Origin of the sequence: Microbulbifer mangrovi (assembly GCF_002009015.1) — a bacterium.
In the GTDB taxonomy this organism is placed as follows: domain Bacteria; phylum Pseudomonadota; class Gammaproteobacteria; order Pseudomonadales; family Cellvibrionaceae; genus Microbulbifer; species Microbulbifer mangrovi.
Genome location: NZ_LZDE01000326.1, coordinates 1 through 47,263 on the forward strand (window position 1 = coordinate 1; position 47,263 = coordinate 47,263).

39 protein-coding genes are annotated in these 47,263 nt (G+C 57.3%); 21 read left to right on the top strand and 18 right to left on the bottom strand.

Annotation, left to right across the window (positions count from 1 at the left end; all coding sequences use genetic code 11):
* Both B4U49_RS18885 and B4U49_RS12720 read right to left on the bottom strand, forming a co-directional pair.
* On the bottom strand, nucleotides 1-1,101 hold a 1,101-nt coding region (locus B4U49_RS18885; RefSeq protein ID WP_193432847.1), incomplete at its 3' end, for a cellulose binding domain-containing protein.
* 261 nt (nucleotides 1,102-1,362) lie between these two features.
* On the bottom strand, nucleotides 1,363-2,961 hold the full coding sequence (locus B4U49_RS12720; RefSeq protein WP_078084979.1) for an isocitrate lyase: 1,599 nt from the start codon (nucleotides 2,959-2,961) through the stop codon (nucleotides 1,363-1,365).
* 207 nt (nucleotides 2,962-3,168) lie between these two features.
* On the opposite strand from B4U49_RS12720, the gene B4U49_RS12730 reads away from it, so the two are divergent.
* The 5 genes from B4U49_RS12730 to B4U49_RS12750 all read left to right on the top strand — a co-directional run bounded on the left by B4U49_RS12730 (nucleotide 3,169) and on the right by B4U49_RS12750 (nucleotide 10,097).
* Nucleotides 3,169-4,104, top strand: coding sequence for a LysR family transcriptional regulator (locus B4U49_RS12730; protein ID WP_078084981.1), 936 nt, complete (start codon nucleotides 3,169-3,171; stop codon nucleotides 4,102-4,104).
* A gap of 129 nt (nucleotides 4,105-4,233) precedes the next feature.
* Nucleotides 4,234-6,408: a malate synthase G gene (locus B4U49_RS12735; RefSeq protein WP_078084982.1), complete on the top strand. Its 2,175-nt coding sequence runs from the start codon at nucleotides 4,234-4,236 to the stop codon at nucleotides 6,406-6,408.
* Nucleotides 6,409-6,537: 129 nt separating this feature from the next.
* Nucleotides 6,538-6,858 (top strand): heavy metal-binding domain-containing protein, encoded by a 321-nt coding sequence (locus B4U49_RS12740; RefSeq protein WP_078084983.1) that lies wholly within the window; start codon nucleotides 6,538-6,540, stop codon nucleotides 6,856-6,858.
* 60 nt (nucleotides 6,859-6,918) lie between these two features.
* Nucleotides 6,919-7,767: a formate dehydrogenase accessory sulfurtransferase FdhD gene (gene fdhD / locus B4U49_RS12745; RefSeq protein WP_078084984.1), complete on the top strand. Its 849-nt coding sequence runs from the start codon at nucleotides 6,919-6,921 to the stop codon at nucleotides 7,765-7,767.
* Complete coding sequence (locus B4U49_RS12750; RefSeq protein WP_143735654.1) at nucleotides 7,764-10,097, top strand: FdhF/YdeP family oxidoreductase; 2,334 nt, start codon at nucleotides 7,764-7,766, stop codon at nucleotides 10,095-10,097. Before fdhD ends, B4U49_RS12750 begins: the two co-directional genes overlap by 4 nt.
* A gap of 9 nt (nucleotides 10,098-10,106) precedes the next feature.
* On the opposite strand, the gene B4U49_RS12755 is transcribed toward B4U49_RS12750, so the two are convergent.
* Both B4U49_RS12755 and B4U49_RS12760 read right to left on the bottom strand, forming a co-directional pair.
* Nucleotides 10,107-11,516, bottom strand: a complete 1,410-nt coding sequence (locus B4U49_RS12755; RefSeq protein ID WP_078084986.1) for a sensor histidine kinase — start codon at nucleotides 11,514-11,516, stop codon at nucleotides 10,107-10,109.
* Nucleotides 11,513-12,181 (bottom strand): response regulator transcription factor, encoded by a 669-nt coding sequence (locus tag B4U49_RS12760; RefSeq protein WP_078084987.1) that lies wholly within the window; start codon nucleotides 12,179-12,181, stop codon nucleotides 11,513-11,515. The genes B4U49_RS12755 and B4U49_RS12760 overlap by 4 nt, the downstream gene beginning before the upstream one ends.
* 219 nt (nucleotides 12,182-12,400) lie before the next feature.
* Between B4U49_RS12760 and B4U49_RS12765 the strand changes: the two genes are divergently transcribed.
* A complete protein-coding gene (locus B4U49_RS12765; RefSeq protein WP_078084988.1) occupies nucleotides 12,401-13,939 on the top strand; it encodes a SulP family inorganic anion transporter in 1,539 nt (512 codons plus the stop codon).
* 54 nt (nucleotides 13,940-13,993) lie between these two features.
* Here the strand turns inward: B4U49_RS12765 and B4U49_RS12770 are convergent, their stop codons facing one another.
* The 7 genes from B4U49_RS12770 to B4U49_RS12800 form a co-directional block, all read right to left on the bottom strand.
* Nucleotides 13,994-14,509, bottom strand: coding sequence for a DUF7931 domain-containing protein (locus B4U49_RS12770; RefSeq protein WP_143735655.1), 516 nt, complete (start codon nucleotides 14,507-14,509; stop codon nucleotides 13,994-13,996).
* Nucleotides 14,487-14,948: a GNAT family N-acetyltransferase gene (locus tag B4U49_RS12775; RefSeq protein ID WP_078084990.1), complete on the bottom strand. Its 462-nt coding sequence runs from the start codon at nucleotides 14,946-14,948 to the stop codon at nucleotides 14,487-14,489. The genes B4U49_RS12770 and B4U49_RS12775 overlap by 23 nt, the downstream gene beginning before the upstream one ends.
* Nucleotides 14,949-14,959: 11 nt before the next feature.
* A complete protein-coding gene (locus tag B4U49_RS12780) occupies nucleotides 14,960-16,162 on the bottom strand; it encodes a cupin domain-containing protein (RefSeq protein ID WP_078084991.1) in 1,203 nt (400 codons plus the stop codon).
* A 40-nt stretch (nucleotides 16,163-16,202) separates the two neighbouring features.
* Entirely contained in the window at nucleotides 16,203-17,576 is a 1,374-nt protein-coding gene (gene purB / locus B4U49_RS12785) for an adenylosuccinate lyase (RefSeq protein ID WP_078084992.1), read from the bottom strand.
* 100 nt (nucleotides 17,577-17,676) lie between these two features.
* On the bottom strand, nucleotides 17,677-18,312 hold the full coding sequence (hflD, locus tag B4U49_RS12790; RefSeq protein WP_078084993.1) for a high frequency lysogenization protein HflD: 636 nt from the start codon (nucleotides 18,310-18,312) through the stop codon (nucleotides 17,677-17,679).
* On the bottom strand, nucleotides 18,309-19,493 hold the full coding sequence (gene mnmA, locus B4U49_RS12795; protein WP_275078286.1) for a tRNA 2-thiouridine(34) synthase MnmA: 1,185 nt from the start codon (nucleotides 19,491-19,493) through the stop codon (nucleotides 18,309-18,311). Before mnmA ends, hflD begins: the two co-directional genes overlap by 4 nt.
* Nucleotides 19,494-19,795: 302 nt before the next feature.
* Nucleotides 19,796-20,449, bottom strand: coding sequence for a pseudouridine synthase (locus B4U49_RS12800; RefSeq protein WP_078084995.1), 654 nt, complete (start codon nucleotides 20,447-20,449; stop codon nucleotides 19,796-19,798).
* Between the two features lie 220 nt (nucleotides 20,450-20,669).
* Here B4U49_RS12800 and icd point away from each other — a divergent pair, with 220 nt between their 5' ends.
* Nucleotides 20,670-21,920, top strand: a complete 1,251-nt coding sequence (gene icd, locus B4U49_RS12805) for an NADP-dependent isocitrate dehydrogenase (RefSeq protein WP_078084996.1) — start codon at nucleotides 20,670-20,672, stop codon at nucleotides 21,918-21,920.
* Between the two features lie 304 nt (nucleotides 21,921-22,224).
* On the opposite strand, the gene cspD is transcribed toward icd, so the two are convergent.
* Nucleotides 22,225-22,515, bottom strand: coding sequence for a cold shock domain-containing protein CspD (gene cspD / locus B4U49_RS12810; RefSeq protein WP_078084997.1), 291 nt, complete (start codon nucleotides 22,513-22,515; stop codon nucleotides 22,225-22,227).
* A gap of 358 nt (nucleotides 22,516-22,873) precedes the next feature.
* On the opposite strand from cspD, the gene clpS reads away from it, so the two are divergent.
* Both clpS and clpA read left to right on the top strand, forming a co-directional pair.
* Entirely contained in the window at nucleotides 22,874-23,269 is a 396-nt protein-coding gene (gene clpS, locus B4U49_RS12815) for an ATP-dependent Clp protease adapter ClpS (RefSeq protein WP_078084998.1), read from the top strand.
* Nucleotides 23,270-23,400: 131 nt separating this feature from the next.
* Nucleotides 23,401-25,686: an ATP-dependent Clp protease ATP-binding subunit ClpA gene (gene clpA / locus B4U49_RS12820; protein WP_078084999.1), complete on the top strand. Its 2,286-nt coding sequence runs from the start codon at nucleotides 23,401-23,403 to the stop codon at nucleotides 25,684-25,686.
* Nucleotides 25,687-25,814: 128 nt separating this feature from the next.
* Here clpA and infA read toward each other — a convergent pair whose 3' ends face one another.
* The 4 genes from infA to trxB form a co-directional block, all read right to left on the bottom strand.
* Nucleotides 25,815-26,033: a translation initiation factor IF-1 gene (gene infA / locus B4U49_RS12825; RefSeq protein WP_010130378.1), complete on the bottom strand. Its 219-nt coding sequence runs from the start codon at nucleotides 26,031-26,033 to the stop codon at nucleotides 25,815-25,817.
* A 209-nt stretch (nucleotides 26,034-26,242) separates the two neighbouring features.
* On the bottom strand, nucleotides 26,243-26,962 hold the full coding sequence (locus B4U49_RS12830) for an arginyltransferase (RefSeq protein WP_078085000.1): 720 nt from the start codon (nucleotides 26,960-26,962) through the stop codon (nucleotides 26,243-26,245).
* A gap of 154 nt (nucleotides 26,963-27,116) precedes the next feature.
* The gene (gene aat / locus B4U49_RS12835) at nucleotides 27,117-27,851 is read right to left on the bottom strand and encodes a leucyl/phenylalanyl-tRNA--protein transferase (RefSeq protein WP_204903037.1); all 735 of its coding nucleotides are present in this window, start codon (nucleotides 27,849-27,851) and stop codon (nucleotides 27,117-27,119) included.
* A gap of 86 nt (nucleotides 27,852-27,937) precedes the next feature.
* Nucleotides 27,938-28,879 carry a thioredoxin-disulfide reductase gene (gene trxB / locus B4U49_RS12840; protein ID WP_078085001.1) on the bottom strand — a complete coding sequence of 314 codons (942 nt, stop codon included), beginning with the start codon at nucleotides 28,877-28,879 and terminating at the stop codon, nucleotides 27,938-27,940.
* A 544-nt stretch (nucleotides 28,880-29,423) separates the two neighbouring features.
* On the opposite strand from trxB, the gene B4U49_RS12845 reads away from it, so the two are divergent.
* The 7 genes from B4U49_RS12845 (at nucleotide 29,424) to B4U49_RS12875 (ending at nucleotide 37,306) form a co-directional block, all read left to right on the top strand.
* Nucleotides 29,424-31,748, top strand: coding sequence for a DNA translocase FtsK (locus tag B4U49_RS12845; protein WP_078085002.1), 2,325 nt, complete (start codon nucleotides 29,424-29,426; stop codon nucleotides 31,746-31,748).
* 91 nt (nucleotides 31,749-31,839) lie between these two features.
* The gene (gene lolA / locus B4U49_RS12850) at nucleotides 31,840-32,469 is read left to right on the top strand and encodes an outer membrane lipoprotein periplasmic chaperone LolA (RefSeq protein WP_078085003.1); all 630 of its coding nucleotides are present in this window, start codon (nucleotides 31,840-31,842) and stop codon (nucleotides 32,467-32,469) included.
* Nucleotides 32,462-33,826, top strand: coding sequence for a replication-associated recombination protein A (locus tag B4U49_RS12855; RefSeq protein WP_078085004.1), 1,365 nt, complete (start codon nucleotides 32,462-32,464; stop codon nucleotides 33,824-33,826). The genes lolA and B4U49_RS12855 overlap by 8 nt, the downstream gene beginning before the upstream one ends.
* 47 nt (nucleotides 33,827-33,873) lie before the next feature.
* A complete protein-coding gene (gene crcB / locus B4U49_RS12860; protein ID WP_078085005.1) occupies nucleotides 33,874-34,248 on the top strand; it encodes a fluoride efflux transporter CrcB in 375 nt (124 codons plus the stop codon).
* A gap of 18 nt (nucleotides 34,249-34,266) precedes the next feature.
* Complete coding sequence (gene serS, locus B4U49_RS12865) at nucleotides 34,267-35,544, top strand: serine--tRNA ligase (RefSeq protein WP_078085006.1); 1,278 nt, start codon at nucleotides 34,267-34,269, stop codon at nucleotides 35,542-35,544.
* 18 nt (nucleotides 35,545-35,562) lie between these two features.
* Nucleotides 35,563-36,942, top strand: a complete 1,380-nt coding sequence (gene cysG, locus B4U49_RS12870; RefSeq protein ID WP_078085007.1) for a siroheme synthase CysG — start codon at nucleotides 35,563-35,565, stop codon at nucleotides 36,940-36,942.
* 100 nt (nucleotides 36,943-37,042) lie between these two features.
* Entirely contained in the window at nucleotides 37,043-37,306 is a 264-nt protein-coding gene (locus tag B4U49_RS12875; protein WP_078085013.1) for a hypothetical protein, read from the top strand.
* A gap of 25 nt (nucleotides 37,307-37,331) precedes the next feature.
* On the opposite strand, the gene B4U49_RS12880 is transcribed toward B4U49_RS12875, so the two are convergent.
* Nucleotides 37,332-39,689, bottom strand: coding sequence for a penicillin acylase family protein (locus B4U49_RS12880; protein WP_239692615.1), 2,358 nt, complete (start codon nucleotides 39,687-39,689; stop codon nucleotides 37,332-37,334).
* A gap of 332 nt (nucleotides 39,690-40,021) precedes the next feature.
* Here B4U49_RS12880 and B4U49_RS12885 point away from each other — a divergent pair, with 332 nt between their 5' ends.
* The 5 genes from B4U49_RS12885 (at nucleotide 40,022) to B4U49_RS12905 (ending at nucleotide 46,693) form a co-directional block, all read left to right on the top strand.
* Nucleotides 40,022-42,601, top strand: coding sequence for a TonB-dependent receptor (locus B4U49_RS12885; RefSeq protein WP_239692616.1), 2,580 nt, complete (start codon nucleotides 40,022-40,024; stop codon nucleotides 42,599-42,601).
* Nucleotides 42,602-42,780: 179 nt separating this feature from the next.
* Nucleotides 42,781-44,133, top strand: coding sequence for an ergothioneine biosynthesis protein EgtB (egtB, locus tag B4U49_RS12890; RefSeq protein ID WP_078085008.1), 1,353 nt, complete (start codon nucleotides 42,781-42,783; stop codon nucleotides 44,131-44,133).
* Between the two features lie 5 nt (nucleotides 44,134-44,138).
* Entirely contained in the window at nucleotides 44,139-45,119 is a 981-nt protein-coding gene (gene egtD / locus B4U49_RS12895) for an L-histidine N(alpha)-methyltransferase (protein ID WP_078085016.1), read from the top strand.
* Complete coding sequence (locus tag B4U49_RS12900) at nucleotides 45,103-45,621, top strand: DUF411 domain-containing protein (protein ID WP_078085009.1); 519 nt, start codon at nucleotides 45,103-45,105, stop codon at nucleotides 45,619-45,621. The genes egtD and B4U49_RS12900 overlap by 17 nt, the downstream gene beginning before the upstream one ends.
* A 67-nt stretch (nucleotides 45,622-45,688) precedes the next feature.
* Nucleotides 45,689-46,693, top strand: coding sequence for a hydrolase (locus B4U49_RS12905; RefSeq protein WP_078085010.1), 1,005 nt, complete (start codon nucleotides 45,689-45,691; stop codon nucleotides 46,691-46,693).
* Here the strand turns inward: B4U49_RS12905 and B4U49_RS12910 are convergent.
* The gene (locus B4U49_RS12910) at nucleotides 46,690-47,022 is read right to left on the bottom strand and encodes a hypothetical protein (protein WP_078085011.1); all 333 of its coding nucleotides are present in this window, start codon (nucleotides 47,020-47,022) and stop codon (nucleotides 46,690-46,692) included. The two genes, B4U49_RS12905 and B4U49_RS12910, sit on opposite strands and share 4 nt — an antisense overlap.
* Nucleotides 47,023-47,263: the final 241 nt, after the last annotated feature.

Consider the following 47,263-nt stretch of genomic DNA (forward strand, 5'->3'; position numbering starts at 1 on the left):
GTCACCGGCGTCGTACCAGCCACCGCGCAGGTCCCGTTCGGTAGAGGCGTCACCGGTGGCGTTGTAGCGGCGGGCCTGGGGATCCTGGCCTTGGCCAAGGTGGCTGGCGCCGTCAGTCCAGCGTGCATCCGCGTAGGGTGCCTGTTTGGCAAAGCCGGCACGCTGGTAATAGAAACTGCGCACGGCGTGTTTCAGTACCGGGCGGTACACATCCGCGGCAATACGGAACACGGGTGATCGCAACTGGTTGCTCTCATCGGCAAGAATGTAGTCGCCTTCCTGGCTCACGGCAGAGAGGTCGATATGCCACACCCGGTCGCCGGAATTATCCGCCGTGGCACCGCCGTTCCAGGTTTGTGGCTGGGTAGTGTGGACCACTTCACCGGAGTCATAGTTGATCACGTGTATTTCCGATGCGGGCACGTAGCTGTCGGCACTGTCGTATCCCAGCTGCGGGTCGCGTAGCACGGCGACCTTTTCGCTGTCGGGCAGGTAACCGAACTGGTCAACGGTGATAAAACCGCTCGTCTCATAACTCAGGTAGCCGCTGCCGGCGCCACCGGAGGAAGAAGAAGTGGAGGAGCCCGATGATGAAGAGGAAGACGAGCTGCCCCCGGACGAGCTGGATGAGCTGGACGAAGAGCTCGATGAGGAGCTTGAAGACGAACTGGAAGAGCTGGATGACGATGAAGAGGACGAGCTTGATGAGGATGAGGAAGATGACGAGCCACCGGAAGAACTACCGCCACCGTCTCCATTGACGCTCACGGGTACCGGGGAAATGCCACCCGGGCTCACCAGGAACCCGACGCTGGCCTGGCCGTCGACGGCGATGGTGCTGTTATAGGATGCCGGGCCCACCACATAGTGATTGCCGGTTTGGGAAACCAGTACCCCGTTCCAGATCTGGGTGATCTGGGCATCCAGGTCAAACTCTACGGTCCAGTCGGATAGTGGTGCTGACTCGTCGTTGAGTACAACGATTTCTGCCTGTGCCCCCTGTCCCCAGTCGTTGGGTATATTCATGCTCGCCTGTGCGGCGAATACCGCCGGTGCTGCGAAGCACACCGTGGCGGATATCAGTAAATGCGAAAGACGCATTGCCGGAACCTCCGTTTTCTCTCTGTTTATATAAAAAAATCCCATCAGGCCGCGCGGCCAAATTTGGGATTCATATGAAATGTATGATTTATTGACGTGCGAATACCTGGACTGGCCGCACAGATCGCCAAAAAGCGTTGAGAAGTGGAACGGGGGTCACGGGAGCTGGTTTAAATACGCGCAAGACAGGCAAAAAAATGGGCCGCATGATGCGGCCCGAAGTGAGTGAAGCGATTTCTCAGGGACACTCGTTGAAAGCGATCAGCCGAACTGGTTCATGGTGTTGTCTTTACCAGCAGCTTTCAGCGCGGCTTCACCGGCGAAGTACTCTTTGTGGTCGTCGCCCATGTCCGAGCCGGCCATGTTCTGGTGCTTCACGCAGGCGATGCCCTGACGGATTTCCTTGCGCTGTACGCCCTCGACGTAACCCAGCATGCCTTTCTCACCGAAGTACTCCTTGGCCAGGTTGTCCGTAGACAGTGCCGCGGTGTGGTAGGTCGGCAGGGTGATGAGGTGGTGGAAGATACCAGCCTCGCGCGCCGCATCTGCCTGGAAGGTACGGATTTTGTTATCCGCCTCTTTGGACAGTTCGGTCTCGTCGTATTCTGCGCTCATCAAGTTGTCGCGCTCGTACGCGGAAACATCCTTACCTTCTTCCTTCCAGGCATCGAATACCTGCTGGCGGAAGTTCAGGGTCCAGTTGAAGGACGGGCTGTTGTTGTACACCAGTTTCGCGTCCGGCACCTGCTTGCGAATCTCATCCATCATGCCGCCGATCTGACGAACGTGGGGCTTCTCGGTTTCGATCCAGATCAGGTCAGCGCCGTTTTGCAGGGAGGTTACGCTGTCGAGTACGCAGCGGGCTTCACCGGTGCCTTTCTTGAACTGGAACAGGTTGGATGCCAGACGCTTCGGACGCAGCAGCTTGCCGTTGCGATTGATGATCACATCGCCATTTTTCAGATCGGCTTCGGAAACTTCCTCGCAATCCAGGAAGGCGTTGTACTGGTCGCCCAGATCGCCCGGCTCTTTGGTTACCGCGATCTGTTTTGTCAGGCCGGCACCCAGGGAGTCGGTACGTGCAACGATCACACCGTTGTCGACACCCAGCTCGAGGAAGGCGTAACGTACAGCGCGGATCTTGGCCAGGAAGTCCTCGTGGGGTACGGTCACTTTACCGTCCTGGTGACCACACTGCTTCTCGTCGGAAACCTGGTTCTCGATCTGGATACAGCAGGCACCGGCTTCGATCATTTTCTTGGCCAGCAGGTAGGTGGCTTCCGCGTTACCGAAGCCAGCGTCGATATCGGCGATGATCGGCACCACGTGGGTTACATGGTTATCGATTTTGTTCTGAATCGCCTTGGCAGCCACTTCGTCGCCAGCTTCGCGGGCTGCATCCAGCTCGCGGAACAGGCCGCCAAGTTCGCGGGCGTCGGCCTGGCGCAGGAAGGTGTACAGCTCTTCGATCAGTGCAGCAACAGAAGTCTTTTCGTGCATGGACTGGTCGGGCAGGGGGCCAAACTCACTGCGCAGGGCGGCAACCATCCAGCCGGACAGGTACAGGTAGCGGCGGTCGGTCTTGCCTTCGAAGTGTTTCTTGATGGAAATCATTTTCTGCTGGCCGATGAATCCGTGCCAGCAACCCAGCGACTGGGTGTACTTGGAGGAGTCCTTGTCGTAGGCAGCCATGTCCTTGCGCATGATATCGGCAGTGTACTTGGCGATGTCCAGGCCGTTTTTGAACTTGTTCTGCAGACGCATACGCGCAACAGATTCCGGGCTGATGGCATCCCAGCTGCTGCCGTTCTTGTCACAGAGCTTTGCTGCCGCTTCGATTTCTTGAGAGTAAGTGGACATGCTGTGTTTCCTCAAATTTCCTCGAATTTCTTCGAAAAGGTGACTGCGGTTAGGTTGTGCGTATCGTAGGAGTGCTGGCATAATTTGGCTAATTTATTGTTCTGATTCTCGCTATCCAAATAGTGAATATTTGCCTGAACCCCTTGGTAACACTGAACTGACAACAACCTGATCCCGGCCAGTAGTGCCGGCCGAGAGCCCCCGCCCATGAATCTGGAAAGAGCTGATCTAAACCTGCTGGTCTACCTCGATGTCCTGCTGCGCGAGCGCAACGTCACCCGTGCCGCCAACCAGCTGGGACTGTCCCAGCCCGCTATGAGTAATGGCCTGAAACGCCTGCGCGAACTGTTCGGCGACCCGCTCCTGGTGCGTACCCGGGAGGGCATGATGCCCACCGAGCGCGCCATGGAGCTGCAGCCCATGGTACGCGAGGCGCTTGCCGCGATTGACCAGGTGATCCAGCCCAATCGGGATTTTGCGCCGGCAGATGCCCGTCGCACCTTCCGAATCATGGCGAGTGACTACGCGGAATCCACACTAATACCGCCGCTACTAAAACAATTACGCGTCAGTGCTCCTGGTATCAGTCTAGACATCATGACGCCCAGTGACGTGAGCTTTGTGGATGTGGAACAGGGCAAGGTGGACATGGTCATCAACCGCTTTGACTCCATGCCGCAGAGCTTCCACCAGGCGACTATCTGGAGTGACACCTTCTCCTGTGCGATGCGTACGGATAACCCGATACTGCAGGACTACAATCTGGAGAGTTATCTGAACGCACAGCACATCTGGGTCAGCAAAACCGGCATGGGTGTGGGTGTTGGGGTGAATCCGGAAGATGTGCAGCGCCTGGGGTGGGTGGATGAAGCCATCGGCCGCCTGGGACAGAAGCGCGATATTTCGGTATTTACCCGTCACTATCAGGTGGCCATGCTGTTGGCTGAGCAGAGCGATCTGATCGTCACCGTGCCGACCCGTCTGGCCCAGCTTGCAACCAGCAATCCCCGGGTGGCACTCCGGGAACCGCCACTGAAGATACCGCCTCTGGAGCTGAAAATGGCCTGGAGCCCACTGCTGCAGCAGAGCGCGCCACACCGCTGGATGCGGCGTCTGATTCTCGATGTAGGGCGCCAATTGTAACGGGGGTTGGCGGCTATAATTCATTTTGAGAATATCGAAGATAGTGCCTATAAATTAGCGATATGTAACTTTCCCTGTTTAGAATGCCGCAACTCACCAGTCCCTAGCACCAGTACCAAGAGGTCAGACATGACGGAAAGAATCCGTATTGGCGGTCTGCAGATCGCCTCAGAGCTTCACGCATTGATTGCACAGGAAGTGATTCCCGGCACCGGGGTCGACGCCGATGTGTTCTGGGCGGAATTCGAAAAAATTGTCAACGACCTTGCACCGGTAAACCGCGCGTTGCTGGCCAAACGCGACGATATCCAGGCCCGTATGGACCGGTGGTACAGCGACAACCCCGAGGGTTACAAGGATCTCGAAGCCTACAAGGCGTTCCTGAAAGAGATCGGATATCTGGTCGATGAACCGGCGGACTTCACCGCAACCACCGAGAATGTGGATGCCGAAATCGCCACCATGGCCGGTCCCCAGCTGGTGGTGCCGGTGATGAATGCCCGCTACGCGCTGAATGCCGCCAACGCCCGTTGGGGCAGTCTGTACGATGCGCTGTATGGCACCGACGTGATCAGCGAAGACGGCGGCGCGGAGAAAACCGGTGAGTACAACCCGGTGCGCGGTGACAAGGTGATTGCTTACGGCCGCGAGTTTCTCGACCAGGCGGCGCCGCTAAACGGGGCGAGCCACACGGACGTGCGCGAGTACCGGATCAACGGCTCCCTGTTCGAAGTTTCCCTGCGCAATGGCAAGGTTGCGGTGCTGCAGAACAGTCGCCAGTTTATCGGTTACCGCGGCCCTCAGGAGGCACCCGAGGCGCTGCTGCTGGCCCACAATGGTCTGCATTTTGAAATCCAGATCGATCGCGAAAGCCCCATCGGCAAAACCGACAAGGCCGGTGTAAAAGACATTCTTGTGGAATCCGCGCTCACCACCATCATGGATTGCGAGGATTCTGTGGCCGCGGTCGACGCCGAGGACAAGGTTGTGGTGTACCGCAACTGGCTCGGCCTGATGAAAGGCGATCTTCAGGAAAAGGTCAGCAAGGGCGGCAAGGAAATCCTGCGAACTCTGAACCCGGACCGCGAATACAGTGGTGTGGAAGGCGGCAAGGTAACCCTGCCGGGTCGCAGCCTGATGTTCGTGCGCAATGTGGGTCACCTGATGACCAACGATGCGGTGCTCGATAAAGATGGCAATGAAGTGCCCGAGGGCATCCTCGATGGCATGATCACCAGCCTGATCGCCATGCACGATCTGCGTGGCAATGGCCCGCTGAAAAACTCTCGCAGTGGCAGTGTGTATATCGTAAAACCGAAGATGCATGGCCCCGAGGAGGTTGCATTCGCCAACACCCTGTTTGATCGCATTGAAGACGCGCTGGGGCTTGCCCGTAATACCCTGAAAATGGGCATCATGGATGAGGAGCGCCGTACCACGGTCAACCTTAAAGCCTGTATTGCAGCTGCCAAGTCGCGTGTCGTGTTCATCAACACCGGCTTCCTGGACCGCACCGGTGACGAGATCCACACCTCGATGCTGGCCGGACCGATGATTCGCAAGGGCGACATGAAGCAGTCCAAGTGGATTTCTGCCTACGAGGACTGGAACGTAGACACGGGGCTGGCCACCGGACTGAAAGGGCGCGCCCAGATCGGTAAAGGTATGTGGCCAATCCCGGATCAGATGTCGGCGATGATGCAGGCAAAAATTGCCCATCCCCTGGCGGGCGCGAATACCGCGTGGGTCCCTTCGCCGACCGCGGCGACCCTGCATGCCCTGCATTATCACAAAGTCGATGTGGCTGAAGTTCAGCAAGAACTGGCAGCGCGTAAACCGGCGAGCCTGGATGACATCCTTACCGTGCCGGTCGCATCAAATCCGCAGTGGAGTGGTGACGAAATCCAGCGTGAGTTGGACAACAACGCGCAGGGTATTCTTGGCTACGTGGTGCGCTGGATCGATCAGGGGGTAGGCTGCTCCAAGGTTCCGGACATTAACGATGTGGGGCTGATGGAAGACCGCGCCACACTGCGTATTTCGTCCCAGCATATCGCCAACTGGTTGAAGCAGGGCATCTGTACCCGGGCGCAGGTCGAGGAAACCATGCAGCGCATGGCGGCCGTGGTGGATCGCCAGAATGCCGGTGATGCCGCCTACCGCGATATGGCGCCAAACTTTGATCAGAGTATCGCTTTCAAGGCTGCCTGCGAGCTGGTGTTTGAGGGGTGCAGTCAACCTAACGGTTATACCGAGCCGGTCCTGCATCGCCGTCGCCGCGAATTCAAGGCCAGTCAGCCTTGATCCGGTAGCGGATTCCCTGTGAAAAGCAGACCGACATGAAATAAAATGCCCCGCCGCGCGCGGGGCTTTTTATTTGTGTAAGCTGGCTGTAGTCGACAATACGATCCAGCAACTACGGAAGGAATCAGCATGCTCAAAACCACCACTCCCACTGTCGAAGGTCGCCAGATCGAGGACTATCTCGGCGTGGTCGTCGGCGAGGCCATTCTCGGCGCCAATATCTTCAAGGACATCTTCGGCTCCATTACCGACATCATCGGGGGGCGTTCTGGCTCCTACGAACGGGAAATGGCCAAGGCGCGCAAAATAGCCTTTGCGGAAATTGAGGCGCAGACCCGTTCCCTGGGCGGCAATGCCATCGTCGGTATCGATCTGGATTACGAGGTGGTTGGCCAAAATGGTGGCATGATGATGGTCAGCGTCAGTGGCACCGCGGTAAGAATTCGCTAAAAGATTCGCGTAAAGGTTTTGCGGATCGACCGAGCTGACCGGTGGTATTGATAGGTGGTTATGATTGATAGCAGCAAGCACAACGACGAGCATTACCTGTTACTGAAAACTGCCGGGGTACCTCTCGAAGGTCAGCAACCGCTGGCACAGGAGGTGGCGGTTGCTTTTTGCTACAACGGCATCAGTCACGCAGTGATGATGGCGTCTCCCGGCGCGCTGGAGGATTTCGCGCTCGGGTTCAGTCTTACCAGTGGTGTCATCTCGCACCCGGATCAACTTCTGGATCTCGATGTCAGTCTGCAGGAAGACAGTGTCGTCCTGGATATGACGCTCAATCAGCGCACCCTGAATCAGCTCAAAGTCTCGCGAAGAACCATGGCTGGCACCAGCAGCTGCGGCCTGTGTGGCGTCGATGCACTTGCCCAGGCGCTGAAACCCATCACCCATTCACCCGGGATAAACTTCAACCAGCTGCCACCTGCGGAACAGATTTCCGGTTTGCGCGCGCGTTTTCAGAATGCCCAGCAACACTTGCATTCCAGTGGCGCAATGCACGCAGCGATTTACGTTGACGAGCGTGGCGAGACGCGATTCTGTCGCGAGGATATCGGTCGCCACAATGCGCTGGATAAATTGATTGGGGCCTGCGTGTGTGAGGGTATTGATATGCGACAAGGTTTCGTCGCCATCACCAGTCGCTGCAGTCTCGAATTGGTCCAGAAATCCGTGTGTAGCGGGGTGAGCACCCTGGTCAGCCTCGCGTCTCCATCAGATATGGCGGTACGCTGGGCGCGAAAATATTATCTCAATCTGTTGCACCAACCTGTACAGGGCCCGGCGCGACTTTACAGTGGCCGCGGAATAGATCCTGGCTCAGAACCTAATTCACCCGCCGAGGTATCTCAATGAAAACGCCTGTTGATCGATTCCGTTTTCGTCCGTACAAGAAGCCCGCGGCGGGTTGGGGCGCATTGCGCAGTGTTGCCCACGCCTGGCTTGACAGCCGGCAGCCGTTCAAGAATCTGCGCGCCATGCTGCAGACCAATCAAAACGGCGGCTTTGACTGTCCCGGGTGTGCCTGGGGAGAGGCGCCGAAGGAAGGGCACATCCGTTTCTGCGAAAACGGTGCCAAAGCGGTGAACTGGGAGGCATCCGGGCGCGGTGTGGATCGTGAATTCTTCGCTCGCCACAGTCTGAAAGACCTGCTCGCCGAGGACGATTACTGGCTCGAGTATCAGGGGCGACTGACGGAGCCGATGCTGTATGACGGGGAGGGTGCGCATTACCAGCCCATATCCTGGGACGAGGCATTTGCTCTGATCGCCAGCCACCTGAAAGCGCTTGAGACACCAGACCAGGCCGCATTCTATACCTCCGGTCGCGCCAGTAACGAAGCGGCATTCCTGTACCAGCTTTTTGCCCGCGCATTTGGCACCAACAATCTGCCCGATTGCTCGAATATGTGTCATGAGGCCAGCGGCGTCGCGCTAAAACAGAGTATCGGCACCGGTAAAGGCACGGTGACCTACGAGGATTTTGAAAAAGCAGAGGCGATATTCGTCATCGGCCAGAATCCGGGCACCAATCACCCGCGCATGCTCGAGCCTTTGAGCGATGCGGTAGAGCGCGGGGCCCAGGTCGTTGTGCTGAACCCCCTGCGCGAACGGGGCCTGGAGCGATTCCAGGCGCCTCAGGACCCTGTACAGATGCTGACCGGTGGGGAAATGGCCCTGAATACCGCCTATTTGCGTCCGTCCCTCGGTGGAGATATGGCGGCGATCCGCGGTATTGCCAAGTTTCTGTTCCAGTGGCAGGACGAGGCGGAGCAGGGCGAATCCACCGGCCCGCTCGACCTTGAATTTATTCACGAGCACTGTGTGGGCTTCGAAGACTACCGCGCTCAGGTTGCGGCTACATCATGGGACGAAATCCAGTCTTTTAGCGGGCTGGAGAAAGATGAGATTGAACGGGCGGCACATATTTATTGCCGCAGTAACGCCACCATCATCTGCTGGGCCATGGGCGTTACCCAGCACCGTCACTCCGTAGCCACGATTCAGGAAATTACCAACCTGCAATTATTGCGCGGGCAGGTCGGTCGTCCCGGTGCCGGGCTCTGCCCGGTGCGGGGGCACAGCAATGTGCAGGGCGATCGCACCATGGGCATCGATGAGTGCCCATCGGCCGCGTTTCTCGATGCACTGGAACACAGGTTTGAATTCTCAGCACCTCGATCGCACGGCTACAACGTGGTGAAAACCATCGAGGCGATGCTTGCCGAGAAAGTGAAAGTGTTTATCGGACTCGGCGGCAACTTCGCCCAGGCGACACCGGACAGCGCCCGCACCCACGGCGCGCTGCGCAACTGCGATCTCACGGTACAGATCAGTACCAAACTCAATCGCAGTCATCTGGTGACTGGCAAGAAGGCGCTGATCCTGCCGTGCCTTGGCCGTTCCGACATCGATCAACAGCACAGTGGCCCGCAGGCGGTAACGGTAGAGGACTCGTTCAGCATGGTCCACGCTTCCTACGGTCAGCTCAAACCGCTCTCTCCGGAGATGCGTTCGGAGCCGGCGATTATTGCAGGGATCGCGCAGGCCGCACTGGGCAGTGTTCCGGTGCCCTGGGTCGAACTCACGGAGGATTATCGGCGCATTCGCGAGCTGATCGCAGAAGTCATACCGGGCTTTGAAAACTTTGAGGAGAAACTGCAGGCACCGGGCGGGTTTTACCTGCAAAATCCGGCTGGCAAACGACAGTGGCATACCGCAAACGAGAAAGCCAATTTCTACAGTCACTCGCTGCCCGCACCCCTGCCGCAGGAGGTACTGGCAAAAATCGGCAAGCGCGGTGCGCGCAATGCCGACCTGGTATTACAGACCTTGCGCTCCCACGACCAGTACAACACCACTGTTTACGGTCTCAATGACCGCTATCGCGGAGTAAAAGGAGAGCGCCATGTACTGTTCGCTCACCTGGAGGATATTCACCGCCTGGGATTTGCCGATCGCCAGAAAGTGGATATCGTTTCCCTGTGGAGTGATGATGTCGAGCGCCGGGTTGCAGGGTTTACCCTGATTGCTTTCGATATTCCCAAGGGGCAGGCCGCGGCCTATTACCCGGAAGCGAACCCTCTGGTTCCGCTGGAGAGCTACGGTATTGACAGTTTTACACCCACTTCCAAATACATTGCGATCCGCCTGGAGCCGAACAGCGCACCCGAGCGGATCGTTTGATCGAGGGGTTTAGGCTGTTGCTTTTGCCGGATTTCCTTCTGTCGGGAAAGTACATACGAAATAGGCACCGTTGGTGTCGGGAGCTTGCTGGAGCTCGACTGTGGCGCCGTGGGCAAATGCGATTTCTTTTACGATGGCGAGACCAAGGCCGCAGCCTTCACCGGTAATCTTTGAGCGGAAAAAGCGCTCGAAAATCTGTGGCCAGTGCTCTCGGGGAATGCCCAGGCCATCATCTTTTACCGTGAGTTGAATCCTGTCGTTTTCTCGGTCGAGTTCCACCCATACATTGCCGCCCTCTGGTACATAGAGGATGGCGTTTTCCATCAGGTTCCACACCAGTTCCCGCAGCAGGAAATACTCTCCAGAAACTTTGAAAACATCAGGGGATTTACCGGTGAAGTTTTGGTGCAGCGTAACGTTGCGGTCGCGCGCCAGTTCCCTGAGGCTTTCTGTTGCCTCGCGGACTACGTTGTCCAGGGCGACCTGTTCGTTGCGCAATCCGCGGCCCGATGCCGTTTCTGCACGTGCCAGTTTCAGCAGCTGGTTGTTCAGGTGTGTCATGGCGTCGGTGGTCTGGCAAATCCGTTCCAATGCCTGATGGGTAGCGTCGAGACTCTGTTCCCGTAACGCCAGCTGAGCCTGTAGTTTGATCCCCGCGAGCGGTGTTTTCAGCTGGTGGGAAATGTTGCCAATAAACTGCTCACGCGCACTGAACGCATCGTCCAGTCGCTCCAGCAGGCGGTTGGTGTTGTCGATTACTGTGCGAACCTCTTTGGGTGCGGGCGGTGTACTGATGGGCGTCAGATCCCGCGGACTGCGGCTCGCGAGTTCCTGGCTGAGCCTCAGCAGGGGACGAATGCCGCGGCCGAGGGCGAAAGCAACCACCAGCAGGGCAACTACAATCATAGCCGCCTTGGAGAGGACCACTTCCAGCATCAGTGTGCGAGAAGGAGGGATTCGTTTATGCAGGGTTTCCGCAACGCTAACCACTGCACTATCGCCGGGGGATTCTGCATTGGCAAGCAGGGTGACGCTGCGTACCCACTGGTCGCCTATTTTGACGTTGGTGAAAACGGGTCCGCGTTCCAGAGTGGCGATTTTCAGGTTTACCCAGGCTTCACTTTTGCCCCCAAGTACCTGGCCATCGAGTGTGGAGACGCGGTAGAAAACCTCGTCCAGCTCATCCCACTTGAATACTTCGATGGCGACCTCATCCGCATGCAGCACGAGCTCTCCGTTTTCCCGACGAACTTCCTGCGCGAGGGAGTACGCCGAGTCGAGCAACCAGCGGTCGAACACCTGATTTGTGACGTGCAAGCCGATGCCGAAGGTGATCAACATTTCGATCAACAGCAAAACAAACAGCGGCCCGCCAACGAGTAGCAAGAGCAGTGAACGCAGATCGAGGCGGGTGCTCAATTGGCTACCTCCAGCACGTAACCCGCGCCGCGCTGGGTGCGAATGGCCAGTCCGGATTCTCTGAGCCGTCGCCGCAACCGATGCACGTAGACTTCGACCGCGTTGTCGCCGACCTCGTCACCCTCTCGGCTCAGCCTGTGCGCTAGACGCGCTTTGGTGACAACTTTGCCCGCACACAATGCCAGGATTTCGAGAATCTCATATTCCCGAGCGGGTAATTCGAGTCGCTCATCATTCAGGGTTGCTGTGCGCTGGAAAGGGCTTAGCTTCAGGTTGCCAAGATTTACCTCGTCAGTAGAGAGATTGTGGCTGCGTCGCAGCAGCGCACGCAGACGCGCCTCCAGTTCCCTGAGGTCGAACGGCTTTTCCATATAGTCGTCGGCGCCCTGATCGAGCGCGGCAACCTGTTGTTCTACGCCGTCGCGGGCGGTCAGTACCAGTACCGGTACGCGGCTCTGGCGCGCACGCAGTTTGCGGAGGAGCTCAAGGCCGTCCATATCCGGCAATCCAAGATCGAGAATGATCAGGTCTACGTCGTTGGCTCGTAGCAGGCCATCCGCGCGTTCGCCATAGGGGGCATGCAGCACGGTGTACGCGCTTTGTTTAAGCGCCTGCACCAGCCCCATTGCGATCAGCGGGTCATCTTCTACCAGCAGTACATTCATATGCTTGGGTATTCACTTGGATATCGGGTGAGCGAAAGATACACGATTCTTCACGAGCGTACCTGACTGATAAGACATTCCATTATCTGGGGTGGTGAAAGGTTGCTGAAAGCCTCGGCACGTATTCTCCCGTCCCTTGCGACTCTGACGGTGTTAGCCACAGTGGTCGCAGTTTCCGTCGATCACATTGACTGATTTGCTGTACAGGAGTTGCTGGTGATGGATTTGCAGAATCTGAAAAAAGACATTCCCGCGAGTGTCGTAGTATTTTTTGTGGCACTACCGCTGTGCCTTGGTGTGGCGCTAGCTTCCGGTGCGCCACTGTTCTCCGGACTGATCGCGGGCATTGTCGGCGGTACTGTAGTGGGCGCGGTCAGCGGATCGCGCCTCGGTGTATCCGGTCCGGCAGCGGGCCTCACGGTAATCGTGCTGAGTGCGATTGAAACCTTGGGCTCATTCGAAATATTTTTGCTGGCGGTAGTGCTCGGTGGCCTGATGCAGATTTTGCTGGGGCTTTTGCGAGCCGGCATTTTCGGTTACTTCTTTCCGTCGTCTGTGATCAACGGCATGCTCACCGGTATCGGTCTGATCATCGTGCTGAAGCAAATCCCCTATGCATTTGGCCTGCCGGAAGGGGCTTCCATAAGCGACGGTGCCTTGTCTCTACTGAGCGCTGTGCATCCGGGCGTACTGGCCATTTTCGCGCTATCCCTGGGATTGCTGATTGCGTGGGAGACGCCTCTGATAAAGCGATCACGCTGGTTGGCGATAGTGCCTGGTCCGGTGGTCGCGGTACTCTCCGCGGTGCTGTTATCCCTCGCGTTCGCCAATTCCACGGGCGTGAATCTCGAAGGATCGCATCTGGTGAGCGTCCCGGTAGCCACAAGTTTCAATGAATTCGTGGGCCTGTTCACACTGCCCGATTTCTCACAGTTGGCGAATCCACTGGTGTGGACGGTTGCGCTGACTATCGCGGTGGTAGCAAGCCTGGAAACCTTGCTTAGTGTCGAGGCCATCGACAAAATGGATCCGCTGAAACGTACCACCCCGACTAACCGCGAGCTGGTGGCGCAGGGCGTTGGCAACTCCTTCTCCGGCCTGATTGGTGGCCTGCCGGTAACCCAGGTGATCGTGCGTAGCTCGGTCAATCTGCAGACCGGCGCGCGCTCCAAGGCGTCCACCATCTGTCACGGCGTCCTGCTACTGGTGTGTGTGGCGACCTTGCCCAGTTGGCTGAATATGATTCCGCTGGGCGTCCTGGCTGCGGTGTTGATCCTGACCGGCTACAAACTCGCCAAGCCCGCACTGTTCCGCAAGATGTGGGACAACGGTATGGAGCAGTTCGTACCGTTTGTGATCACCGTACTCGGTGTGTTGTTTACCGATCTGCTGACCGGCGTCGGTGTCGGCATGGTCGCTGCTATTTTCGCACTACTGCGACGCAACTACCTCAACTCCCACTTCCTGCACAAAAAGCAGGATACGGAAGAAGGCGATCGCATTCGCATCAATATGCAGCTGGCTGAAGAGGTCACCTTCCTGAACAAGGGCGCCATTCGGAAAGAGTTGAGCGAAATCCCCGATAACGCCCACGTGATTCTCGATAAGCGAAACTGTATATATATCAATCACGATGTGGCAGAAGCTATTGCAGATTTTATCGATACTGCATCTGCACGGGGGATCGATGTAGACGTGATAGAGCGTAAAAATGTGGTGCCGATCTGGGACGAGCGCAGCCTCAAAGAGGCTGCTTAAACAACGGCGATTCCGCGGATGCGATACTTGCGCTGCTGCGGCCAGGGAAGGCCGTTACAGCGACAAGCGCTTCAGTTCGGTGTCCGGGCGCGCGTGAAGCCAGGCCTGGTCAAAGATTTCCTGGAGCTGCCTGACCCGGACCGGGTTTTGTGGGTGATAGGAGCCCGCCCATTTTTCCAAATCGGTTTTCTGTAGTACATGATCGCGATCGGCGAGGGCGAATTCCCAGTCGGTGGGTTCACTTGTGGGCTGAATTTTTTTCAGTTCGATGCGGCTACTCAATCGCTGAATGAGCGGCAGAATCCGGTGAGGATGGCGCAGGAGTGGGGCGGTGTCAGTAATAAGAATTTGTATGCGCGCGTAGCGGCTGCTGCGGGCAAAATCCGACAGCGCCTGAATGGTGACCGGGTCGCTGTACAGGGCTCTCGGCAGGCTCTGGGAATAGATGCGCAGGTGGCGACGACACGCGCCAATAAGCTGCTGAAGCGCCTCGCGGAAACCGCTCTCGTCCGCCAGTTGAAGCACCTCAGTATTCGCCGTCGGCACGTTACCGGTTGCAGTCGTCGGCATTCTCGCAAGGTTCCTTGTCGCTCAGGGTCAGATCCATGCGCACGTGCGGGATATCCGCTTCCATGAACTCTTCCCCTGTTACCGCGAATCCGGCTTTTTCGTAAAACGGAATCGCTTGTACCTGGGCGTTCAGGTACACATTCTTCTGGCCGGAGACCCGTGCAAATTTGCAGATTCGCTTGAGCAGCTCCAGCCCTGCGCCCAGGCCGCGCGCGTCTTTCAGTATTGCCATGCGCCCGATCTTGCCGCCGCCGGTAAGGCGGCCGGTGCCGATAGGCTTGTTGTGGTGGTAGACGAGGAAGTGTTGCGCGCTTTCCTCGTGTTCGTCCCATTCCAGATCTTCAGGGACATTCTGTTCTTCGACGAATACCTTTTGGCGAATACCTCGAATGGCTTCCCGATCCGTCTGCCAGTCGGCGAGGCGTACAAACAGACTCATCAAACATTCTCCTAGTCTTCTGCATCCGTGTCGTCGGATTCCAGCGCTTCAGGGTAAATGAGACTGCCCTGAGAAACCAGCTGGTCGAGCAATCCGTTGCTGGCGGCCAGCTCCGGATAGGCATCTACATCACTCTGGTCCAATGCGTGGGTATTACAGAAGCCCTCGGCAAACAGCAGGGGGGCAGGGAAGGCTTCGCCATCGATAAACAGGCTGGCTGGCTCGCGACAGAAGGCACAGCGGGAGCCTGGATTGAGTATCAGGCTGCCGCCAGCAGCCAACTGCTCCCGCCAGTCTTCCGCGGAGCCCGCATCCAGCGCGATGGTGTCGGGATATTTGGCTTCGGTCATGATGGCGCCGAACCACTGGGCGATATTCTGCGGCTGCTGTAGCCACTCGGCCAGGTGGCGTTGCACCCTGGCAACGGTCTGCTGATCGATTTCCGACGGGTTGAACGGCAGCTCCAGATCGGGATCGGTATAACGGTAGTGATCCGGCAGGCCCGCACCCAGTTCCGCAGCCAGGTCTTCCAGCATGGTGCGTGCAGAGGGCGCGCGAAAACCGACAGATATGGTGGTACAGCCGCCTTCGGCGATACCCCAGTGGCTGAATTGGGGCGGCAGATACAGCATATCCCCCGGCTCGAGCAGCCAGCTGGCTTCGGCATCGAATTCCTTGAGGATGTTCAGGGGCGTGCCCTCGACGCGCGGGCTGCTTGCATCTGCCTTGGGACCCAGATGCCAGCGGCGATTGCCCTCGGCCTGCAGCAGGAACACATCGTAGAAGTCGTAGTGGGGACCGACGCTGCCCTGGTCAGCGGCATAGCTGATCATGATGTCGTCGAGGCGCCAGTCGGGAATAAAGCGGAAGTGATCCTTCAGGTCGGCCACTTCCGGAATCCACTGGTCCACAGCCTGAATCAGCAGTGTCCAGTGGGTTTTGGGCAGGTTGAAGAAGTCTTCTTCGGTGAAGGGCCCGGTACGCAATTGCCAGGGGCCCTCGATACCGTTTTCCTCGATCAGGCGGGACTCGATTTCTTCTTCCAGTGCCATCCCGGCCAACTCCTCTCCAGAGATGGGAGAAACAAAGTCGGGAAAGGCGTTGCGGATCAGTAATGGCTTTTTCTGCCAGTACTCCCGCAGGAAAGTTTCCACCGGGATGTCGCCAAGGTGGGTCAGAGGTTCAACGGAATGGCGCTGGCCTGACTCGGTCATGGCGATATCTCCGGATGGTTGGTCTTGAATTGGTGCGACGTCAGATGTTTTTGGCTTGTGCTACGGCGTTGCCGATATAGCTCGCCGGGGTCATCTCACGCAGTGCCTGCTTGGCTTCTTCCGGCATCTCGAGACCATCGATAAACACCGCCAGGGTTTCCTTGGTGATGCCCTGGCCGCGGGTGAGTGCCTTGAGCTTTTCGTAGGGCTCTTCGATGTTATAACGGCGCATAACAGTCTGGATCGGCTCGGCGAGCACTTCCCAGGCGTTGTTCAGGTCTTCCTCCAGACGCGCGCGGTTGATTTCCAGCTTGCCCAGACCTTTCTGGGTCGCGGCGTAGGCGATTACCGAGTAACCTGCACCAACACCCATGTTACGCAGCACGGTGGAATCGGTAAGGTCGCGCTGCCAGCGGGAAACCGGCAGTTTCGCCGCCAGGTGCTGGAATACCGCATTGGCGATGCCCAGGTTGCCTTCGGAGTTCTCGAAGTCAATGGGGTTCACTTTGTGCGGCATGGTAGAGGAGCCCACTTCGCCAGCGACCACTTTCTGCTTGAAGTAACCCAGGGAGATGTAGCCCCAGATGTCGCGGTCGAAGTCGATCAGGATGGTATTGAAACGCGCAATCGCATCGAACAGTTCGGCAATATAGTCGTGTGGCTCGATCTGGGTAGTGTAGGGGTTCCACGACAGGCCGAGGGAGGTCACGAATTCTTCAGCATTCGCTTGCCAGTCCACATCCGGGTAGGCAGAGAGGTGGGCGTTATAGTTGCCTACCGCGCCGTTGATTTTACCGAGCAGCTCGACTTCGTGGATCTGCTTGACCTGGCGGCGCAGGCGCGCCACAACATTGGCGAGTTCTTTACCGACAGTGGTCGGGCTCGCAGTCTGGCCATGGGTGCGGGACAGCATCGGAACATCGGCGAAATCCTGAGCCAGTCGGGCGATCTCGCTCACGATCTGGTTCATCGCCGGCAGCAGCACCTGGTCGCGACCGGCGCGCAGCATCAGCGCGTGGGACAGGTTGTTGATATCCTCGGAGGTACAGGCGAAGTGAATGAATTCACTTACCGCAAGCAGTTGCTCATCGCCCTTTACTTTTTCCTTGAGGAAGTATTCGACCGCTTTCACGTCGTGGTTGGTAGTGCGCTCGATTTCCTTGATGCGCTCGGCATCTTCAATGCTGAATTGGGCAACGATGTCGTCGAGAACCTGGTTGCTGTTGCCGGTGAAGGGCTGCACTTCCGCAATCTTTTCGTGGCGGGCAAGCTGTTGCAGCCAGCGAACTTCCACTTCTACACGGGCACGAATCAAGCCGTACTCACTGAAAATATCGCGCAGTGGGGCAGTCTTGCTTTCGTAGCGTCCATCAATGGGGGAAACCGCGGTAAGTGCGGATAGCTCGACAGTCATTGTGTCTCTCCGATATTGAAATCCAGCCGCTGAAACGAACAAATGTAGGAAGCGGCGGCAATCTTAAAAAAACAGTCTTTAAGCGTTCAGGCTTAAAAAATTAGTGTTCCAGTGATTCGTACTTGGACACCAGCGCGTCCATGGCCGCAATCAGCTTTTTACGCTTGAACAGCAGATGTAATCTGCGGCCGCCCAGCTGACGCCACAGGGTCGCGGAGCGTACGCCGGCGAATAGCATGGTGCGAATCTGATTGGCGATGCGCTGCTGTTGCAGGAAATTAAAGTCACCCAGTACCTGAATGCGGAATCGGAAGGTGCTCAGGGTATCGCTGTAGATGCTCGCCAGATTGGCGTAGACATTTTCGTGATCGATACCAAAGTGTTCCGTTTGCAGTTGCGCCTTTTCCAGCCGGTTACCGATGATCGACAGCAGGTCCGGTTTTTTTGCCAGTTGGCGCTGCAGGTAAAGAATGGACAGTACGTAGCGCAGGCAATCGGTGTATTCCGGGTGGCTGCGGGTGGCCAGCAGTTGTCGCGCACCGCGCAGGCCGGGCAACAATTTTTCCACACCGCCGAAAACATCTTCGGTGGTTTCCGGATTTTGCTGGAACAGGCTGTATACGGCGGTCTCCATCTGCTCCGCGGGTGCAGTGCCAGTTTTGGCCAGGCGCTCCACCAGGATTGCTGCCTGAAATACCCCGGCCAGTGCCAGTGCCTGATCTCGCCAATTACTCAAGAGTTGCTCCCTGCAGCCTGTTTCTTTTTGGTTTGGTGTGGATCGACCTCACCCACACCGGTGGCCTGATCGATGACCGCGCCACCGAGGCAATAATCTCCGCGGTAGATCACCACCGATTGCCCTGGGGTGACTGCGCGTTGCGGCTGGTCAAAGGCAATCGTGATACGCCCTCCGTCCTTTACGGTAATCAGGCAATCCTGATCCTCTTGGCGATAGCGGGTCTTGGCCGCTGCACGAAATTCTTGTGCGGGCGCCGCGCCATTAATCCAGTGGGTCTGTGTGGCGGTGAGGCCAGTAGAATAGAGCAGGGGATGGTGCTTGCCCTGGGCCACGAGTAGCACATTGCGCTCCAGATCCTTGCCGACGACGTACCAGGGCTGGTCGCCAGCACCTTTGACGCCTCCAATCCCGAGCCCCTGGCGCTGGCCAATCGTGTGGTACATAAGGCCACTGTGCTGGCCCATTACCTCGCCTTCCGGGGTCTGCATTTCACCGGGTTGGGCGGGCAGGTACTGTTCCAGGAAATCCTTGAAACGGCGTTCGCCGATAAAGCAGATTCCGGTGCTGTCTTTCTTGGTGGATGTAATGAAGCCGTTTTCTTCTGCGATCCGGCGGACTTCCGGCTTCTCCAGTTCCCCGAGCGGGAACAGTGAACGCGCGAACTCGGCCTCGCCAACCGCGTGCAGGAAATAACTCTGGTCTTTGTTGCTGTCCAGGCCTTTCAGCAGATAGGTGTGTCCGTTCTCGTCCCGACGGCGCGCGTAGTGCCCGGTGGCGATGGCGTCCGCGCCCAGCATCTGCGCGTATTCGAGGAACACCTTGAACTTGATTTCCCGGTTGCAGAGGATGTCCGGGTTTGGGGTGCGGCCAGCCTTGTATTCGGCCAGGAAGTACTCGAATACGTTGTCCCAGTACTCGGCCGCAAAGTTCGCAGTGTGTAGCTTGATACCCAGGCGCTCACAGACCGATTCCGCGTCCGCCAGATCCTGGCGCGCGGTGCAATATTCCGTGCCGTCGTCCTCGTCCCAGTTCTTCATGAACAGCCCTTCCACCGCATACCCCTGTTGCATGAGCAACAGCGCGGCTACGGACGAATCCACACCGCCGGACATGCCGACGATCACGCGTTTTCCCGCGCCGCTGGCGCCGGGGCTGGAATCCGTAGAGTTGGGGGACACAGACAAATCCGAAACTGTCATGAAATACCGGTTGTTACAGTGAGGGGTGCCTCGGGGATTTCAACCCTGTGGGCACCGTGGTTGTTGCTACTGGGCTGGAAAATGGGGGCGCATTTTACCTGCGAAAGTGCTAACTGACCAATTTGCAGGAATCGTCGCGGTTGCCCGCTATCCCGACCGCGCGCAAAAAACGCCGCCAGACTCCTATTTCAGACTAGCCCTCAAGCGCGATAATTACCGAAAAAGGACGATTTCAGGGGCTGCCTCTCTTGAGACCCGCAAAACGGGCCGTATCACGCAGGCTATCGCCGGTTACGCGGTTTTCCAGTCGAGCGGCCTGGCACGCGACCTCGCGGTCGCTTTGGGGCCTCCGCCGATCGCGTTCGGGTGCCTTTGCTTGCCGGTCCTTGCGGGAGGTGTACGGTTTCGGTCCTTTGCTCACCCGGCGCCAGGCCTTGCAGGGTCCAGTTGCCGATGGCCCGCCGCACCAGGCGCAGGGTAGGGTGGCCAACTGCCGCGGTCATGCGGCGCACCTGGCGATTACGTCCCTCGCTGATGGTGAGCTCGATCCATGAGGTTGGGATGGATTTCCGCTCCCGGATGGGCGGAATGCGTGGCCAGATGTCGGGTTCCGCGATCAGGCGGGCCTTGGCCGGTGCGGTACGCCCATCCTTGAGCGTCACGCCTCGGCGCAATTGCCTCAGGACTTCTTCCGGGACCTCACCTTCTACCTGCGCCCAGTAGACTTTGGGTAGTTTGTTATCCGGGTGGGCAATCTGGTGCTGCAGCTTGCCGTCATCGGTCAGCAGCAGCAGTCCCTCGGAGTCGAAATCGAGGCGGCCGGCGGCGTAAACTCCCGGCTTCTTTATGTAGTCCGACAGCGTGGGCCGCCCATCCGGGTCGGTGAACTGACACAAGACACCAAAGGGTTTGTTGAACAGGATCAATTGGCTCATATCGCAAGTGTTGTCATGCCGCAGTCGTGTTTTCGTTGTAATCAAACTACAAAATCGGGTGGATGCTGATATAATCCCGCCGATTTTTAGCTGGCTCGGCGTATGCAACGGCGCAAACAATGAGCAGCAACCAAGACCGGCAGTGGATATTCGGCGCATTATGCCGGTTTTCCACCTATAAAGCCGGACGTTTAGTCAAAGAGTTACGGGAGTCAACTTAATGGGTCATATCCAAGTGCCGGCCAACGGCGAAAAAGTTACAGTCAACGCAGATGGTTCTCTGAACGTACCGAACACCCCGATCATTCCGTTCATCGAAGGTGACGGCATTGGCGTGGATATCACCCCGGTAATGCGCAAAGTGATCGACGCTGCCGTGAGCAAGGCGTACAGCGACGAGAAATCCATCGCCTGGATGGAAATCTTCTGCGGTGAGAAAGCAGCAGAAACCTACAGCGGCGACTGGTTCCCGGCTGAAACCCTGGAAGCCATCAAGGATTACGTTGTCAGCATCAAAGGCCCGCTGACCACTCCGGTTGGCGGTGGCTTCCGCTCCCTGAACGTTGCCCTGCGTCAGGAGCTGGACCTGTACGTATGTCAGCGTCCGGTACGCTGGTTCAGCGGTGTACCTTCCCCGGTTAAAGAGCCGAACAAGGTAGACATGGTGATCTTCCGCGAGAACTCCGAAGACATCTACGCCGGTATCGAGTGGAAAGCCGGTACTGAAGAAGCCACCAAGGTGGTCAAGTTCCTGCAGGAAGAGATGGGCGTTAAGAAAATCCGCTTCCCACAGAACGTCGGCATCGGCGTTAAGCCGGTTTCCGAAGAAGGCACCAAGCGTCTGGTGCGCAAGGCGCTGCAGTACACCATCGATCAGGATCGCGACTCCCTGACTCTGGTGCACAAAGGCAACATCATGAAGTTCACCGAAGGCGCCTTCGCTGACTGGGGCTACGAGCTGGCTCGCGAAGAGTTCGGCGCACAGCCGATCGACGGCGGCCCCTGGTGCAGCTTCAAAAACCCGAACACCGGCAAGGAGATCGTGGTTAAGGATGTGATCGCCGACGCCATGCTGCAGCAGATCCTGCTGCGTCCGGCCGAGTACGACGTAATCGCCACTCTGAACCTGAATGGTGACTACCTGTCCGACGCACTGGCTGCCCAGGTAGGTGGTATTGGCATTGCTCCAGGTGCCAACCTGTCTGACGAAGTTGCTCTGTTCGAAGCTACCCACGGTACTGCGCCGAAGTACGCTGGCCAAGACAAGGTGAACCCGGGTTCCCTGATCCTGTCCGCAGAAATGATGCTGCGCCACCTGGGCTGGAACGAAGCTGCAGACCTGGTTGTTAAAGGTATGGAAGGCGCTATTGAAGCCAAGACCGTAACCTATGACTTCGAGCGTCTGATGGACGGTGCAGACCTGAAGTCCTGCTCCGAGTTCGGCGAGGAAGTTGTCAAGCACATGGCTTGATAATCGACGAATAAAAAAAGCCCCGCCTCGGTTCGAGGCGGGGCTTTTTTTTGCCCTGTTTTTCACCCCAATGTGGATCTCTTGAGTCGCACTGGCGTTGTCAGCAGCGCGAATCCCAAGGAGGAATGCGAAAGGGGAGGTGGCACGGAGGTGCCAGTGGTGGGGCGAGCAGGTATCTCTGAATATCTGATCAGCTATCGCCGGCCGCAACTTTTCAAAGGTGTGAGAGAACCTCGAGCCTTATGACTCTTGCGGCAATTCTTCTCGACTGCAGTGGTCTGCCGGTCAGGGCCGGCAGGGCAGCTTAATCGAGCGCTTCTTCGGTCTCTTTTTCTCTTACCGATTGCGCTGCAGACGCGGGCGCTGGGGTTGGCGAGCGACTGGTCTCGGCAGTGGCAACGCTGATATTGGCTGCGTGGTAGCCTTTATCGCCTTGGATGATATCGAAGTTGACCTGCTGGCCAGCCTTCAGGGTGCGATACCCCTCCATCTGGATGGCGGAGTAATGCGCAAAAAGATCCTCCCCACCTTCGTCAGCAAGAATGAATCCATATCCCTTGGCATTATTGAACCACTTAACAGTACCGGTAGGCATGGCGAAATCCCTCTAATATTGCCGGGGCGACTGCTGGCCGCCTTACATGTATCGTTATTGTTATCGCGCTTCATGCGCTTCTTTGTGTGTACAGAATCATTTGTACGACTATTAGCTATAAGCTAGTGCCTCATCACCGCGTTGGCGCGGTTAATACCTCTTGTAGCCAAGACACCGGCCCTTGTCAAGGTAGGTCGGCACCCCGGACTGTGCTGGCACGGGTTTGGGGTTACAATATGCGCTTGCCAAATTGACTGCGGTGACCGGCGTGGGGCCTTTCGACGGGCTTATTCCCGATAGAAAAATATGGGGGCGTCAGCACTGTGAACCGTTTCCTGAACTCTGATTGACTAGCGCTATGGGAAAATCACAAATCATTAAACTACACTCGAACGAAGACGACGGCGGAGATGATTTCTATCTTCATGGGGCAGACGGGGATACCGCACTCGCGGAGGCCAAGCCGAGGCTGAAACGGCCGCCCATGTACAAGGTGGTCATGCTCAATGATGACTACACCCCGATGGAATTTGTGGTCGAGGCCCTGGAGCTCTTCTTCTATGTGAATCGCGAGCGCGCCACTCAACTGATGTTGCAGGTACACACTAAGGGAAAAGCGATCTGTGGTGTCTATACTCGAGATATAGCGGAAACAAAGGCCGCACAGGTTAATCAGTTCGCGCGGGATAATGAACATCCCTTACTTTGCGAAATTGAGGCAGATGAGGACGACGAAAACGGCGAGGAGGAGTGAAGTAAAGGACTACCGACGCCTGTGTCAGTCAGGTGTAACTTTTCCGGCCGGATATCCGGCAAAAAATCAGGAATGCCGGGTGTTTTTCACTACAACCCGGATGACATTGGCCAGTAAGGTTTGAGGTTTAGATGCTCAGCAAGGATTTAGAGGTAACGCTCAATCTAGCGTTCAAAGGTGCACGGGCGAAACGCCACGAGTTTATGACCGTTGAGCACCTGTTGCTGGCGCTGCTGGACAATGAATCCGCGGCAGATGTTCTGCATGCCTGTGGCGCTGACCTCAGTGCGCTGCGCCGAGAGTTACTCGAGTTCGTGGACTCTACCACTCCACTTATTCCGGAAAATGACAGTGAGCGGGAAACCCAGCCCACGCTTGGCTTCCAGCGCGTACTGCAGCGCGCGGTTTTCCACGTACAATCATCAGGCAAGAAGGAAGTGACTGGTGCGAATGTTCTGGTTGCGATTTTCTGTGAGCAGGAAAGCCAGGCCGTTTACTACCTCAAGCAGCAGAGTGTCGCCCGTATAGATGTAGTGAATTACATCACCCACGGTATTTCCCGCGTCAGCTCTGGCGGTAACAATACACACAACAGCAGTCCCGATCCCTCTCCCGAGCAGGTGGATGAAGACTTGGGGAGCACTGCCGAGCCGGGCGGCTCCGATCCGCTCGAAAGTTACGCCACCAATCTCAACCAGGAAGCAATACTTGGTCGAATCGACCCTCTGGTAGGCCGTGCCCCGGAAGTTGAGCGCGTTACCCAGGTGCTGGCGCGCCGGCGCAAGAACAATCCGCTGTTGGTCGGGGAGTCCGGTGTGGGCAAGACCGCGATCGCCGAAGGGCTCGCCCGGCGTATCGTCGATGGCGAGGTGCCCGAGCCTCTGAAAGAAAGCACGATTTACTCTCTGGATCTCGGCTCTCTGCTGGCCGGCACCAAGTATCGCGGCGACTTTGAGAAGCGCTTCAAGGCGCTGCTGGCGGAGTTGAAAAAGCGCGAACATGCGGTGCTGTTTATCGATGAGATTCACACCATTATCGGCGCTGGTGCAGCCTCGGGTGGCGTGATGGATGCGTCCAATCTGCTCAAGCCGCTGCTGTCCAGTGGTCAGCTGCGCTGTATTGGTTCAACGACATTTAATGAATACCGCGGTATTTTTGAGAAAGATCGTGCACTTTCCCGTCGATTCCAGAAGATCGACGTGCATGAACCTTCCGTCGAGGAAACTGTGCAGATTCTGCAGGGCCTCAAAACCTGCTTTGAAGATCACCACAAGGTGCGCTTTACCGATTCGGCCCTGGAGGCCGCGGCGCACCTCGCCAACCGTCATATCACCGAGCGATTTTTGCCGGACAAGGCCATCGATGTGATCGATGAAGCCGGTGCCTATCAGGCGCTATTGCCTGCGGACCAGCGTACCGACACGATCTCTGTGACCGAAATCGAAAATGTCGTCGCCAAGATGGCGCGCATACCCGCCAAGAGTGTTTCCGCTTCGGATAAAGCTGCGCTGGCCAAGCTGGATGAGAATCTGAAGATGGTCGTGTTCGGCCAGGATCAGGGGATCGAAGCACTCAGCACCTCGATCAAGCTGGCCCGTGCAGGTCTGGGGGCGGAAGAGAAGCCTATTGGTTCCTTCTTGTTTGCGGGTCCGACGGGTGTCGGTAAAACCGAACTCTGCCGCCAGCTCGCTCAGGTCATGGGTATCGAACTCATTCGGTTCGATATGTCCGAATACATGGAGCGCCATACGGTGTCCCGCCTTATCGGTGCCCCCCCGGGGTACGTTGGTTTTGACCAGGGCGGCTTGCTCACCGATGCAGTAACCAAGCACCCGCACAGTGTGGTGCTGCTGGATGAGATCGAAAAGGCCCACCCTGAAGTGTTCAACCTGCTGCTGCAGGTGATGGATCACGGCACCCTGACCGACAACAATGGCCGCAAGGCGGACTTCCGCAATGTGATTCTGATCATGACCACCAATGCGGGTGCGGAAGTGATGAGCCGTCGCTCCATTGGCTTTGCCAACCAGGATCACAGCAGCGACGGGATGGAGGAGATCAAAAAGATGTTTACTCCCGAGTTCCGCAATCGACTGGATAGCATCATTCAGTTTGGTTCGCTGGATATGGAAGTGGTCAAAACCGTGGTGGACAAGTTCATTGTCGAATTGCAGGCGCAGCTGGATGAGTCCAGGGTGACGCTCGAGGTCGACGATGAGGCTCGCGAATGGCTTGCAGTTAATGGCTACGATGAGAAGATGGGTGCTCGCCCCATGGCACGTCTGATCCGGGAAAAATTGCGCAAACCTCTGGCCGAGGCGGTGCTGTTTGGGGATCTGTCGGAAGAGGGTGGCAAGGTCGAGGTGACCGTGGAGAACGATCAGCTCAAGATCTGCACGGCGATGCCGGTGCATTGAGCACCAGGGGCCGGTAAACGCCGGATCTCACGCAAACGAAAAAAGCCACCTTCTGGGTGGCTTTTTTATATCTCGCTCAACCTGGATGGGCTGACCGGGAACCGCTGCCGACAATCTGTCGGAAGGGGTTAGCGCGCGCGGTAGGTGATACGGCCTTTGCTCAGGTCGTACGGGGTCAGTTCTACCTTGACCTTGTCACCAGTGAGGATGCGGATGTAGTTTTTGCGCATCTTGCCGGAAATGTGCGCGATTACCACATGTCCATTTTCCAATTTCACGCGGAATGTGGTGTTGGGCAGGGTGTCGATCACCTCGCCTTCCATTTCAATGTAATCGTCTTTTGCCATGCGGCAGCAACCTTTGATTAATGTGTACTAGCTTTTCCGCCACGTTTTTACGGCCCTGCGTCGTCAGATTCGGGGGCCCGGCGGTACGACGGGCGTGCATTTTGCACGAAAAGAGCCTGCAGGCCAAGTGAAAGCAGACGTCATGCGCAAATCCCGCGGAATTAGGGATTCCGGGCCCTGCAGAGAGATTGTCTGGCCTAGTGGTCAGTCTAGTCGGTGCTCAGGGTCCAGCGGTTGTTCTGAAGGGTTTCGAGCGGTTTGAAGTGGCTCTTGTAGGCCATTTTCTGGCTCTGGCGGATCCAGTAGCCGAGGTACAGGCTGGGGAGCCCGAGTCGGCGCGTCCATTCGATCTGATAGAGAATCGAGTAACTGCCGAGGCTGCGCTTGGTCTGTTCCGGATCGTAAAACGTGTAAATGGCAGAGACGCCGCCGGCGAGCACATCGGTAACGGCAGTCGCTACCAGCTGCCCCCTAGCCCGGAACTCGATATAGCGGGTGGTGCCCCAGGCATTGCTAAGGAAGCTGCGATACTGTTCGCGACTGGGCGGGTACATCTCCCCATCGTGATGTCGCTGCTCGATGTAGCGGGCATAGAGGGCGTAGTGTTCGTCAGTATCGATATCGTGGCGATGAAAGACGTCCAGATCCCGATTGCGACGCCAGCAGCGCCGCTGGTTGCGGTTGGGGACAAACAGTTCAACCGGAACCCGGGCGGGTATGCAGGCCTGGCAGTGTGTGCACTGGGGTCGGTACAGGTAATTTCCACTGCGCCGGAAGCCCATCTCTGAAAGTCGGCTATAGAGTCTTTGGTCTACCGGGGTTTGCGGGTCGACAAACACGGTGGTGGCTTCCCGGTCTTCCAGGTAGCCACAGGGGTGCGGCATGGTGGCCAGTAGGCGGACCGAGTCGAGCTGTGAATACTGGCTCATACCAGGCTCTCACCACGGCGATCGGAATAGCTGGTCATTTTTATCTTTGCCAAAAGCGCTCTCATTGGGATCTCGCTGCAATCCCGGTTGGAATATAGACCCGAGGGTAATTTGCGGTCAGCAAAAACACAAACGGCGCCGCAGACACACCGCTTCAGGGGCGGTCAAAAAGGTTGCTCGCGGGGGCTGGCGGCCAGACAGCGGGGAAGCCCGCGCTCGCTACTTCCCGGGTCAGGAGGCTTTCAAAATCCGCTCTGGGTACTTCAATCGCGCCGAGACTCTGCAGGTGCGGGTTGGCAACCTGGCAGTCAATCAATCGGCAACCCCAGCAGTCGAGCTGGCGCACCAGATGGGCAAAAGCCACCTTGGAGGCATCGGTCGCCTGGTGAAACATGGATTCGCCGAAAAATACCCGTCCGATGGCAAGTCCATACAGGCCGCCAACCAGAACACCGTCCAGCCAGGTTTCTACTGAGTGCGCGTGGCCCAGTCGGTGCATCTCGAGATATGCCTCGCGCATATCTGCTGTAATCCAGGTGCCGCTTTCCTGAGCCCGGGGCGCAGCACAGCCATCCATAACCCGGGCAAATGCGCGATCGAAGGTGACCTGAAATCGCCCCCGGCGGATCACCTTGCGCAGACTGCGGCTGAATGTCGTGGATTCGGGGCGCACAATGCAGCGCGGGGAAGGGGACCACCAGAGGATTGGCTGGTCATCCGAAAACCAGGGAAAGATACCCCGGCGATACGCTGCCAGCAGCCACTCAGGGGTGAGGTCCCCGCCCACTGCGAGTAGGCCGTTGGGGTCCTGCAGTGCCGCGGAGGTGTCCGGGAAGCCGACCTGATCGGGATCCAGCAGCGAAAGAATTTCATTTGCGTTGTCGGTCAAGGGGCTCTGTCTCGGGTCGCCTGGCGTAGTTGCCCACAAAAAAGGCGGCCCCAGGGCCGCCTTTTTATTTGGGCCGATTTAGCCCGTTATTGTGCATCCAGGAAGCGCTCGGCATCCAGTGCAGCCATGCAGCCGGTGCCTGCGGAGGTCACCGCCTGACGGTAGATGTGGTCGGACACGTCGCCGGCTGCAAATACACCCGGTACGGAAGTCTGGGTGGCGTTGCCGTTGAGTCCGCTCTCAACAATGATGTAGCCGCCGTTCATTTCCAGCTGGCCTTCGAAGATATCTGTGTTTGGCTTGTGGCCAATGGCAATAAACACACCGGAAACATCGACTTCCTTGGTATTGCCGTCCTGTACGTTTTTCAGGCGAACCCCGGTCACGCCGTTATCGTCACCCAGCACCTCGTCCAGGGTGTGGTGCCAGCACAGGTTGATGTTGCCGTTTTCGGCCTTTTCCAGCAGGCGATCCTGCAGGATCTTCTCTGCGCGCAGCTCGTCGCGACGATGTACCAGAGTGACTTCGCTGGCGATATTGGAAAGGTACAAAGCCTCTTCGACCGCGGTGTTGCCGCCGCCAACTACCACGACCTTCTGGTCGCGGTAGAAGAACCCGTCACAGGTAGCGCAGGCGCTGACACCGCGCCCCTGGAAGGCTTCCTCAGACGGCAGGCCCAGGTACTGGGCGGAGGCGCCGGTAGCGATAATCAGTGCATCACAGGTGTAGGTTTCGTTGCCCTTGAGGGTGAACGGGCGCTGTTTTACGTCAACTTCATGGATGTGGTCGAAGATGATATTGGTGTCGAAACGCTCTGCGTGCTGCTGCATCTGGACCATCAGGTCCGGCCCCTGCAGGTCGTGTACACCGCCCGGCCAGTTTTCCACTTCGGTGGTCGTGGTCAGCTGTCCACCTTGCTGCATGCCGGTAATGACAACCGGGTTCAGGTTGGCGCGAGCGGCGTAAATAGCCGCAGTATAACCGGCAGGGCCGGAGCCGAGGATGATCAGACGGTGATGGTTGCTCATGACTGGACTCACAATACTTCGATGTTGGATTGGTGATTCTGTATGTCTTGCAGCACTGATTAAGGCGCCCGACAAATTTGTCTGCGCGGATCATGGCGCCCTCGGGCCCATTGTTCAAGGGTGGGCCATTACGACCGATCGATGTGACTCGATGGGTGGGTTGGGCTGCTAGTGCCAAAATTGCAGGAATGATAAAAGAAGGGCGGATACACGACCAAATAGTTTGGTCTTATCTATCTCATTGTACGCCTTTATAGATAGTTCAAATGGAGCCCTCGTCTCCTTCTGCCGAACTTTTGCCGGCCGTGGATTGGGCAGGTAAGGACACATGCCGCTTTATGTGATTTCTAACCTTCCGTTACAGATTGCGTGAATAAGTACCTGTAACTATTTGATTTTAAATGTAAAGTTGAAACCTGAAGTGGTTTCTAGGGTAACCCTCCGGTAGCAATTCCCCCGAGGCTGTAGTACACAGAAACCCTGAAGCCGCCGCTATATAAACAAGAAGGCGAGTAACCCTGAACACTGTGACCGAGGTAAGCCATTGAAGGCTGAAAGTGAAACCGAATCTGCGGCTGCGATTCCTGACTCCCTGATTGCGCGCATCGTCCGTGAAGGCGCGTTGATCGCCCTGTTGGCCGGTGCTTTGCTGGTGGGCATTAGTCTGCTCAGTTACAACCCCGGAGATCCGGGCTGGTCGCATACCGGTAGCGGTGCCGGAATCGAAAACGCCATTGGTCCCACGGGGGCCTGGCTTGCCGATGTGTGCCTGTCGTTGCTGGGCTGGATGGCGTACCTATTCCCCGTACTGATCGGTTGGCGGGCCTATCGAATTCTGCGCGACAAGAACGCGCGCTTCCACGGCCCCCTGTTTGCCCTGCGAGTCGCCGGGCTGTTGGTGTTGCTGGTTTCCGGTGCGGCGATTGCCACACTGTGTTTTGCTGAGTCTGCCAATCCAATGCCATTTTCCAACGGCGGCATTATTGGCGCGGCGATTTCGGCCTTTATGGAGCTGGGGCTCGGCTACGTTGGTGCGACAATTCTGTTGCTCGCCACCTTTGCCATCGGTGTCACCGTGTTTACCGGCATGTCCTGGCTGAAGCTGTTCGAGGACATTGGTCGCAGCGTGCTAGCAGTCTTCGCCTGGATTGGCAGCCGACTGGCGCGTGCGCGTCAGGAGCGGGAAGAGCAACGGGTAGCGCGAGAAGCCGTGGTCGTCCGCAAGGCTGCAGTAGAAGAGGAGAAGCAGCGCACCGCCAAGCGTTTGCCTCCAAAGATCGCACCCACGGCGCCTCCACCCAAACAAAGCCCGCGGGCCGCGAAGGAAAAGCAGGGTGAGCTGTTCAAGGGGCCAGTGACTGGAACACTGCCGCCGCTGTCCCTGCTCGATGCACCAGATGCCAATAAGAAAGCCGGCTTCAGCCGCGAGGCTCTGGAAGCGCTATCGCGGCTTCTCGAATTGAAGCTCAAGGACTTTGGTGTCGTCGCCGAGGTGGTTTCAGTGCTGCCCGGCCCTGTGGTTACCCGGTTTGAAATTCAGCCCGCACCGGGTGTGAAAGTCAGCCGGATCACCAATCTCGCCAAAGACCTGGCCCGCTCCCTGGCGGTGATCAGTGTGCGGGTGGTTGAAGTGATCCCGGGCAAATCCGTCGTGGGCATCGAAATCCCGAACGAGAACCGGCAGATGGTGCGCCTATCGGAAGTCCTGGGAGCCGAGGTGTACGACAAGTCCAGCTCGGCGCTCACGCTGGCACTCGGGCACGACATCTCCGGCCAGCCGGTGGTTGCCGATCTCGCCAAGATGCCGCACCTGCTGGTGGCAGGTACCACCGGCTCGGGTAAGTCCGTGGGTATCAACGTGATGCTGCTCAGCCTGCTGTACAAATCCACGCCGGACGAGGTGCGGCTAATCCTGGTGGACCCGAAGATGCTCGAGCTCTCGGTCTACGAAGGCATCCCGCATTTGCTGACCCCGGTGATCACCGACATGAACGACGCAGCCAATGGCCTGCGCTGGTGTGTCGGCGAGATGGAACGCCGTTACAAGTTGATGGCGGCCATGGGTGTGCGGAACCTGGCAGGCTTCAACCGCAAGGTGAAAGACGCCATCGCTGCGGGAGAGCCGCTGATCGACCCGATTTGGCAGCCGGACCCCATGTCCAGCGTCCCGGAGGCAGAACAGACTGCACCTCACCTGAAGCCGCTTCCGGCGATTGTGGTGGTGATCGATGAATTTGCCGACATGATGATGATCGTCGGCAAAAAGGTAGAGCAGTTGATTGCGCGTATCGCACAGAAGGCCCGTGCCGCCGGCATCCACTTGCTGCTTGCTACCCAGCGTCCGTCGGTGGACGTGATAACCGGCCTGATCAAGGCGAACGTACCGACCCGTATGGCGTTCCAGGTTTCCTCGAAAGTCGACTCGCGCACCATTTTGGATCAGGGAGGTGCGGAGCAGCTGCTCGGTCACGGCGATATGCTATACCTGCCGCCGGGTACAGCGGTGCCCGTAAGGGTGCACGGGGCCTTCGTGGATGACCATGAAGTGCACCAAGTTGTGGCGGACTGGGCCCGTCGCGGCGAGCCTGAATACATAGACGGTATCATTGACGACTCCAATAACAGCATTCCAGTGCCCGGGATGACCACAGAGGGTGGAGAGGACGATCCGGAGGCCGATGCACTCTACGACGAGGCGGTGGCATTCGTGACCAAGTCCCGAAAGGCGTCCATATCGTCGGTGCAGCGCCAGCTGCGTATCGGCTACAATCGCGCCGCGCGCATGATCGAGGCGATGGAGGCGGCCGGTGTGGTTTCACCCCAGCAGCCCAATGGCAACCGGGAAGTATTGGCACCGCCACCCGCGTGATGCGGATAAATCGTGACCCGGTTCAGGCCGGGTTCACTTGGCGCCGTCTAGGCTTTAAGGACACTCTCGGAATAGCAGACTGGAAGGCATTATGAGACGCAAACTGAGCATTTTCCTCGCTTCACTGGGCATGAGTTTGGGCCTGGGTATGGGCGCCGTCGGCGCACAGGCCGATGCCAGTGAAGATCTGAGCCGGCTGTTGCAGCCGCTGGGCTCTATCTCCGGCAATTTCCGCCAGACCCTCAAGGATCAGAAAGGCAAAACCCTGCAAAAGAGCAGCGGCAATTTCTCCGTGCAGCGCCCGGGTAAACTGCGCTGGCAGACAGGCGAGCCTTTCCCGCAACTGCTGGTGACCAACAACAAGAAACTGTGGCTGTACGATCCCGACCTGGAGCAGGTCACCGTGCGCCCGGTGGACAACCGAATGAAAGAAACCCCAGCATTGCTGCTCGGTGGCAAGGTGGAAGACATTCGCGGGTCATTCAGTGTCGAGAGCAAGAAGGGCGCCTATTACCTGACCCCGAAGCGCGCGTCAGCGCCGTTCAAGTCCATGGTAATCCGCTTCGACAACCAGGGCCTGCCGGAGACCATGACCGTGCGGGATGGCATGGGGCAGACCACCGATATCCGATTCAATGGTCTGCAGGCCAATCCCCGACTGTCTTCGCACATGTTTAATTTCAAGCCGCCCAAAGGGACCGACGTTATTCGCGATGAGTGATCTGTTTCAATCGCCACCCCGGCATCAGCCTCTGGCCGCGCGTATGCGGCCGCAAACACTGGCCCACTATGTGGGCCAGTCGCATTTATTGGGGCCGGGTAAACCCCTGCGTGAAGCGGTGGAGCGCGGCCAGCTGCACTCCATGGTGCTGTGGGGGCCGCCGGGTGTGGGCAAAACCACGTTCGCCCGCCTGCTGGCGGAAGAATGCGATGTGCGTTTTGCCACCCTGTCTGCGGTGCTGGCCGGGGTAAAGGAAATCCGCCAGGCCGTGGCTGAGGCCGAACAGCACGCGGCACAGTCTGGTCGTGGCACCATCCTGTTTGTGGACGAAGTGCACCGCTTCAATAAGGCGCAGCAGGACGCCTTTCTTCCCTATGTGGAAGAGGGCACCGTGACGTTTGTGGGTGCCACTACAGAGAACCCATCCTTCGAGCTCAACAACGCATTACTTTCCCGTTGCCGGGTCTATCTGTTGCGCAGCCTCAGTCAGGATGAGCTCAATGGCCTGCTGCGGCGCGCTCTGGCCGAGGATGACGAGCTAAAAGCCCGCAATGTGGAAATGGCGACGGAAGTCCTCGACAAGATCACCTTGAGTGCCGACGGTGACGCCCGCAGTGCACTCAATCTGCTGGAGATCGCCTGCGATCTGTCGCGGGAAGAGGGCGGACGGCAAGTGATTGATGATGCGGTGCTGGCTGAAGTGCTTACCGCAGATGTGAGGCGTTTCGACAAGGGCGGGGACTACTTTTACGACCAGATTTCCGCGCTGCACAAATCAGTGCGCGGCTCGGATCCCGACGCCGCGCTCTACTGGTTTGCGCGCATGATCGACGGCGGTTGCGACCCGCTGTATGTAGCCCGTCGGGTGGTGCGTATGGCCAGTGAGGATATTGGCAATGCCGATCCGCGTGCGCTGGAGATTGCGCTGAACGCATGGGATGTACAGGAGCGCCTGGGCAGCCCGGAAGGGGAGCTCGCCATTGCCCAGGCGGTGGCCTATCTCGCAGTCGCTGCCAAAAGTAACGCGGTCTACAGTGCCTACAAACGGGTGCTGGCGGATATCCGGCGGGAGCCCAGTTACGAGGTTCCAGTGCACCTGCGCAATGCGCCGACCAAACTGGCCAAGGAAATGGCCCACGGTGCGGAATATCGTTACGCCCACGATGAGCCCGATGGCTTTGCCGCAGGAGAGAATTACTTCCCCGAGGCCATCGCCGATCGTCGCTATTACTATCCGGTAAACCGTGGTCTGGAACTCAGGATTGAGGAAAAGCTTGAGCGTCTGCGGGCACTCAATCGGGCTAGCGAGCAGCGGCGCTACGCACCCGCGCAACACTCCGAAGCAGAAAAGCGCTAAAATCCTCCCGCAATCGGCAGTTCACCACACCTTTCCGGGAGTTTCCCATGCAATGGATAGCAATCGCACTTGGCGGCGCCATCGGCGCAATCCTTCGTCACCTGGTCGGCATTTGGGCCTTCCCAGTTTTCGAAAATCGGATTCCGCTCGGCACCTTTATCGTCAACGTGGTTGGGTCCCTGCTGATCGGTATTGCCTATGTTTTGATCGTGGAGCGGGGCATGCTCGGACATGAGTGGCGCCTGATGATCATGACCGGCCTGTTTGGGGCTCTCACCACCTTTTCTACCTTCTCGCTGGAAACAGTGATGTTGTGGCACAATGGCCAGCCTTTGACGGCGCTGGCCTATGTTGTGGCCAGCCTCCTGGTGTGCTTGGCCGCAACCGCAACGGCCATCTCCCTGGGAATGAAATATCTGTAACGCGGTAATCAATAAACCATGCTCGATCCTAAACTGATTCGTAACCAACTCGACGAAGTTGCAGCGGCGCTGACCAAGCGCGGCGTGCAGCTGGACAAAGCCAAGCTGGAGCAGCTCGAAGAGCAGCGTAAAGAACTGCAGGTGCGCACAGAGTCCCTGCAGAATGAGCGCAACAGCAAATCCAAGAATATCGGCCGGGCCAAGGCCGGTGGCGAGGATATCGCCCCGCTGTTGAAAGAGGTCGAGTCCTTGGGTGGTCAGCTGTCGGAGGCCAAGCAGGCGCTCGGTGAACTGCAGCAGCAGCTCGACGACGTGCTGCTGGCGATCCCGAACATCCCGGACGAATCCGTTCCTGAGGGGAAAGACGAAGACGACAACGTGGAAGTGCGCCAGTGGGGCGAGCCGCGCAGCTTTGATTTTGAAGTGCGTGACCACGTGGATCTCGGTGGCAGCCTGGGCGGCCTTGACTTCGAAGTGGCGAGCAAGATTACCGGTTCCCGCTTTGCGGTAATGACCGGCAAGGTGGCCAAGCTGCACCGCGCATTGGCACAGTTCATGCTAGATCAGCATGTAGAAGAGCACGGCTATCAAGAAGCCAATGTGCCGGTAATAGTAAATAGCGATTCCCTGTACGGCACCTCACAGCTGCCCAAGTTTGCTGAGGATCTGTTCAAGCTGGAGGATGAGCGTGGTTTCTACCTCATTCCCACCGCAGAAGTACCGCTCACAAACCTGTACCGCGATGAAATCGTCGAAGACGCCGGTTCACTGCCACACAAGTTTGTCAGCCACACCAACTGCTTTCGCTCCGAAGCCGGCTCACACGGGCGCGATACCCGCGGCATGATCCGTCAGCACCAGTTCGAAAAAGTAGAGCTGGTCTGGTTTGCCCGCCCGGATCAATCCAAGGACGCGCTCGAACAGCTCACCAGTCATGCAGAAAACATCCTGCAGAAACTGAACCTGCCATACCGCACCGTGGTGCTGTGTGGTGGCGATATGGGTTTCGGTGCAACCAAAACCTATGACCTGGAAGTTTGGATTCCATCTCAGGACAAGTACCGTGAGATTTCTTCCTGCTCCCTGATGGGGGATTTCCAGGCCCGGCGTATGAAGGCCCGCTGGCGCAACCCGGAAACCGGTAAGCCAGAATTGCTGCACACCCTGAATGGATCCGGGTTGGCGGTGGGCCGCACGCTGATCGCGGTACTGGAAAACTACCAACAGGCCGATGGTAGCATCGAGGTGCCGGAAGTACTGCGCCCCTACATGGGTGGTGCATCAAAGATCGGCTAAGCAGTATGGATTAGAACCTTGCGTTACCTGCCTCTCGCTTTTGATTTGAAAAACCGCCCCTGTCTTATTGTCGGGGGTGGTGCCATCGCCACGCGCAAAGCGCGATTACTCAGCAAAGCGGAGGCGCGACTTATTGTCGTTGCTCCCGATATTACCGACGAGCTGCGTCAACTGGTTATGGCGAGTGGCGGTGAATATATCGTCGGAACCTATCGCAAGGATCTGCTCGACCACGCCGAAATGATCGTCGCCGCTACTGCAGACGGCGATGTCAACGCGCGGGTATCCGAGGATGCCCGCGCTCGTCGCCTGCCAGTCAATGTGGTGGACTCACCGGAACACTGCACCTTTACCTTTCCCTCCATTGTCGAACGTGGCCCGCTCGCGATCGGCATTTCCAGCGGCGGCTCCGCGCCCGTGCTCACGCGCATGCTGCGTGCCCAGATCGAAACCCTCCTTTCTCCCGGCCTGGGACTGATTGCAGAGCTGGCTGGACGTATGCGCGACAAGGTCAAGGCCGCACTCCCGGAAGCCCAGAGGAAAGATTTCTGGCACTGGGTATTCAATGGCCCCATCGTTGGCCAGATTGAGCGCGGCCATAAGGCAGAAGCCGAGCAGGCCCTGCTGGAGGAATTGACTCGCTGGGAACAGAAGCCTGCGCCGAGTGGCGAGGTGTATCTGGTCGGCGGCGGTCCCGGTGATCCGGACCTGCTGACTTTCCGCGCCCTGCGCCTGATGCAGCAAGCGGATGTAGTGCTTTACGACAGGCTGGTTTCTACCGAGGTGCTGGAGCTGGTGCGCCGAGACGCCGAACGTATCTATGTTGGCAAGATGAAGCAGTTCCACTCGGTCCCGCAAGACGATATCAACCAGCTGCTGGTGGATCTGGCGAAAGAGGGCAAGAAGGTACTGCGCTTGAAGGGCGGGGATCCATTTGTATTCGGCCGCGGTGGCGAGGAAATTGACAAGCTCGCCGAAGCCGGTGTGCCGTTCCAGGTGGTCCCCGGCATTACCGCCGCCATTGGCTGCTCTGCTTATTCCGGTATTCCACTGACCCACCGGGATCACGCCCAGTCGGTTCGGTTCATCACTGGCCATCTGAAGCAGGGTGATCTGGTTCTGCCCTGGGATGAGTTGATCACCAAAAACCAGACCCTTGTTTTCTACATGGGCCTGACCGGGCTTCCGACCATTGCTGAAAAGCTGATAGCCAATGGCATGGATGCAGATACGCCTGCGGCGCTGGTAGAGAAGGGCACCACCCGGGATCAGCGCGTGATTGTCGGCACCATTGCCACGTTGCCCAGGCTGGCCGAGACCCACAAGGTTGAGGCGCCGGCGCTTACCATCATCGGTGGTGTTGTAACATTGCGTGAAAGCCTGGGCTGGTATCAGTAAGCGAACGTCTGCCAGGGAATTTTAACGCCCGGCATCCCTGACCCCATACATTGGCAAACCCCTATCTATACTGAGAGAGGTGTTTGCCAGTGGTGGTTCTATGTTGTGGATGTTGCTTCGTTTTTATTGCACTCTTCTGGTGCGCAGCTTTCTGCCCCAGGAAAACGAGATCGCGTTGCCAGATGAAAACGACAGCCATTTGCGTCGATATACCCGCGCCTACCGCATCAAGCGCACCTGGGTGAAAAACCTCTGGATCGGTGCATCCCTGCTGATGATCTGCTTTCCCCTGTTGCCATTTGTATTGGGGCTGGGGCTTTTCACATCCTTCCTTTCCTTCGCCATTCTTGACGAAACGGCCTGAGGTGAGCCCGCGCACGGGCGGTCACTCAATGCAGGGTTAATACGTAAGCCGCGGATTTTTCGGTAAAGCTGGAGGCGTTGCCCTCCACCCAGTCCCGGTGCCCATTGCCAAAGAAGGGGGATAGGGGATGGGCGCTTTGCCCGGTTGCCATATGGAATATTCCGCGCTCTTCGTGTCCCGGCGCCACGACCATGCGCTCTGATGCGCCGTTGGTCGAAGACTGGACGCGTGGCATATGGGAGTCCCCGGGTAGTGAATCAGCGGGCATTGCGGTGAACCAGTTGACGGCGCCTAACGCGCGTCCCAGCGGATGCCGGATCTTGGCAGAGTTCTGAACTCCCCATGTCTGTTCCGCCAGCGGCAGCCCGTCTTTCGCCATATCTTCCAGTACCAGATCCAGGGCGGCGAACTTGAGCGCCTGCCAGGATTCAAATTCAGGATTTAGCAGGTGTTCTGGTTCTGCCGACAGCATTGCCCACGCCGGATACTCCACCTGGCGATTCACGCGCCCGAACTTGAAATCCGGTGCGTGGCGCTGCATGAACGTCAGCACCGGTGCGGTAGAAAGGTCGATAAAGCGCAAGCGGAAGTTGCGCACGATGCGGTAACCCACAGAGTCGGCGCTGGCGCGACCGCCCCAGTTTTCTACTTGTTGACGTACCTCCTGATACTCGTCGACGCCCTCAAGTAATTCGCTCAGCTGCTTTTGCCAGCGTTCGAGGAATACCGCGCGATCATCCAGTTGGATGTCGAGCAGATCCTGTTCGGTAAAATGTTCCCGGGCAAACAGGTCATCGCGAATTTGCTGCTGGCGCGCACCTAGCGCGTAGCCGCCATCGCCCATTACATGCAGGTATTCCCCGTCCATGGTGCGCGCATTCGCAGTCCAGATGCGGTGAGACGGCGGGTTGTAAACCTGCGGCTGCTCTTGCAGAGAAAGATAACCATCCCAGTACGCGGTACCGTCCGCCCAGCTCACCGAGCGACTACCATCCAGCCCAACACGGCGGGGGATTGGGCCTGCCACGGTCCAACCGATATTGCCTTCGCTGTCACCCAGTACCAGATTCTGATGGGGAATGCCGAGCTCTGGGGCGAGATCCATCGCGTCTCGGGTGCTTGCTGCGGTTTCCAACTTCAGCAGGTTCAGATTTGCACCGCGCACATCGTGGGCCACCCAGCGATAGGCGAGGGGTCTTTCATTGTGGTCTTTGCCAACAACCGGGCCCCAGATGGTTTTGCGCACTTCCAGCGTAGCCGCCGGCTTGCCACTGATGGCGATCTTCTCTTGGTCGATTTCGAAATCTTTCCAGCCATCGGGCGTGCGGTACTGGTTTCCATTCTCCGAGAGCTCGAGGGGAATCAGGTCGCCCCAGTCTGCAGTGGTATTGGTGAAACCCCACGCAACTTTGCTGTTGCTGCCGGCGACGATGATTGGGCCGCCCGGCAGGGAAGCACCGCGCATTTCAAAATCGGTTCCCGGTACGTTCCAGCCCGCACGGAACCAGATATTGGGGACCGTGATCTTCAGGTGCATATCGTCAGCGACAATGGCCGCGCCGTGTTCGGTCAGGGCGCCGCCTACGACCCAGTTGTTACTACCGAAGATCATGTCTTCGCTTTCCATTTTCTGTTTTGCGATGGGCGCGCCGTCTTCGACGAGCGCGGCAATATCCGTTTGCGGCAGAGACAGGGGAGCGCGGGCATCGCCGATCAAGGGTGCATCCCAGATACCGCCTTTGGGGACGAAGAAAGCATACAGATCACCAGGCAGCAATTCAGCCAGCGCATTGTCGCGACGCTCAAAGTTACCGGTGTGGCTCTGCAGGGTCATATACATGCTGAAAATGGTGAGCAGGCTGTCTGCTGGCACCCATTCGCGGGGCTGCTGCCGGAGCAGTGCGTACTCCCATGGAGTTGCCCCCAGCTGCGACAGACCGAAGTTAACGCCGTCCGCATACTTTTGCAGAACATTGCGGTCCTGCACGGGCATGGCGGCGATATTCCGCTCTGCACGAGCGCGGAACTGATGTACTCGCACTTCCTGGTCGTGATCGAGAGCCGCTTCGCCGACCAGCTCTGAAAGCTCACCTGCGGAATTGCGGCGCAGCAGGTCCATCTGGAAGAAGCGCTCTTGCGCATGCAGGAAACCCAGGGCGAAGGCGGAGTCACTGCGGGACTCGGCAGTGATGAAGGGGATACCCTGGGCGTCGCGCTCGATGGTAACCGGGCTGTCCAGCTGGCCGGTGGTGAGGTCGCCGTCCAGCAACGGCAGGCTTTGGCGTAACCACAACCAGGCGGCCAGGCCAACCAGTAATAAGAGGACAGATAGGGCAAGCAGGCCGTGCAGCGCGCGTCGCGGCCAGGGAGTGGGAGCCATCATCACAGGTTCTCTCGCTGTAAATTCAGAGTCGTTATTTTGGGACCCGCCGTGGTCATTTGATACAGCGGGTGTTGGCAAGTCTAACAGTCTTAATTGGAACTTTAATGGTTACCAGCAGACTTATTTCGGTCACAAACCCATAGTTTATGTTGAGAATAATGCCAAAATGGCGCAATACGTCACATTATCTTGCGCCGAAACTGACCAGTCACGGTAAAAAGGTCATAACAAGCTTTTCTTGGGACAGCTGTACCCTTAAGATGGCCGAACTTGACTATCAATAAAGATAACTTTCCATCACGCTTTTCATATAACTAAAACGCGAGGACGCGATGATGTACGACGCCAATCAGTCCGGTAAAAACCGATCTTTCACAATTTCATCTCTTTCCGCAGCCATCGCCGTAACCACAGCGCTGAGCGGCACCGTATCTGCTGCCGAGATTGAAGAAGTTGTGGTTACCGCGCAGAAGCGCGCGGAAAACCTGCAAGATGTACCAATTGCCATCTCCGCTTTCACTGGCGACAGCATGAAGGCAATGGGTGTAAAAAATCTGACAGACCTGGGTAAATTCACGCCGGGCGTCGAAATGAACAACGATACACCCCTGCAGCCCACCTATAGTGTGCGCGGTATCGAAACCGGCGACTTCACCGTGGGTTCTGACCCGGCGGTAGCAGTTTACGTAGACGGCGTTTACACCGGCCGCGGTGCCGGTGCAGAGGTTCCGCTCGCCGATATCGAGCGTGTCGAAGTACTGAAAGGCCCGCAAGGCACCCTGTTTGGTCGTAACGCGACCGGTGGTGCGATTCACATCATCAGCAAAAAGCCCCAGGCAGACGACACTACCGAACTAAACCTGACTGCCGGTAACTACGGTCGCCAGTCTTCCGACCTGCTGGTTAACCGCCAGCTGAGCGACAACCTGTACGGCCGCTTCACCGCGTCCACCAACCGTCGCGATTCCTTCGCCGATAACCTGGCGAATGATTTTGAAGTGGGTAATGTCGACACCCAGACCTATCGCGCATCCCTCTTGTGGGAACCGACCCCGGATACCGAAGTTCTCTGGCGTGCCGAGTACGGCATCATGGATCAGGGCAGCGCGCTGCGTACCTCCATTGTTCCGTCGCTTCAGGCGGAAGCCGGTGGCACCGACGTGTTTGGTGACTACGCACTGGATACCCCGACTATCGAAGATCGCGATTCCTGGGGCACCTCCGTGTCTGTGATTCACGACTTTGAAAACGTCACGCTTACCTCCATTACCGCGTACCGCGGTTTTGAAGCACACTTGCAGCAGGACGAAGACGGTACAGCGAATCCGGATTACATGTTCGGTTCTGCCAACTTCGATGATCAGACCCAGTTCTCCCAGGAGTTCCGTCTGAATGGCATGACTGACAACCTGAAGTGGACCCTGGGTGCTTCCTACTCTCGTGAAGAGCTGGAGCACACCACCGATGCGTACTTCACTGCAGGTTCTCTTGAGTCCTTCGCCGTATATGAAGGCGTAAAGGCACAGGTTGAAGCGCTCGGCCTCGACCTGACCACGACTCAGGTGGAAGATATGGCGTATCAGCAGCGCCAGGCGATGATTGCCGGCGGGCTCGAAGGTGCGGCCGTAGCCACTTTCGTATACGACCTGATGGTGCAATCTGGCCAGGCTGACGCGCTGCTGCAAGAGCTGGGTTCACCGGTACCAGCCAGCATGTTGAACCGCGAGCAGATGGCTGCGCAGCTGATGGCCGGTATTACTCCCTGGGTAATGGCCGACACGCCGTGGAACGAGTCCGTACTGAATAAGGGCGATTACCGCTCGGCCGCGATCTACGGTGACGCCACCTGGAGCCTGACCGACAAGATGGATCTGACCGTTGGTGCCCGTTACACCGCCGATGAGAAAGACTTCTCCATCGTCAGCTCCTACCAGAACACATTGCCGCTGGCTCTGGCTGGTGGCATGGTAGACATCATGGGCCCAGATGGCACCGTTATCGGGCAGCTTCCGATTCCGACCATCCCGCTTGGCGCTATCCCTGCACCGCGTTTCGGCATGGCGTTCAACAACAACGGCGTTGCTGACCTGAGTCAAGACCTGAGTGATTCCTGGAGCGACCTGTCTGGCCGTGTGGTTCTGGATTACCGCTGGAACGACGATGTGATGACCTTCATCTCCCTGGCAGATGGCTTTAAAGCGGGCGGCTTCAACAGCTTCAGTGCTGCGCCGGGCATCGACCCGTCTTTCGACCAGGAAAGTGTTACCAACCTGGAAATTGGCCTGAAGAGCAGCTTGTTCGACAACGCCGTGCGCTTCAATGCCTCCGTGTTCGCGTACAACTACGACAACCTGCAGCAGTTGGACCTGGTCGGTGCGCCGATCCCGAACTACTACCTGCGTAACGCCGATGCGGAAGGTCGCGGTGCTGAATTCGAAGTACAGTGGGCCGCTACCGACAACCTGTTTGTTGCCGGTAACTACTCCTTCCTGGACACCGAATACACTCGTTACCAGATCATCGAATCTATCGGTGAGACCGAAGAGGCGAACTCTCGCGTAGGCCAGCCCCGCGTGGGCACCCCGGAGAACAAGTTCAACCTGATGGCTGAATACTCCTGGGATCTGGCGAGCGGCGCGAATGTCGTGCTGCGCGGTGACTACAACTGGACCGACGAGCGTGTTGGCTCCATCAGCGACCCGGCCCGTGTGATCCCGGACTACCAGCTGATGAACTTGCGTGCAGGCTGGAACAGTGCCTCCGACCGTTACTCTGCAGCTCTGTGGGTACAGAACGTCACCGACGAAGAGATTGCTGGTGGCTATGGCGGTACCGGTGCTGCGATCGGCGCCAGCCCCGCTTGGCGTTTCATGCCTCGCATGTACGGTGCGGACTTCACCGTACGCTTCTGATCACATCTGATGTGAAACAGGAAAAGGGTCGGCATCGCCGGCCCTTTTTTGTGCCCGAAGATAAATGGGAAAGACGTAATTCCTGGCGCCAATTGCCGCGAGAATCACTGCATCTACATGGGAAAGCGCCACAATGGATGTATGATCAATAGCAACCAGTGCAGTTGACGGCTCAAAGAATGATTCTGATTTCAGAAGCGGGTTCGGAGGTAACTGACAATTCGGCACACCTGTATTGGCAGGAGCCCGAAAGAGAACTATCTCTGGATGAGCGGGCCGCCTTACTCGGACGTTATCAAAAGGTCCGCAGTGAAACGGAAAGTCTCACCGATCCTCTGACATCAGAAGACATGCAGTTGCAGTCGATGCCCGATGCAAGCCCCAGTAAATGGCATCTGGCTCACACCAGCTGGTTTTTCGAGACATTTATCCTGCGCTCCCTGCTGCCGGGTTATTGTCCTTTCGATTCCGCCTATCACCACCTGTTCAATTCCTATTACAACGCACTCGGCCAACCGTTTGCACGACCTCAGCGCGGATTATTGTCACGCCCTTCCATAGAAGAAGTTTTCGCCTACCGCCGCGGCATTGATCGCGCCATTGAGCAGTGGCTAACGGAGGAAGACGTCTCCACGGAACACGCCAATTTACTGGTGCTGGGCCTCAACCACGAGCAGCAACACCAGGAATTACTGCTTACCGATATCAAGCATGCGTTTTCGTTAAATCCCACATTGCCCGCCTATCGGGATGATTTAGAGAGCGATCCCGCAGGGCAGGGCAGTCTTCCGAGCGAATGGCTCAAGGTGCCCGAAGACAATTACACCGTGGGTTGTGACGGCGAAGATTTCTGCTTCGATAACGAGGGTCCCGCGCACCTGCGATATCAACAGGCGTTCCGCCTTCAGTCGCGACTGATCACCAACGGCGAATATCTGGAATTTCTTCAGGATGGGAGCTACCAGGAACCGCGATTGTGGCTCTCGGATGGGTGGGCGCATGTACAGCAGAGCAGATTGCAGGCGCCGCTGTACTGGCGGGAAATTGACGGGGAATGGTTTCAGTTCACCCTCGGCGGACTACAGCCGCTGGATCTTAGGGCGCCCGTGTGCCACGTGAATTTTTACGAGGCGGATGCTTTCGCGAGCTGGGCCGGGCATCGCCTGCCGACGGAATTCGAGTGGGAAATTGCCGCCTGGCTACACTGCCGCAAGGATGCCGCGGGTCGGGCCAATATGCTGGAAGCGGGGCGCTTCCAGCCCTACCCGGAGACTGCGGCGGTATCCTCAGAGCCCCAGCTGCTGGGAAACCTCTGGCAATGGACCTCGAGCGCTTATCAACCCTATCCGGGCTTCAGGGCGAGTGCCGATGCAGTGGGCGAATACAACGGGAAATTCATGTGCAATCAGATGGTTCTGCGAGGTGGCTCCTGTATTACTCCGCGCAATCATATCCGGATCAGCTATCGTAATTTCTTTTATCCCCATCAAGCTTGGCAATTTACCGGTATTCGACTGGCAGGAGATTTTTAGTGGACATGGCCGTTCAAAATTCAGTGCTGACAGAGCAGGGGGCTGCAGTGCAATGCGGCTATCTCCAGGAGTTTGAAGCTGATGTTTTGGCGGGCCTCACCAGGCAACAAAAGACACTCCCGTGTAAGTATCTCTACGATGAAGCCGGGTCAAAGCTCTTTGAAGAAATCTGCGAGCTGGAGGATTACTATCTCACTCGCACTGAGGCCAATATTTTTTGCGAAAGCCTGCCCGAAATGGTGGACCTCCTTGGCGAGTCAGTGGTGCTGGTAGAGCCTGGTGCGGGCAATTGTGAGAAGGCCGAGCCCCTGCTGGCTTGTATGGAATCCCCCCAGGCCTACTATCCGCTGGATATATCTCCGGAGATTCTCCTCGCTGCCCAGCAGCGGATCCAGGCCAGATTGCCCGGGCTAGAGGTTGCTCCGGTAATCGGTGATTTCACTGCGCCTGAAGCCTGGGCTGATCTGCCGGAGACCACGCACAAAAACGTTATTTTTTTCCCGGGATCGACCATTGGTAATTTCACGCCGGAACAGGCTACTGCGCTATTGCGGCAGTTTTCCCTATTCCTGAAAGCCGGGGATGGTCTGTTGTTGGGGGCGGACCTGGTAAAAGATTCCGTCGTCTTGGAGCGCGCCTATCACGATAGCGAGCACGTGACTGAGCTGTTCAACAAGAACCTGTTATCGCGCATCAATTGCGAATTGAGCGGCAATTTCGACACCAGCGCCTTTGCCCACAGGGCCTTTTACCACGCCCATCGCCAGCGTGTAGAGATGCACCTTGTGAGTCTGAAGGATCAGACGGTGGCGGTTGCAGGGCGGGACTTCGAATTCCGGGAAGGGGAGACCATTCACACTGAAAACAGCCATAAATATACGCTCTCGGGCCTGAAAGCACTGCTTCAGAAAACCGGTTTTAGTCCCAAGCACTACTGGACAGATAATAAGCAACACTATGCAATTTACTATGCCGAAGTACTCTAAACGCAGTACCTTTTTCATTCGCACGATTCGCAACATAGCGTTATTGCTATCGGTCAGTTTTATCAGTGCATGCACCACCAATCAAAGCGTGGCAGAGCAGGGCGCTAACGCCGATATTGTGGTCTACAAGTCCCCGTTCTGCCTGTGTTGTAAAGAGTGGATGAAGCATCTCGAGCAAAATCAATTCAGCGTAAGCAGCGAAAACGGGCTGGATACTGCTGAGTTCAAACGGCAATGGGGTGTGCCCGCAACCATGCAGGGTTGCCATACCGGGGTCTGGAATAATAAATACGTGTTCGAAGGACATGTGCCGGCGCGCCTGATCCGGAAATTTCTCGCCAACCCGCCTAAAAACAGTATTGGCTTATCGGTACCCGGGATGCCGCAGGGCAGTCCCGGCATGTATCGGGGAAGGGATTTCGAACCCTATGTGGTGTATTCAATTCTGTCGGATGGCGGATACCGTTTTTACGAAAAAGTCACTGCGCCCGAGGCATCTTGAGCTGGCAAAGCATTCAGAGCAGGGGTAGTCTTGCAGCCCTTCCTAATGTGCGAAGGGCTAAAGTACTTTGAGCATCCAGCCATTTGAGCCAGCTATCGGGCTCGGCAACTGTCATCTACAGACCATATTTCCGCGGTTTCATCGGCCCAAACCCTGGATCAGAACCCAGTGCCAGTGGTTGACCACACCAGACGGTGATCGGCTCGCCTTGCACACACCGGCAGCGCTTGAAAACGATTCCAAGCGGCCAATCGTCCTGGTGCTCCACGGTCTGGAAGGATCAGTGGAGTCACCCTATGTGCAGGGATTGATGCAGTCGTTGCTGGATAACAGCTTTCAGGTAGCTGTCATGCATTTTCGCGGATGCGGCGGTATTCCCAATCTACTGCCCAGGGCCTACCACAGTGGTGATAGCGGAGATCCGCGCTGGCTGGCCAGGCATATACGCGAGAAATTCCCGGATGTGCCGCTGATGGCTGTAGGCTATTCGCTCGGCGGCAATGTATTGCTGAAATGGTTGGGCGAGGACAGTGACGAGACGCTGTTATCGGCCGCGGTGTCCGTATCGGCACCATTGGATCTTCATGCGTCCAGCCGCCGTATGGGGCAGGGGTTCTCCAAGGTCTATCAGCGCCATCTGTTGCAAAGCCTGAAGCAGAGCCTGCGCAACAAAGCGCAAGACCCGGAGCTCGCTCGACAGATGCCCGTGTTGAATGAATCGAGATTCTTTAGCGACTTCAGGAGCTTCGATCATCAATTTACAGCGCCGCTGCACGGGTTTAGCGGCGTAGATGATTACTACACGCGCGCGTCGAGCAAACCGTTTCTCAAAAGTATTCGTACGCCAACGCTGATTGTCCATGCTCAGGACGACCCATTTGTCTGTCCCAGTGCAATTCCCACGAGCGAAGAAATCAGTAGGGCGGTCACTCTGGAAGTCAGCAAGCGCGGCGGACATGTCGGCTTTATCAGTGGCAGTCTATGGCAACCGCGGTATTGGCTGGAATCCCGTATTCCCGACTTTCTGAAGCAGATAAAAGCCGAATATACGGATTATGCTCACACACTTTAATGATGGATGGCGTACGCCGGTTCCGGAATAGACGCATCTACATAGAACGACATGTACTGACGGAATGCGCTCGTCACCGCCGTATCCTGAAGAAGCGACTGTTCGGGGTCGTGTTGCTTGGTAATCAAACGCACCAGACTCAAGTGATAGTCACCGCTGTAATTCGCTTTCAGATGCTCATCGATAATCCCGGCTAGTTGCTCCGCCAGACTGTACTCCGTGCCCTCATTCAAAAAGGCATCCTTTAACGTCGTTTTGAATTCCTCCCAGCTGGAAAGTGCAACGGAAAGGCGTTCAATGGCGTGAAAAATCTGTTCTCCTGTAGTCATATAGTCCCCCTCGAAAAAGAGGGCGAATCCTACTGGAGAACCCCCGGTTTCCCCAGCGTTTCAGGCGCCAGAAGCAGGGTTTTCATGACAGTTTTTACGGCACCTCACGACGTGTATTCACAAGTCGTGTAAACCTCTGCAATTCGTTTATCGATCCTCACCTCTACCCAAATACTATATTTAACATAATCTATATTATGCGAACCTATATATGATTATGATGTGTGATGTGTGATGTGTG

Bases quoted from the DNA above. Each gene is read 5' to 3' on its own strand.
- B4U49_RS12720 (WP_078084979.1), bottom strand. From the start codon at position 2,961: ATGTCCACTTACTCTCAAGAAATCGAAGCGGCAGCAAAGCTCTGTGAC.
- B4U49_RS12730 (WP_078084981.1), top strand. From the start codon at position 3,169: ATGAATCTGGAAAGAGCTGATCTAAACCTGCTGGTCTACCTCGATGTC.
- B4U49_RS12735 (WP_078084982.1), top strand. From the start codon at position 4,234: ATGACGGAAAGAATCCGTATTGGCGGTCTGCAGATCGCCTCAGAGCTT.
- B4U49_RS12740 (WP_078084983.1), top strand. From the start codon at position 6,538: ATGCTCAAAACCACCACTCCCACTGTCGAAGGTCGCCAGATCGAGGAC.
- fdhD (WP_078084984.1), top strand. From the start codon at position 6,919: ATGATTGATAGCAGCAAGCACAACGACGAGCATTACCTGTTACTGAAA.
- B4U49_RS12750 (WP_143735654.1), top strand. From the start codon at position 7,764: ATGAAAACGCCTGTTGATCGATTCCGTTTTCGTCCGTACAAGAAGCCC.
- B4U49_RS12760 (WP_078084987.1), bottom strand. From the start codon at position 12,181: ATGAATGTACTGCTGGTAGAAGATGACCCGCTGATCGCAATGGGGCTG.
- B4U49_RS12765 (WP_078084988.1), top strand. From the start codon at position 12,401: ATGGATTTGCAGAATCTGAAAAAAGACATTCCCGCGAGTGTCGTAGTA.
- B4U49_RS12770 (WP_143735655.1), bottom strand. From the start codon at position 14,509: ATGCCGACGACTGCAACCGGTAACGTGCCGACGGCGAATACTGAGGTG.
- B4U49_RS12775 (WP_078084990.1), bottom strand. From the start codon at position 14,948: ATGAGTCTGTTTGTACGCCTCGCCGACTGGCAGACGGATCGGGAAGCC.
- B4U49_RS12780 (WP_078084991.1), bottom strand. From the start codon at position 16,162: ATGACCGAGTCAGGCCAGCGCCATTCCGTTGAACCTCTGACCCACCTT.
- purB (WP_078084992.1), bottom strand. From the start codon at position 17,576: ATGACTGTCGAGCTATCCGCACTTACCGCGGTTTCCCCCATTGATGGA.
- B4U49_RS12800 (WP_078084995.1), bottom strand. From the start codon at position 20,449: ATGAGCCAATTGATCCTGTTCAACAAACCCTTTGGTGTCTTGTGTCAG.
- icd (WP_078084996.1), top strand. From the start codon at position 20,670: ATGGGTCATATCCAAGTGCCGGCCAACGGCGAAAAAGTTACAGTCAAC.
- cspD (WP_078084997.1), bottom strand. From the start codon at position 22,515: ATGCCTACCGGTACTGTTAAGTGGTTCAATAATGCCAAGGGATATGGA.
- clpS (WP_078084998.1), top strand. From the start codon at position 22,874: ATGGGAAAATCACAAATCATTAAACTACACTCGAACGAAGACGACGGC.
- clpA (WP_078084999.1), top strand. From the start codon at position 23,401: ATGCTCAGCAAGGATTTAGAGGTAACGCTCAATCTAGCGTTCAAAGGT.
- infA (WP_010130378.1), bottom strand. From the start codon at position 26,033: ATGGCAAAAGACGATTACATTGAAATGGAAGGCGAGGTGATCGACACC.
- B4U49_RS12830 (WP_078085000.1), bottom strand. From the start codon at position 26,962: ATGAGCCAGTATTCACAGCTCGACTCGGTCCGCCTACTGGCCACCATG.
- trxB (WP_078085001.1), bottom strand. From the start codon at position 28,879: ATGAGCAACCATCACCGTCTGATCATCCTCGGCTCCGGCCCTGCCGGT.
- lolA (WP_078085003.1), top strand. From the start codon at position 31,840: ATGAGACGCAAACTGAGCATTTTCCTCGCTTCACTGGGCATGAGTTTG.
- B4U49_RS12855 (WP_078085004.1), top strand. From the start codon at position 32,462: ATGAGTGATCTGTTTCAATCGCCACCCCGGCATCAGCCTCTGGCCGCG.
- crcB (WP_078085005.1), top strand. From the start codon at position 33,874: ATGCAATGGATAGCAATCGCACTTGGCGGCGCCATCGGCGCAATCCTT.
- serS (WP_078085006.1), top strand. From the start codon at position 34,267: ATGCTCGATCCTAAACTGATTCGTAACCAACTCGACGAAGTTGCAGCG.
- B4U49_RS12875 (WP_078085013.1), top strand. From the start codon at position 37,043: ATGTTGTGGATGTTGCTTCGTTTTTATTGCACTCTTCTGGTGCGCAGC.
- B4U49_RS12880 (WP_239692615.1), bottom strand. From the start codon at position 39,689: ATGATGGCTCCCACTCCCTGGCCGCGACGCGCGCTGCACGGCCTGCTT.
- B4U49_RS12885 (WP_239692616.1), top strand. From the start codon at position 40,022: ATGATGTACGACGCCAATCAGTCCGGTAAAAACCGATCTTTCACAATT.
- egtB (WP_078085008.1), top strand. From the start codon at position 42,781: ATGATTCTGATTTCAGAAGCGGGTTCGGAGGTAACTGACAATTCGGCA.
- egtD (WP_078085016.1), top strand. From the start codon at position 44,139: ATGGCCGTTCAAAATTCAGTGCTGACAGAGCAGGGGGCTGCAGTGCAA.
- B4U49_RS12900 (WP_078085009.1), top strand. From the start codon at position 45,103: ATGCCGAAGTACTCTAAACGCAGTACCTTTTTCATTCGCACGATTCGC.
- B4U49_RS12910 (WP_078085011.1), bottom strand. From the start codon at position 47,022: ATGACTACAGGAGAACAGATTTTTCACGCCATTGAACGCCTTTCCGTT.